Below are 43,091 nucleotides of genomic sequence, written 5' to 3'. Positions count from 1 at the left end.
TATGTATTACCGTATCCGCAACAAAGAACGCTTGCTGCATCCTTGCGAGCAAGAACAGATTGCGGCTATCTTTTTGAAACATGGTATTAAAACCAAACCCGAATTTGACCGGTATATTGATAAATACGACTGGTAAATCGCTGTTCCGGTATGTTCTGACAAAGGGTTATTCTCACCATAGTGAGAATAAATACTCATTACTATGAGAAAAAGTTCTCACCGTGATGAGAATACTTTGAGAAAAACACTATCTTTTTTCGAAGGAAGCAATTAGTCGGTCGGATGCAGTTGCCCCGCCGCTTTCAGATAAGCAATATAATTCACATACAATTGGAAATGAGCGTCTACACGTGTCTGGTAAGCCTGTTGCCAGAGCATTTGCGCTTCCAAATAATCCGAGAGAGTTTCCAGTCCGACCTCATACTGTTTGCCACTGACTTTCATATTTTCTTCCGCCTGTTCCAGTGAACGATCGGAAAGTTCCGTTTCAAGACGCGCCTCATCCAAGTTATTGGTTGCCTGCATTAATTCCAGCAACATCTTTTCACTGGCATTTTCTTGTTCAAGACGGGTTTGTTCGAGTTTCGCTTTGGCGGATTTTACCTTATTGGCACGTTCACCAAAATGAAACAGGGGGACGGAGACATTCAAAAAGACGGAGAAAGCTCCTTTTTTCATAAATGTTTCGTCGTTGATTTCCAGCCCGTGAAGATAGTCGTAGCTGCCTCTGACGCCGATACGAGGGAGCAATTCACTACGGTTCAGCTTCACTTCCTGCTCAGCGATAGCAACTTGTTTGTTCAGTATTCCATATTCCGGACGGGCGGTAATATCGGAAACCTGGATTTTCCACTCCTGTTCCACTTCGGGGAAGTCATCGGAAATATCAATTTGCGTTGTCAAAGGACGTCCGATGTAATGGCAAAGATTCATGGAAGCAAGGCGAAGGGCATTGTCTGCCTTACGCAAAGAAAGTTCGCTGTCGTTGAGCTTCACTTGCACTTTCAATACGTCATTCTGAGGTTTCATGCCATGTTGGTGGGCACTTTTCACGTTCCGGGACAGTTCCGTCAATAAAGCGTGATATTTCTCGGCCACTTTCTTCATTTCTTTGGCTTTCACTAGTTGGACGTAAGCTTTGTCCGTATTCAGAAGAACTTCCGAGGTAGTCAGCGCTTCGTTCAGGTGAGCCATCTCTTTACCCAGCAAAGACATTTTATAGGCCGCACGAATTTTGCCGCCCATATAGAGAGGCTGTTCCATTTGTATGCCGCCGGAATAAACGGTTCCTACTTTATAATCCAGGTTCAACCCGGGGAAATAGGCGAAACCGCTGGATACCAGTTCTCCCGTAGTGGGGTTGGGCATGAAAACAGGGAGATTACCGCCCGGAATGCCGAGACTTCCATCGGCAGTGCTGTAAATCCCTGTTCCGTTGGCGGTAAAATTCGGGAAAAAATTGGCTTTATAGCTGAGGGACATCAACCGTGCTGCTTCTGTCTGCCGGTCGGCAGCAGCCATTTCCTTATTGTATTTCAACGCCATTTCGCGGCATTGTTTCAGGCTTAGTTTCTCTTGTGCGGAAAGAGAAAGCGTTGTGCCGAACAATATGCCCGCTATTATTCCAATGGCTGAAAGAATCTCTTTTTTCATTTGTCTGTCTTTTTTATATGAAAGAATAGTGCATACAAAATAGGAATAAACAATAAAGTAATCAGCGTACCGAACAACAGTCCGCCCATAATGGAAGCCGCCAATGAACCGAACATGGCATCCGGCAACAATGGAATCATTCCCAGAATGGTAGTGAGCGATGCCATCATCACAGGACGGAGACGGCTCTGCGAACTATCTATCAGTGCCGTTACCGGTTCCACTCCCTGACTGATTTGCAGGGTAATTTCATCCATCAGCACAATACCGTTTTTGATAATCATACCGATAAGTCCCAGTGTACCGACGATAGCAACAAAGTTGAACATCTTTCCGGTCAGCAGCATTACAGCTACCACACCGACAAATACCAAAGGAATCGTGCAGAAGATGATAACCGGCTTCCGATAATCCTTGAACAGCATAATCAAGATAGAAATCATCAGGATGATAGCAAACGGGAAGTTCTTGAACAAATACTGCATGGATTTCGTGCTGGCATTTCTTTCGCCTTGCCATTGCAGCTTGTAGCCGTCGGGAAGCGGAATCCGTTCAATCTGCCCGGCAATAGACTGCCGGGCTTTCTCCGTTTCCACGCCCGGAACAGGGGAACATTGCACGCGCTGGCTACGTTGCCCGTTATAGCGGGGGACAACCGGGTCTTCCCATTTCACGTCTATCCGCTTACTGATTTGTTTCAGCGGAGTAGTTCCCATTAAAGTTTCCACAAGTTCCTCTTTAGAGAGTGTTCCCGTTTTCAGCTTCATCATCATCTCCTGTGTCAACAAGCCGTTGAGGGAAGGAAGGGAAGAAAATATCTGCGTGTTATCCAGATTCTCAATAGGTTTTCCATGTTCGTCAAGACAGCGCAAGTAGATGTTATCCTTATGAATTCCTTCGTAGAAAGAACCAATCGGGATACCACTCGTAGCCGTGAGCAGGGAAAGACTCACGTCATTTCGGCTCAGTCCGATAGCACGTGCCGTAGGCTGATCGTATTCAATCGTCAGGACGGGAACCTGCGGTTCCCAGTCGGTGGTAATCAGACAGACGTCCGGGCAATTTTCCATGATTTTCCGGGCACTGTCTGCCAGTTGATGTAGCACGGCAGGGTCGGGACCGGTAAATTGCGCTTCGATAGGATATTTCTTGAACATCAGGTTATAGCGGTTCAACTTCACATAGGCATCCGGATAATGGGAAGAAAGATACTGTTGAATCTCTGCCATGTTGTCGACCAGTGCATCGGGCGAAGTAAAGTCGATTATCAGTTCACCGTAAGATAAAGAAGGGTTGGCTATATTACGTACCAAGTTGTAACGGGCAGGCGTCCCGCCGATAGAAGTGGTGACGTGCGTGATTTCAGGACGTTTCTTCAAGTAAGCCTCTATCTCTTCCAAGTCGCGTGCCACCCGTGTGGAATTAATGCCTTCGGGAAGTTTATATTCCATGTATAGCTGGTCGTAGACCATATCCGGGAAGAAACCCTGCTTCATAAACCGGTAACTAAACCCCGAAAGTACCACCAAGGCAATCATGGCAAAGACAAAGCTCCAGCGATGTGCCAGGCTAAATCTCAATAATGAACGCAGCACTGCATATATTTTTCCTTCGTACACCCGCTTTCCGGTAGTGGCAGTAGCTGCGGATACGTCCGGATGCAGAATCCGGTTCGCCATTAACGGGACGTGCACCAAGGCGAGTACCCAACTAAGCAGCAGGGAGACCGCCAACACAATAAACAAGTCGCGCGTGTAGACTCCTGCCGTATCGGGAGACATGAATATAGGAAGGAAAGCGATAATAGCAATCAGGGTAGCGCCGAGCAGAGGCATTGCCGTCTGCCGCCCGATAGCGGTCATGGCTTCCATGCGGCTCTTTCCGGCTTTCAAATCGACCAGAATACCGTCTATAATGACAATCGCATTATCCACCAACATTCCCATGGCAAGTACAAAGGATGCCAAAGATACACGCTGCATCGTGCCGTCCATAAAATACAAAAACAGGAAAGTGCCGAACACTGTCACTACCAGACTGATACCGATAATCACCCCGCTCTTGAATCCCATTGCAATCATCAGGATGACAACTACAATAATCACGGATTCTATCAGATTCAGGATAAATGTCCCCAAAGAACTTCCGACACGTTCGGGCTGATAGAATACCTTGTGGCATTCCATTCCTGCCGGCAGGCGTTCGGCTTTCAGTTGTTCAAGTTTCTGCTCCACCCGTTTGCCGACTTTGATAATATCGGCATCGGGAGAGGCGGCAACCATGATTCCCATGGCACGCTGACGGTCATAGAACAATTCGTTGCGGGTGGGGTCTTCGTAGTCTTTTTCAATGCGGGCGATGTCGCTCAGACGCAGCTGGTCGGCATCGTGTCCCTGAATCAGCATACGTCCGATGTCTTCCACCGTCTTGAATTTATCGCTGACCGTGACCCGGATACGGCTGTCACCGTTGTCGTAATAGCCGGTATAGGTTGTTTTATTCTGTCCGTTCAGGGTGGCAAGCACTTCGGCAGGTTTCACACCCAAGTTGGCCATTCGGTCTTGCAATAGGGAGATGTTGATACATTCCGGACGGTTGCCGTATAAATCGACGCGTTCCACACCGTCCAATTCGCTGACTTCACGTTTGATTAATTCGGAATAGTCGGAAAGTTCCCTGTCAGAAAGTCCGTCGCCCGTCAAGGCAAAAAACATTCCGTAGACATTACCGAAATCATCTTTCACGATAGAAGGGCTGGCACCTTCAGGAAGTTCCGCCTGTGCGTTCGCCACTTTACGGCGCAGCAAGTCCCAGCACTGTTCCACGTCGGTTTCCTTGACAGTCGTTTTCAGTTCTACCTGAATCAGGGAGAGGTCGTTGTAGGAATAGCTTTCCACATTATCTATATTCCCCATAGAACGGATATTCTTTTCGAGTACATCCGTCACTTCCAGTTCCACCTGATGCGCGGATGCACCGGGATAGGTAGTAACCACCATGGCGAGCTTTACCGTTATTTCAGGGTCTTCCAGTTTACTCATCTCGTAGCTGGAATAAGCTCCGCCCACAATCAGTACAGCAATCAGGAAGTAGATTAACTTCTTGTTCTCAAATGCCCATTTACTAATATCTATCATAGCAGTCCTCCCACATTCGTTTCGGCAGCCGGAAGAAGAGGTTCCACCTGTTGCCCATCTTTCACATGATGCACTCCCGAGACAACAATCAAGTCACCCGGTTTCACTTCGTCCGAAACTATAAGGCATCTGCCGTCACTAAGCAAGCGAGTAACGGTCACATCGCAACGACGAATCGTTTTATCGGACGGATTATAAAGAAAGACACCCGTATTCCCGTTCTGACGGAGAATCGCTCCGCCGGGAACGGACAGGTTACGCATTTCCCCTTCGGCACATTCGATAGTGACCATTGTATTCATCCCAGGAGAAGGAACCGCCTGCTTGTCTCCGCTTTTCAATTGAAGGCGCATGGTATAGAGCTGGTTGGCATTCGCTTTGGGAGTGACGCTAATCAAATCCAGCACATATCTCTGCTGCGGATATACATCGAATGTGCAATAATAGCGGGTAAACTGCCGGCGACGGATATATTCCACTGCCGGAAGATTAATCTCCACTTCCAGCGTTCCCTCGCTGATTACGGAAACGACAGGCATTCCGGCAGCCACCGTCTCATGGGAGTCGAAAAGGCGTTTCTGTACATATCCGCTGAAAGGGGCATACAGGCGGGTATATTCCAACTGGTCCTTAGCATGGTTGTATTTGGCGGTAATCTGCCTCAGTCCGTACACGGCTTTGTCGTTTGCGTCGGGAGTGGTTACATTTTCCTTATAAAGAGCCATTACGCGCTCCGCTTCCGCCTTGACACGCTGGTATTCGGCTTCCGCCGCATCCAGTTGAATCTGATAATCTGTAGGATCAAGTTCGGCAAGCAGTTGTCCTTTGCGCACATAAGCACCGTCATTCACATACATACGCTGGATAGTTCCGCTCACCCGGAATGCCAGGCTTATGTCCTGAGCCGCTTTCACCCGTCCGGGAAACTGCAAGGCAGTCTGTTTGTCAGCAGAAAGTACGGTATCAATCTTCACTGCCGGCTTATTTTCTATATTCTGCACACGCTGATTGCATGACGCCAGCAAAACTGCAAGAAGTCCTGTCAATAAGAAGTTTAATCGTCTCATATTTTCATTTGTTATTTAGTTATTACAAAAGTATCCCAAGCAAACAAGTGGGGAAAGGTTGATATAGACGAAATATTGTTCTATTTGTAGGTTATCGGAGATAAAAAGCCGGAATAGTTTGTTATTTGTAGCTATTTGTTTGTTAATTTGCAGTGAAACCCATTTGAAACGAAAAGATACATGGAGCCACTGATGCCATTCAATTATGTTATAATAACTCCGGAAGATACATCTATGAGTGAAGGGTGTATGTCGGCATCTCTCCCAAGGAGTATCGCAACAAGCCCGTCAGACAGACACTTTCCTGAATTGCTTGAACTGCCACCAAAGCATTGTCCCGGCAATCAAGCTTGCTATAAGATCGGAAATCGGCATACTTATCCAGACTCCCAGTTGTCCGTAGAACTGTGGAAGAATCAGCAGACAAGGTATCAGGATAAGAACCTGGCGGGAGACAGACAAAAATATCGCCTTGCTCGCCATGCCGATACTCTGGAAGAAGTTGGAAGTCACCATTTGGAAACCCACAATAGGAAAGAACATCACAACAATACGCAGCCCTTTGGCAGAAATGCGTACCAGTTCTTCGTGTGTCGTAAAAATCGAGACTGCTAGCCGGGGAATAAACATTCCCATCAGGAAGCCTGTAGTGGTAACAATGGTTGCTGCATAAATAGTTATTTTCAAGACTTTTGTCACACGCGGATATTGCTTGGCTCCATAGTTGTAACCGGCGATCGGCTGCATACCCTGGTTCAGTCCCATTACAATCATGACAAAGAGGAATACCAATCGGTTGACAATACCGAACGCTCCGATAGCCAAGTCACCACCGTGATGCTGCAAACCTTGATTGATAAGAATAACGATGAAACAGGCTGCCAGATTCATAAGGAAAGGCGCCATACCGATTGCTAAAGAATCGACTACGATTTTCTTCTTCAACCGGAAAATTCCTTTATGGAAGTGCAGCAGTTCTTCTTTGTTAGAGAATAGCTTGAACTGCCATGCCAATGCGATGACCTGTGCGGTAATGGTAGCGATTGCCGCCCCTTGTATTCCCCAGCCGAAGCCATAGATAAAAACAGGGTCGAGTATCGTATTAATCACCACCGTGGCAATCGTGGCAACCATCGCTTTCTGCGGATGCCCCGCCGAACGGAGTACGGCATTCAGACCTAAATAAAGGTGGGTGACGACGTTACCCAATAAGATAACGACCATATAATCACGGGCATAGCCTACCGTGGCGTCACTACCACCGAAGAAATAAAGAATAGGGTCGAGAAATATCAGTGTGACAACCGTAAAGGCAAGTCCGATGATAATATTCAGTACCAGCACATTGCCGAGTACCCGTTGTGCGGTGTCGTAATCTTTTTGTCCCAGTTTCACCGAAACCAATGTAGCCGCTCCCACACCGACCAGCGAGCCGAAAGCGGCAGCGAGATTCATCAGCGGAAAGGTCAGCGCCAATCCGGAGATAGCCATTGCCCCTACCCCGTGACCGATGAAAATACTGTCCACCATATTATATAGAGAAGACGCCGTCATGGCGATAATTGCCGGAATGGCATACTGCATTAAAAGCTTCCCGATCTTTTCCGTTCCCAACGCAGTGGGTGTCTTTTGTCCTGTCATACCTATTAGTTTGAGGGCGCAAAGATACAAAAAAGAGACAGATTACGGGATATATGAGAAAAGTTTCGTATTTTTGCCCACAAAATTGAGTTAATACGTAACGAAATGAATATACTAGAACTAAGTGAACAGGAAATCATTCGACGCAACAGCCTGAATGAGCTTCGTGCAATGGGTATCGACCCATACCCTGCAGCAGAGTATGTAACCAATGCTTTCTCTACAGATATTAAAGCTGAATTCAAGGACGAGGACGAGCCGCGCCAGGTTTCTGTAGCCGGACGTATCATGAGCCGCCGCGTAATGGGTAAAGCTTCTTTTATCGAATTACAGGACTCTAAAGGTCGCATCCAGGTGTACATCACCCGTGACGACATCTGTCCGGGAGAAGACAAGGAACTGTACAACGCTGTATTCAAACGCCTGCTCGACTTAGGTGACTTTATCGGTATCGAGGGCTTTGTATTCCGCACCCAAATGGGCGAAATCAGTATTCACGCAAAGAAGTTGACCGTACTTGCAAAATCTATCAAACCGCTTCCTATCGTAAAATACAAGGACGGCGTAGCTTACGACTCTTTTGAAGATCCCGAACTCCGTTATCGCCAACGTTATGTAGACCTGGTGGTAAACGACGGTGTGAAAGAGACATTCCTGAAGCGTGCCACCGTAGTGAAAACACTGCGTAACGCTCTCGATGAAGCCGGATACACTGAAGTGGAAACGCCTATCCTGCAATCTATTGCCGGTGGAGCAAGCGCCCGCCCGTTCATCACGCACCATAACTCGCTGGATATAGACCTTTACCTGCGCATCGCAACGGAACTTTATCTGAAGCGACTGATTGTAGGTGGTTTTGAAGGTGTATATGAAATCGGCAAGAACTTCCGTAACGAGGGCATGGACAAGACCCACAATCCGGAATTTACCTGCATGGAACTCTATGTTCAGTACAAGGATTACAACTGGATGATGAACTTCACCGAGAAATTGCTGGAACGTATCTGTATCGCTGTAAACGGCTGTACGGAAAGCGTTGTCGACGGAAAGACTATCAGCTTCAAAGCTCCTTACCGCCGTCTGCCTATCCTCGACGCTATCAAGGAAAAGACCGGTTACGACCTGAACGGCAAGAGCGAAGAAGAAATCCGCCAAGTCTGCAAGGAACTGAAAATGGAGGAAATCGACGACACAATGGGTAAGGGCAAGTTGATTGACGAAATCTTCGGCGAATTCTGCGAAGGTACTTATATCCAGCCGACTTTCATCACCGATTATCCGGTTGAAATGTCTCCGCTGACCAAGATGCACCGTTCCAAACCGGGACTGACCGAACGTTTCGAATTAATGGTAAACGGCAAGGAACTTGCCAACGCCTACTCGGAATTGAACGACCCGATCGACCAGGAAGAACGCTTCAAAGAACAGATGCGTCTGGCTGACAAGGGTGACGATGAAGCAATGATTATCGACCAGGACTTCCTGCGTTCTTTACAATATGGTATGCCTCCTACATCGGGTATCGGCATCGGTATCGACCGTCTGGTTATGTTAATGACCGGTCAGACTACCATTCAGGAAGTGTTATTCTTCCCGCAAATGCGCCCGGAAAAGGTGGTGAAGAAAGACGCAGCCGCCAAATATATGGAACTGGGTATCGCAGAAGACTGGGTGCCTGTTATTCAGAAAGCCGGCTACAACACCGTAGAAGACATGAAAGATGTCAATGCGCAGAAGCTACACCAGGACATCTGCGGCATCAATAAGAAATACAAATTAGAACTGGCCAACCCGTCGGTAAACGACGTAACTGATTGGATACAGAAAATTAAATAAGTTCTTCATCCAAATCCATACAAATGAAATTACCCGGTAAGATAGCGATAATGGGCGGTGGAAGTTGGGCCACAGCTATTGCGAAGATGTGTCTGGCTCAAGAAGACTCTATCAATTGGTATATGCGACGCGATGACCGCATCGCTGATTTCAAGAGATTGGGGCACAATCCGGCTTATCTGACAGGAGTGAAATTCGATACCAAGCGTATCTCTTTCAGTTCCAACATCAACGATGTTGTGAAAGAATCGGATACGCTGATTTTCGTCACTCCTTCCCCTTATCTGAAAGCTCACCTGAAAAAGCTGAAAACCAAGATAAAGGATAAGTTCATCATCACCGCTATCAAAGGAATCGTACCCGACGACAACGTTATCGTATCAGAATACTTTACCAAGGAATACGGTGTTCCTCCCGAAAATATCGCTGTACTGGCAGGTCCCTGCCACGCAGAAGAAGTAGCTTTGGAACGCCTTTCTTATCTGACCATCGCCTGCCCGGACAAAGACAAAGCACGTATCTTCGCGCGCCGACTGGGAAGCAGCTTTATCAAAACATCTGTTAGTGACGACGTATCAGGTATCGAGTACAGTTCGGTACTCAAAAACGTATATGCTATCGCCGCCGGTATTTGCAGCGGACTGAAATACGGCGACAACTTTCAGGCCGTACTGATTTCCAACGCTATCCAGGAGATGAACCGTTTCCTGAATACGGTACATCCGTTGAACAGAAACGTAGATGAATCTGTTTATCTGGGTGACTTGCTGGTGACCGGCTATTCGAATTTCAGCCGTAACCGGACATTCGGCACAATGATCGGTAAGGGATATTCCGTAAAGAGCGCACAGATTGAAATGGAAATGATCGCTGAAGGTTACTACGGTACGAAGTGTATCAAGGAAATCAACAAGCATCATCATGTCAATATGCCGATACTGGACGCTGTGTACAACATTCTATACGAACGTATCTCGCCTATGATCGAGATTAAATTACTAACTGATTCTTTTAGATAACCTTTAAACAAGAAAGATATGATTAGCTTGAACATTGAAAAGACTTTTGGATTTATCTCCAAAGAAAAGGTTTCTGCCTACGAAGCAGAGGTAAAAGCCGCACAGGAAATGCTGGAAAAAGGAACTGGAAAAGGGAACGACTTTTTAGGCTGGCTGCACTTGCCTTCTTCTATCAGCAAAGAACACTTGGCTGACTTGAACGCTACCGCAAAGGTATTGAGAGACAACTGTGAAGTAGTGATCATTGCAGGTATCGGCGGTAGCTATCTGGGCGCACGTGCCGTAATCGAGGCGTTATCTAATAGCTTCACTTGGTTGCAGGAAAAAAAGACAGCTCCGATCATGATTTATGCCGGACACAATATCAGCGAAGATTATCTATTCGAACTGACTGAGTATCTGAAAGACAAGAAATTCGGTGTTATCAATATCTCCAAATCGGGAACTACTACCGAAACTGCGCTTGCCTTCCGCCTGTTGAAGAAACAATGCGAAGACCAACGCGGCAAAGAAACTGCAAAACAGGTAATCGTAGCTGTAACAGACGCCAAGAAAGGTGCAGCACGTGTTACTGCCGACAAGGAAGGTTACAAAACATTCATCATCCCCGATAATGTAGGCGGACGTTTCTCTGTACTGACTCCGGTCGGTTTGCTGCCGATTGCTGTTGCCGGGTTCGACATTGAGCAACTGGTTGCCGGTGCTGCCGACATGGAAAAAGCATGTGGCGCAGACGTTCCGTTTGCAGAAAACCCTGCTGCTATCTATGCTGCTACCCGTAATGAACTGTACAGAAACGGAAAGAAGACCGAAATCCTCGTCAACTTCTGTCCGAAACTGCATTATGTAAGCGAATGGTGGAAACAGCTTTACGGAGAATCAGAAGGTAAGGACAACAAAGGTATTTTCCCCGCATCAGTAGACTTCTCTACCGACCTTCACTCTATGGGACAATGGATTCAGGAAGGTGAACGTTCTATCTTCGAAACTGTCATCTCACTGGATAAGGTAGACCATAAACTGGAAGTTCCTTCTGACGAAGCCAATCTGGATGGTCTGAATTTCCTAGCCGGCAAACGTGTGGATGAAGTGAACAAAATGGCGGAACTGGGAACTCAATTGGCTCACGTAGACGGTGGCGTACCTAATATGCGTATTGTTCTTCCTTCATTGAGCGAATACAATATCGGTAGCCTGCTTTATTTCTTCGAAAAGGCTTGCGGTATCAGCGGTTATCTGCTGGGCGTGAATCCTTTCAACCAGCCGGGTGTAGAAGCATACAAGAAGAACATGTTTGCGTTGCTGAACAAACCGGGTTACGAGGAAGAATCCAAAGCGATCCAATCAAGATTGTAATAGAATCTATACATAAAAAAGAAGCGGTCTTAATAAGACCGCTTCTTTTTTATGTTGTCTATCGACATTCCGTTCTTAATCTTCCTCCTCTACCTCTTTGGTTTTCAAGCCGATTTCCTCTTGTGCGCCTTCGCATTCAGCCTTGGAGGAAAGATAGAAAGCCAACTTCACATCACCGTTCTTATCTACATGTTCAATAGTAGCTTTCACCATGACCCTGGTTTGCGTCACACCGTCCTTAAAACGTAACTGACCTTTTTCCTCATCCGTCAGGTTTCCTTCGGTAGAGACTTCGGCTTTTTCATAACGAAGTTCGGCTTTCACCGCTTCGTCATTCTGAAGTTTAAAGGTTTTAAGTTCAGCTCCATTCCCATCCAAGAGCAAAAAAGCATTCACCTTATCCCCTACCTTTAAAGCCGGCAGATTATCTTTCTGATTAGTATAGTCTTCCCCTTTAGAATCCTCACTGTCCGGATCAGTATTTACATACAGTCTTTCTATCGTGATAACAGGACTCTCCCCACTATCGGAACAAGCACCTAAAAACAAAGGTAGCAACAATAATACTCTCTTTTTCATGCTATCATTGAGTTTATAATGCTACAAAAATACACATAATCTCCTAAATGACAAATAATTGGATACTTTATTGCTCAAAGAGCCCGCTTGAAACTATCCGTCCGTTTTGTCTTATCTCTCATTTTTTATAGTTATCTTTGCCTCGTATATGTTTCGAAATAAGAAGATTAAACTCTAAACAGATAATGGTTCACTATTTATAAAGTATGAAGAAAAAACTGAAAGCCGTCCTGTTCGATATGGACGGCGTGCTTTTTAATTCCATGCCCTATCATTCCGAAGCCTGGCATAAGGTGATGAAATCACACGGGCTTACTCTTAGCCGTGAAGAAGCCTATATGCACGAAGGACGGACAGGGGCTGCCACTATTAATATCGTATTTCAGCGTGAACTGGGAAGGGAGGCCACGCAGGAAGAAATAGAAAGTATATATCAGGAGAAAAGTGTCTTATTCAACTCGTATGCAGAAGCTGAACGTATGCCCGGCGCATGGGAACTGTTGCAAAAAGTAAAAGGTGAAGGACTCACTCCAATGGTGGTAACAGGTTCCGGACAACTTTCATTACTCGAACGGTTGGAGCATAACTTTCCGGGAATGTTTCACAAAGAACTAATGGTTACGGCATTCGATGTCAAATACGGAAAACCAAACCCGGAACCGTATCTTATGGCCCTGAAAAAAGGTGGTCTGAAAGCCGATGAAGCGGTGGTAGTGGAGAACGCACCTCTCGGGGTGGAAGCCGGACACAAAGCCGGCATTTTCACAATCGCTGTGAACACGGGACCTCTGGACGGACAGGTATTGCTGGACTCCGGAGCCGATTTATTACTACCGTCCATGCAAGCGCTCTGTGAAGCTTGGGATGGACTTGATTTATAGAAATTCTAACCAACAAACGACGATTCTATCATGCAAAAGTTATTATCTTTACCCCCAAACCTGATCCACTGTTTTCACGAACTGGAAGAAGTTAATCATAACGAATGGTTTTGTACATCCGATCCCATAGGCAGCAAGCTTGGCTCCGGAGGCGGAACAACCTGGCTCTTGCAAGCCTGCCACCAGGCATTTGCCCCACAAGAGTCTTTCAATGATTGGATAGGACGCGAAAAAAGGATATTACTTCATGCAGGAGGACAAAGCCGCCGCTTACCCAGTTACGGACCTTCCGGTAAGATACTGACCCCTATCCCGATCTTCAGTTGGGAAAGAGGACAAAGACTGGGACAGAACCTGCTGTCTTTGCAACTCCCGTTATACGAAAGAATCATGCAGCAAGCGCCGGCCGGCATGAATACATTGATAGCCAGTGGAGATGTATATATCCGTTCGGAAAAACCTTTGCAGGACATCCCCAATGTGGACGTCGTATGCTACGGCTTATGGGTAAATCCTTCTTTGGCCACTCATCACGGAGTTTTTGTCTCCGACCGGGAAAGCCCTGAAGTACTCGACTTCATGTTACAGAAGCCCTCTCTGGAAGAATTGGAAGGTTTATCCAAGACTCACCTTTTCCTAATGGACATCGGCATCTGGATTTTAAGTGACCGTGCCGTAGAGGTCTTAATGAAGCGCTCGCTCAAGGAAGGAACGAATGACATCAATTACTATGACTTATATTCCGACTATGGGCTGGCTTTGGGAGAACATCCCAAGACGGAAGATGAAGAAGTCAACCAACTATCCGTAGCCATATTACCGTTACCCGGCGGCGAATTTTACCATTTCGGTACAAGTCATGAACTGATTTCTTCTACGCTAGCCATACAGGACAAGGTACGTGACCAAAGAAAGATCATGCACCGGAAAGTAAAACCGAATCCGGCAATCTTTATCCAGAACTCCAGTACACAAGTCTCCCTCTGTGCAGATAACGCTAACCTATGGATTGAAAACAGCCATGTAGGGGAAGGCTGGCATCTCGGATCACGCCAGATAATCACAGGTATTCCCGAAAATCAATGGAATATAAATCTGCCGGACGGTATCTGTATTGACGTGGTTCCTTTTGGCGACAACGCATTCGTTGCACGTCCTTACGGATTGGATGATGTATTCAAAGGGGCACTGAAAAATGAAACGACCACATATCTCAATATCCCTTTTTCACAGTGGATGCAGGAAAGAGCCCTTACTTGGGAAGACATAAATGGACGCACGGACGATTTACAGTCTGCTTCCATTTTCCCGGTAACAGCTTCCGTAGAAGATTTGGGTATATTGATACGTTGGATGATCTCCGAACCCCAACTGGAAGAAGGAAAACAACTTTGGCTAAAAGCAGAAAAAGTCTCTGCCGATGAAATATCCGCACGCGCGAATCTGAAACGACTGTATGAGCAGCGTAGCGCTTATCGCCGGAGCAACTGGAAAGGGCTGGCCGACAATTACGAAAAGAGTGTATTCTATCAACTCGATTTGCAGGATGCTGCCAAAGAATTTGTCCGCTTTGATTTAGCCACGCCTGACATATTAAAAGAAGACGCCGCGCCAATGGTCAGAATCCACAACCGGATGCTACGGGGACGTATCATGAAGCTACACGGCGACAGTAACTATAAAGAAGAAGAACAATCGGCATTCCAACTTCTTCGCGACGGATTATTGGGAGCTATGCCCAGCCGGAAGAACCAGCCCCGTCTCGATGTATATTCGGACCAGATTGTATGGGGACGTAGCCCCGTCCGCATCGACCTGGCAGGAGGGTGGACAGATACCCCTCCCTACTCTCTCTATTCGGGAGGAAGTGTTGTCAACCTGGCTATCGAATTGAACGGACAGCCACCCTTGCAAGTATATGTGAAACCATGTAAAGAGTATCACATCGTACTTCGCTCCATTGATATGGGTGCTGTGGAAATCATAGAAAACTATGAAGAACTGCAAGACTACAAGAAAGTCGGTTCTCCTTTCTCTATTCCCAAAGCGGCCCTTACTTTAGCCGGATTTGCACCGGAATTTTCCGCCGAGAACTACGCTTCGCTGGAAGAACATCTGAAAGCCTTCGGCGCAGGACTCGAAATTACCTTATTAGCGGCAATTCCTGCGGGTTCGGGGTTAGGAACCAGTTCCATTCTGGCTTCCACCGTTCTCGGAGCTATCAATGATTTCTGCGGACTGGCATGGGATAGAAACGATATTTGCAGTTATACATTGGCATTAGAGCAGTTGCTGACCACCGGCGGTGGTTGGCAGGATCAATATGGCGGTGTTTTTCCCGGTGTCAAGTTGCTTCAGTCCGAAGCCGGTTTCGAACAGAATCCTTTAGTACGCTGGCTGCCCGACCAACTATTCACCCATCCCGACTATCGCGACTGCCATTTGCTTTACTACACAGGCATCACCCGTACAGCGAAAGGAATATTAGCTGAAATCGTCAGCTCCATGTTCCTCAATTCCGGTCCGCACCTCAGCTTATTAGCCGAGATGAAAGTACACGCAACAGACATGAGCGAGGCTATTCTACGTGGTAATTTCGAGAACTTCGCCGGTCTGATTAATAAAACCTGGGCACAAAACCAGGCGCTGGACAGCGGCACAAACCCTCCGGCGGTAGCAGCCATTATCGAGACAATCAAAGACTATACATTAGGATATAAATTACCCGGTGCAGGCGGCGGCGGTTATTTATATATGGTAGCTAAAGACCCGCAAGCCGCAGGACAGATACGACGGATACTGACAGAGCATGCTCCTAATCCACGAGCACGTTTTGTTGATATGACTCTTTCCGACAAAGGGCTGCAAGTTTCACGAAGCTAATAAAAGAATAGAGGTTGTGTCAGCATTTTTGACACAACCTCTATTCTTTTAAATGTAATTATTTTATAAGAAATATATCAACGATCTTCACAGACAGTTGATATATGGGGTAAAAAAAGCATATCGGAAATCAAACCGATATGAAAGTGTCGGTTAAGATATACCGCTGTATTCTTCTTAACCAACGAAAAATGTAGGGTTCTTCATCTTATAGTATGAAGTTAGGGACCTACATATAGCAATTCAATATAAAATGTAACATATAATACTAATATTCAGATCAATATGCTATTTAAGGACTATTTAAGAAGATAGCTTCTCATATAACATAACTGCTTTTATCAACTGTAGATTCTCCCTGCAAAACCAAGGAAAGTCAACACAACGGAAATCAACACGATATTCATTAAGCAGATCGTAAAAGCGAATATCCTGTATCAACTCACGAACTGAAATGAACAGAAGCAAATACTTCTTCCTTTTACAATAAAACAATGCTTTCTGCAGTTCTGCATAGGCAATATTTTCTCCTGTTTTACATTCTGAGGTTTCTTCATCACAAAAAGACAATTGAATCTTTAACGAATTATTCCGTTCCAAATATTCAGTCAATCGTTCTTGTACTACAGGAGAGGAAGTATTACCATATAATACAACATCTTTATATTCCATATCCGATATTTCCCCAGAAGGAGTGCTTTTCAAGTCAGAACACAACATTTTATATTCTTTAAAGAGGCTTTGTTTCGTAGGTCTTCGTAATTTTTCAACAGAATAGAAAGCATACCTGAATACAAAATGTGTCCCCCGCTTCTCTATTGTTTCCTGTTCTGAGAAAAAAGCATGTAAACGCCTTTTATTGGTTTGAAGAGATTGCTTGGGAATATCTTCAAGCGTATTGGTGATATATTCGACTACCGTCTTTTTCATATATCACAGATTTATCTGTCACTTTTCTCCATATCCATAGCCGTAACCATAACGTTTACCATAACCGTAGTACTTACCGTACTTGCCGTAGCCGTAGTAATAACCGTATTTTCTCTTTTTCAAGTCCACACCGTTGATTACGGTACAAAGCTTAGACAACTTCTTCTCAATAGCCAACTCATTGATCAATGTATATTCGGCTTTATGAGTATAGTCGGCACAACATACGTATACTGACAAGTCAGCCACACGACCTACCAATAAAGTATCGGTTACCATACCGATAGGGGCAGTATCCATTATCACATAGTCGAAGTTCTGCTTCAAGATTTCTATGGCTTTATCCAGACCGTTACGAGCTAACAACTCCGTTGGATTAGGAGGCACAGAACCACCCGGAAGAACAAACAGGTTCTTATTGACATCAGAAGGTTGAACAAGTTCCATTAGATCCGTTTCAGGATTGGAAAGATACTGAGTAATGCCTTTCTCTTTATTGGAGAGATGGAATACTTTATTCAGTCCCGGCTTGCGAATATCGAGTCCGACAATCACGACCTTCTTTCCCAAAAGAGAAAGACTGATAGCCAGGTTTGCCGAAACAAACGATTTTCCTTCTCCACTGACTGTTGAGGTTACAAGGATAACCTTCTGATCATTATCGAGCATAAACTGAAGATTGGTACGAATATTACGGAAGGTTTCACTCATCAGATTATTCTTGTTCTCGAAGACAGCAATAGAGCCATTCTTCTTTTCGTCAGTCAATGGAATATCACCTATAATAGGAACACTCGTCAGTTTTTCTACGTCGGCACGACCTTCTATCTTGAATTTCGTCAGTTCAATCAGGTAAATGATGCCAACAGGAATCCCAACACCCAACACCAATGCAATTAAATAAATCATAGAGCGTTTGGGAGATACCGGAGTATCATCAGCTATCGCTTCATCAATAATCTTCGCATTATTTGCAGTAGCAGCTAACGCAATTGCGTTCTCTTCACGTTTCTGCAACAACATCAGATACAACCCTGCTTTAATTTCCTGCTGGCGGGCAATGCTTACATAAGCACGTTCCTGCCCCGGAGCGTTACTGATACGACGAGAGTAGCGGCTTGCCTCACGGTCCAGATTTGACTTGGTTATCATCAACCCCTGCAAAGTTCCTTCAAGAGTAGCCTGTACATTAGCTTTCATAGCACGGATACTCGTATCCAGATTCACAATAGCCGGGTTATTCTCTGTTGATGTACGTAGCAGACGTTTACGTTCCACCAACATTTCATTATAACGTTCAATCGCACCAATCAAGGCAGCATCCTGTAAACCAACATTACTTGGTAATACTTCATATTCATTACCTCTCAAGTATTTACGTAAGTCATTCACCAGACTGATTTGAGTACGGTTCTCCACACTCTTCTTTTCATATTCAGCATTACCGGCTAAGGCTATCTGAGCTTCACTCGTCAAGTCCGTGATACCTGCGTCACGCTTAAAGGTTTCCAAATCCGCTTCTGTACTTCCCAGTTCTTTTGAAATAATACTAATACGTTCATCAATAAACTCAGCAGTCTTCTGGGCGATTTCGTTTTTATCATTATTCGTATTACGATTATACATCTCCAGTAATTGGTTGATAAAATCCTGTCCACACTGCAAACTGGAATTTTTTAATGATATCACAGCCACAGAAGTAGTCTTGGAGGTTGGCGCAATAGACAAGCTGCTGCAATACCCCTTTGCCACTCTCATCGGTTTGTTGATAGTCGCAGTTATATGACGTACGTTCTTCTCTAACCGAGGTACTTTCGTGCCATCCTGCAAAGTTACCGAGTCAACATCTTGAAAGAAAGCCAATGTACCTTCATCAGTCGGGAAGATAGCAGGCAGTTTCTCAAAATGCTTCTGATATCCTTTCTCACCAACAGTCACATTCACATCTATACTTCCTTTAGGCTGCAGTATCATTTCCACTACCATCGGAGAACTTAGTTTCTCAGCCTCCTGAGGTGTCAAACTTACTTGTACCGGAGATGTCTTGTATAAACTTTTAGCCGGAAACTCATCCTCGTCTTTATAAGTTATATACAAGTTTAATTGATTAACAACTTCTTTTACAAGCGTTTTTGAGCGTAGGACTTCCAACTCGTTATCAATATTCTTAGAAGAAGTCATCAGACCACTTAATCCCATATCCTCCAATTCCGAAGAAACTCCCGAACCTCCTCCCTTCTTCTCATCTTTTATTAGAACGGTGGCTGAAATATTATAAATGGGGGTAGCCCAATGCAGATAAAACCATGCACCAACAAGACAGAGCAGCACTGCCCCTACAAACCAAGGCCAATGAATAATATATTTAAAAAGCAATGTCCGGAAATCTATTTGTTCTTCAGCCATTTGGCGTTCCTTCCCGTTTTGATTTTCTTCTTTCATGACTCTTTCTTTTTATTTCAAGATGTTAAACAACAAGCTGGCAATAGAAACAAGGATAGAAGTAGCAGAGAACCATAAGCTTGTACTATTTCCCACGTCTGAATTTCGTGCTTTCGCCTTATTCGGAGTAACGTATATGATATCATTCTGCTGCAGATAGTAATAAGGGGAAAGAATTGTCTCAGCCTTATTCAGATCCAATGGAATTATTTCCTGCTTGCCATTAGCATTCTCCCGTATTAGTTTTACATCATCACGCAAACCATATACGGTCATATCACCTGCCATAGCCAAAGCTTCCAGGATATTCACTTTTTCATTGGAAATCGTGAATGTACCGGGACGGGCAACTTCTCCGATCACAGAAATCTTATAATTTACCATACGTACTGTTACAATAGGAGTTTCAGTAATATAAGGTTTCAACTTTTCAACGATCATTTGTTCGGTTGCCTTTTTTGTTAATCCGCCTACATGAAGTTCACCTAATACCGGAAAGTTGATATTGCCGTCATTATCCACCAAGTACTGTTGAAGGACTGGCTGAGTAGTTGTATAACTCAAAGCTGCATTGTTCTGTGTGGCCACTGTCAAGTTGAAAGGTGCTGCCAGTTCGGGACTGGTACATGACACTACTATCGTTAACAGGTCCTTGGGCATGATCTTAGCATCATAAAGCTGTTCGTTCTGGGTACTGTACAAAACGACCTCAGCATCCTGCAGGTAAGGTACTTTTTTGTAGGACTGGCAGCCTGTAAACATTAATGTCGCCAATGCGCAATAGAATAATTCTTTCAATCTTTTCATATATTTCTTTCTTGCTGGGGTTATACAATTTTTCGCAAGACCGGGTATCCCCATTTCATCCGGCCAGTACGGTATATTATTGGAATTCTTAGGTAAGGTCTTTTTCTTTTACAGCTCAATCGAATAAGCAGGACAAGGTATCTTACTTACTGGTCCTCCTGTTCCTTCTTTTTTCGCCCTCCGATATGACCGTCCATATCCCGCATCCCGCTATGCCGAGGAACATCTTCAGTTTCCACTTCTCTAGTATGCCTTGATTGATCTTATGACAGACAAATTTTATCTTGTTCAAAAGACGAGTATGCCTATTCGGAAAATAACGGTTTTCCAAGACATACGCCCTTAACTCATCACAGAAGGCGATAAAATTCTGATCGTTCTTTCTGGACATTCATTTGCTATTTATAGAATTCGTATCCGCTTGCCCGGTGGTTTGTTTCCGCTCCCTCCTCACGGCCTATAACTACCTCCAGCCTCCGTGCGATATCAAAGAAAAACATGGAGATCGTTATAGTCCAGCATTGTCAAAGCCATTGAGGGTATAATAGCCCCATTCAAAGGTGTCAGGATCAACCTCCCCACCATCGAAACAGATGTTGCCATAACTCTCCTCGAAACGCTCCAGAAACATGTCACCCATATATTACCCTTTATGATGAATTTATGGAACGCCCTAAACACTTTAACCTGGGAATTGTAGTAAAGGCTACGGACAACCGTCACCAAATCCAATGCCATTGAATATTTAGTCTTCTGGGAAAGTTCAAGGTTGTCATCCGGTCTCCTCGGATCAACATCATCAAAGTAACCGTCAGTCAGCTGGTCATCATCCAGAATATGCTCGAAAAAGCGTTGGAGCATCTCCTCAAGGGACATTCCGTCAAAGTCATAGATCTCTGTTTTGAAAGGGTGGATGATCGGCATATCCGGTTCTACCGCCAATTCCTTCGACTTCTTCCGAACTTTTTTTCAGGACGGAATCAAGGTGGGAGCAAACAATTCCCGTAGTTCATCGACCATCAGCAGACTCTCCTTCCGCGTCTTCTTGTCATAACACACAGAGACCAAGAGAAACATCTTTAGAGTATCGATCCGGCAGGGAGCTTTTACCACAGAGGTATTAGGACACGCCTTGACAAACTCCTGGGCCAGTTCCTTCATGCAAAGCTTTTCCAATACCTCTATCGGATTTGACTTGACGTAAGAGTCGATCTTCTCAATCATATAAGGCTTACCTGATGATTTACTGACAGACACACCAAGGATAGTGGCAATCCGAAAAAATGACTCCTTATGGACAATACCCAAATTACTATGGTACGTAAACGAGATTATGCTCATCGTCTTTTTATGGGAAATGTAGGAAAAATTCATTGTGGTTGCTATCAGTAGACTTATGTCGAACCGCAGGCATTAGCACTACTTTGTTGACAGATAAACATTATTATTTCTTCAATGTTTCGAGAGCTTCGGCAGCATCTTTCTTTGTTATCTGGAGGCTGCGAGCTACATACTCAAGAATTATGAGATCCATTGAGTAACTATGCTGCTCCATTTCTACAAATTCTACTACATGCTTTTTCAATTCTTCTGTAATCATACTCAATTATTGATTAAAGGGTTATATATCTTCATCATAGTTCCTTCATAACTTGCTCAACATCTTCCAATGGGACATTGAGCATACGAGAGACATACAAAGGGGAGATTACATCCATCGAACCAGACTGTCGTTCCATACCTATAAGGTATTCGATGTTCTTTTTGAGGTCACCAAGAGAGTTTGAGAACCCAGTATGTTCAAATGATTCAAAATCCCTTTTTGACTTATATTCATCAAGTGTTTCGCTTTCATCCTCACCATACTTGCCATCCTTTGCCTCATAAATAACACAAGGCTCCAAAACTTCTACGGTATGCCAAGCACATTGCGGAACAACACAACCGTAGTTCCCCTTTGATGGATCGAGATGGATTCGCTCTGTTTCGATACCATTGTCGTCATAGAACACTTCATCCATCTTTCCAACGAGCAATATCACATTCTCATTACTCATTGGATGGCGATGAATAGGCACTATAGTACTGCGCAACATAGCATTAAGCATACGTTGTCCTCCATCATTTAGACTTGTACGCAAGTCGTAGTTTATGCGCTTGCGGTCGCTTGACTCTGCCTGTACGAAGAGAGAATCAAGCAGTTCTTTGTTGATTTCTATCATATCGTATCTTGTCTGTCTTTTGTGGCCAAAAACAAGTAACTTACAAATTTCCAAACTGGCCAAAAAAAATCTTCATGATCAAATACCTGTAATTTATTATAAATCAATATGCTCGAAGCACCACTTCAAATGCCTCTGAGTACATTTGCCTCCATTGGCCTCCTCGCATAGCAGCAAGACCGGTAATATAGTCAGCAGAACGAGGGTGCGGATATGGACGCATCACGCCACGGTACATCGAGAGAGCTTTGATCTTCGCATCAACGCCCTCCTTGCCCACCTCCACATAGCAGTTCGGGTTGAACGACTCCATCGCGTTATTGATTTTCCACTCCGTACACGAAGGCACCTCCATGTACCAGAACTCCTTCACACGCTTCACCTCCGGCCTACGCTGGAACAGGCGGATTGCCTCCTGACATGCCATCGACGTCTGCAAGTGATCATTATTCGTGTCTGCAGGATGATGAGTGATGATAACATCAGGCTCACTCTCCTTGATTGCAGCCTCAATGAACTGCACCAGTTTCAAATGAGGCACGGTATTCATCTCAATATTTGGGAAAGTACCCTCATAAATCTTATTTACACCCAAGAACTTGTTAGAAACATTAGTATCATCCTCCAACTCATTGTCTTCAGGTCGGAACGCGCGAGCCTTAGCCTCAGTACACATGATGCATACATCCACAGTATCTCCGTTATGTGCCCACTTCCACATACTTGCGCCTGCTCCCAATGTTTCATCATCAGGATGCGCTACAACTATTAAGTATTTCATCGCTTATACAGTTTTTGAATATTCAACCAATTTATCATGCAACCACTGTGGATATTTTCCGCAAGTAGTATAAAGAATAGACAATACCGTCCACCAAATCAGACAAATGTCCCACCAAAAGCTCGCATGCTTCACATAATACACATCTAGTTTCAGACGGATAGGTAACACTTTTTCGTTGTACTCTTCCTCTTCGGTGAACTGATCTCCATAGATATAATCCCACAAGCTCGACTGAGAGGTCAGTCCGCAAGGTACAGTAGCAGCAATAGCATTCTCGCCACCACGAGTAATCTCTATCTGATCAACTGCTGCAGGACGAGGGCCTACAATTGACATTGTGCCGTTAAGGATGTTCAAGAGCTGAGGTAGTTCATCAATCTTCAGTCGGCGCATAACCTTGCCCCACCAGAAGATTCTATCCTGCTCTGGACGAAGACTCGCCTCACTTGCTCCACGAACTACACGCATGGAGCGAAACTTCCACATCTTGAACTTTTTGTTGTCCTTACCCACACGATTGGCAAAGTAGAACAACGGCCCTGGGTCGCTAATCTCAGTAAGGATGATGCTCACAATCCAGATCGGGCTGGTACCTATGATGCCCAATAGGGCGCAAATCACGTCAAACAGGCGCTTAAAGAACTTATATATCATATCAAGACATTGTTTTCATAAATTATTCATACCCATGTAGTTTACGGTCGCAGAAATGCCAGATACGCCACATCGACCCCCAAAACCAGTCAAAAGAAGCGAATTGCGAGTAGGAGTAGTTCTTTCGAGTAATGCGGACAAGACTCTGCAAAGGATTCATCCTACGAAAGTTATCCGCTCATCTTTATAACCGAAATTACCACTCTGAATAATCTCATTCAAAAGGAAACGAGCATTCTTCTCATTGGGTTCTCACAGCATCCAGTTAGCGTTACCTTCAAACATCTCCCCCAACACCCACATCAACGCCTTAGCAAAGCACGTCGTGTTAAAAGAAGTCACCTCCTTCTTAACTTTCTCTACGTTCTTATCACTCTCACCACCTGCTGCTTGCAGCAGCATATAGTAGTCCATACACTGCCTCAGTCCCACGCCCTCCGTAAAAAATGTTGGAAGATATGTGTCAACTGATGAACAGTATTGAAAGTCCAAGCAGTGGTCACAATCTCGTGCCTTCCAACCTCGTTTGGGATGCGTTCTTTATGTGTAAAACACTCCTCAGCCATCTCGACAAAGAACCATTGCAGACGTACGTTGGTTACGAAGTTCTACACCAACTCAGGACGATAATGTGCCTCAACCTCTACATCCTCAAACACATCCAGATGTGCATGCGTCTCGCGTAACTCTTTCGTTGGAGCCAGTTTCCGCACCAACTCTATCACACGCTCCTTGCCATTCTCTATTCAGATGTCGATGTCGCCCGACTGACGAAGCGAAGATAACTCAGAAGGATAAAAAGGAAGATTCGCCTGTCCCTTAAAGATACAGCTTCTCACTCCCTGCTTCGTAAACAATGTCTGCACCTGTCCGCATCGCTCATTCATCAGTTCATTCTGTTTCTGAATCGTTGCGGTAATTCCAAGCTATGCATCTTCAATTCGATGGGTAGATTCACCAACTGTCGTTGCTTGTTCAGTTTCTGCATCCCATCAAAGCAAACTCCTATTAATACCTGCTTCTCAGCTATGGCATACATAACCTCCTATTCCTCAGCCGAAGGCGTATGTAACAGACAAACTACCTTACCTATAAATACTCGTATCAGTTCCAAGAAAAGCGCTTCCATCAAACCTCCCTCTTCTTTTTATCCTTACTCAGTTTGGCAAAGCCTTGGAACGTGAACGCAAAGAACACCCACAGGTCAGCCCAAGAGAATATCTGGTCCGTAGTATTCTTGAACGAGAACCACGAAGGCTTACACTTGAATCGGTTAGGCGACTTTAGGAACCACAGCACATCCATGTGCATGTAGCGCAGATACTTGTGCGCCACCTCAAACTGCGGCTTCACCTCCTTACCCAGAGAGTCATCCACTATCAGCTGCGAGAAGTTCACACCCGCCTCAAAGCAGATCTTCACCGAACCCGTGATGCGAGGGTTGATCTCCATGATCTTTGCCTTACCATCGCGAGTATCCTCTATCAGGTCAATGTCGGCATAGCCTCTCCAGCCAATCTCCTGCAGCAACTTCTGACAGTCAGCCACAATATCCGGACGGTCGTTGGTCTCGTTCAGCGTACTGCTCCCGCCATCTATCGGGTACCAACGCACCTTGGCAAACACACAAGCGCCCTTCATCTCACCATTGCGGTCAATGAACATCTCGCACTTGTACTGCAATCCATCCTGCGGAATGTACTCCTGTATCAACATTTTGCCATACTTCTGTTCCGCCTTGTCATAGTAGCCGATCAGGTCCTGCTCGTCCTGTGCCACATGGAAGCCCACAGCTGCACAACCCGTACGAGGCTTCACTACCACAGGGAACTTCACCTTATCCTTGTTCGCCAAATAGTCCTGCTTGTCAGTAAACGACAGCGGGCAAGGCAGATCATGCTGCATACACACCAGCATCGTCTTCAACTTGTCCGAAGCCATCTGGAAAGTCTTCCAGTCCTCCACCGCAATCACAGTCAGACCCTTCAGGTCCTCCTTATGCTGAGCCAGAATGATAGCCACATCATCGTTCATTGGAATCACCAAGTCATAATGATAAGCCTCCAGTTCCTTGCGGATAGCCCTGTACGAACCATCAGGATCGTGCGCATTGCAGTACGCCAGCAACTTCCTGTGCGGATACTTCGACGCATAGCCCGGATCCAACTTACTGCCATTGTATGTAGTCACCTCACAGCCCAACGCACGCAGCGATTTCGCCATAGGCAACACCTGCCTTGCTCTGCCCTCTATAAGCAGCACCTTTATGTCATTGTAATCTTTCATTATTTCTCTATCATTACGGTTTCACCATGTCCTTTCAGTCCCATTGTGGTAAACACTACCCTATCACACTGGTCTGAGCCCAGCGGGAAGCGCATCACACCATATTGCAATATCAGCGGCCACATGTCCTTCTCCAGCTGCCATATGTTCACCGGTCTTCCAGCCACCAACAGCTTCATGCGGCTGAAACGATCCAACTCGTTCTCGCCACCTTCCACACCGGTCGAGAAGAACGCCCTTCCGTCCCGATACGAAGCGCAACCGTGGCAAGGCCCTTCAAAGTCAGCCACCACCTCAATCTCGCGCGTCTTCCTATCCATGCGGATGAAGTGAACAGTATCCGAACAACTGCCCGCATCCGTACCCCACAGCAACGCATCCTCCGTGAAGCACACACCAATAGCACGCCAATCCTGACTGCCTTGGCCTATCAGCGACCACGTCACGCCATTGTCCTCGCTACGATACAGGCAACACTCCCTGTTACCCTCGCCATAGTCACCAGTGCCCATCCAAAGGCACTTCTCGTAGGCATCCCACTTGATGAAGTGGATATGACGAATCTCCGCCGAAGCAAATGTCTTCACCACCTCGAACGACATACCATCGTCCACCGAACGCCACAACTTCACCACCATATCGCGATTTGGGTTCAGCACATATTCGCCAAAGAAAATCGTACCCTCAGGTGTCACGCACACCCCTTGGTGCACAGGCTTATTACCCTTAAACTCGCTCCAGGCGTTTAGCACCTTGCCCTCGGACGAAAGGATATACAGCTTCCGCTTCACCACCACCAGCAGGTTACCATTCTTCAGCGGCAACAAGTGGTGAATCCCCACACGCAACAGCTGCGAAGGCAGTCGATGCCAACTCATCAGACGATCCTTCCAACCCCCGATGCGATACTTCCTGCTCACCCGCTTCCCGTTATAATCAATGGCGAAGAACGTCATCCCCTTCGCCACCCAGATCTTATCCAGCTCTTGGTACAGCGCCTTGGCATCAATCAGTTTCTTAAACTCTATCATATCTTGTCAAAGAAACAATTAACAAAAATCAACGTTCAATTGGTGGCAATTAACGTTTAGAATCCACCACCTTCTGAAGCTCAGCCTCCAGTCCGTTCATATAATGTTCCAAGGTAAAGTGAGCCTTGAAATACTCACGTGCATTCTCCCCGCACTGATCATAGTCATGCGGATGCTCGATGTACAGCTGCATCAGCTTCGCCAGCCCCTCATAGTCGCCTGCAGGCACACAACTGCCGCACCGCGACTCGCGGATCACCTCCTGCGCACCACCATTGATGGCACCGAATATCGTCTTGCCCGTAGTCATATACATCTGCATCTTGCCTGGAATGGTATCGCCCACCTCGTTGTTACCACGGAGCGTCACCAGCAGCACATCCGCCATCTTGTAGAACTTCGGCATATCTTCGCGCTTCTGGTTGCCGTAGAAGATTACATTCTCCTCCAAGCCCTCAGCCCGCACCATCTGCTCCAGTTCCTCACGCATACGCCCGTCACCCAACATGTGGATACGGTAATCCTTACGCTTACCTAGCACCTTCGCCGCCTTGATGATCACATCCGCACGCTGTCCCTTACCGATATTGCCGGCAAACATAAAATCAGCCACACCATTATTCTCAGCGCTCATATCCATGCCAAGCATACCAGTATCAGCGTGTTGAGGAAGGTAAGCCATTCTATCGAAAGCAATCCCATTCACCCGATGCAGATAATCCATAAACGGACGCGAAGTTACCAGCACCCGGTCCGCCCCCTGATACAGCTCACGACTCATCTTATTGATGGGCCACATCAGCGGATTCCTCTTACTCTTCAGCATACCCTCAGCCGACACAGGCCACACATCCAGCGTATAATACACCACCGGCACACCCGTCAGCTTCTTGTACTCCAGAGCCGCATACATCGAGGTGATAGGACTCAATTGGTAACCAAGGACTAGGTCGTAGTCACAGTTTATAGTATATAGTTTAGAGCTTTGAGACTTACCTGCCTCACTCTCAACTCTCAGTTTTAAGCTATCAGCTACCAATTTCTTCGAATTCCGCACAAAACTTATGTAGTTCCTCACCAATTGTACTGGATTCTTTCCCCTCGGCACCTGCTCCACATGCACCACCTTCACGCCCGTCTTCTCCAGGTACTCCCTTTCTCTAAGTTCTAAGCTCTCAGCAGTCTCATACCCCGGGAACACAACTCCCTTCGGGTAGTTAGGCACACCGCAAAGCACAGTTACCTCGTGCCCACGCTTCACCAGTTCCGGAACAATCTCATTGATCTGAAACTGTTCCGGGTAATAATATTGTGTTACAATAAGTATTCTCATAAAACAATGGTAATATAAACCTTGTTCCGCCCGATGGTATCACACCATATCGTTTGCACTATCACTTGTGCGGACGGACATTCCTTTATTCTTACTTACTAAAACTTCTCAAAAATTCCTGTGGATTTGATACCAATCTTGCTTTTTCTTTTAGAACTGCGTCATCTAAATTCCACCACTCCGATACCATCAACTTTTGGATAGTTTCTTCGTCGAAACGATACTTTATCACCTTAGCAGGACACCCAGCAACAACGGCATACGGTGGTACATCCTTAGTTACTATCGCTCCAGCACCAATAGCAACACCTGTTCCTATAGTCACACCTTGCATGATGGTCACACGATTGCCAATCCAAACATCATGACCAATAGTTGTACGCTTGAGAGGTTCGATCTCGAGATCGCCAAGATGAGTACCCGTACCGCCACCTACATTATAGAATATTGGTGAGCTGCTTACCCAATCCAACGGATGCTTAGCTCCACCTACCACAAAGCCATTGGCAATGCTACAGAAAGAACCTATATCGCACGAATGAACCTCACTATCATAACCAATGTATGAATGACGGCCTATTGTGGAATCGTAGAACTCCGTACCGGAATAGATCTTAGCTGTCTTGTCAATCTGGCTGTTCAAGACAGACTTTCCGCGAAGAACCTTCTTGAAAAACTTGGAATATAAATAACTTAGTGTCATCAGAACTTCAGATTTTTCTTGATTATATCCATCTGGTAGTATGGATTCCAGTTGGAATCAATTTCGTTGAAACAAGCTTTACGCACCTCTTCTCGGCTATCCATTTTTCTTGCGAACCAACGGCTAATTACCATTGTCAAATCATCGGTATCATCCATTGTGAAGAAATCACCGGTTACACCCGCTTGTATTGCTTCGTATTCAGGCATCTGCCACTCAAAGCAATTATGAGTAATTACGGGACAACCGAAAACCAAAGAGTGCATTGCCGTCAAGCCCACATTGCCAGGAGACACGCACAGGTCAGCATTGTAGATGAGTTCCGCATTGGTCTTCTCGTCATAGCATACACCATAGAACCACACCTGACTATCCAGCCCCAAACCTTTGACCTTAGACTTTAGACTTTCGCTCTCACTACCATCTCCCACAAACACCAGATTGTACTTCTCATCCTTATTTCTGAGACGAACCAACGCATCCACCAACATATCCAACTTCTTCACCTTGGTCAGGCGACCGATGAAGATAATAGTAGGCAGATTATTTTGGAAGTGATCCTTGTAGATGTCCGAAGGGTGGATGCTCTCGCGAAGCGCCTTCTGGGTATCGTAATCCAGCGAGTTATGGATAGCAAAGAGCTTCTCCTCGGAAATGCCTTGCTCAATGAGCAGACGCTTTGCACGATCACCATACACGAAGGTGCCTGAAGCATGGCGATAGAGCCACAACTTCATCTTTGCATCCAAGCCGCCTTCCTTGCCATACCATCCGTGTGTCCACAAATAAAAGCGCTTCTTAGGAAAGAAAGTGTATGCCAATGCAAAAAAGAGCCAATCGCTCATAGAACGAGTCTCTGGCAGGATTAGATAGTTCTTGTAGTCACTCTTGAAAAGCAAAAACAAATAGTTTCGCTTCCAATACCATTTCTGCGGATTACCGTAGGTCTTGTAATACGTCACGTTCTTCAACAACGACGTATCCATTTCCTTTATGTCGGACTTTGTTTCACCAAAGTACCAATCACAATCATACTCTTTGTCGATTGCCCGAAATACCGCCTCGCGATAGCGAGGAGCAGTATTATATATTACACAAAGTTTTTGCATATTAATATTTCGACTTATAGTCTTTTCCGTATTTTTCTAATATCTCGTGAAGTTCAGAACGGAATCCTTTTTGCTCTGAAATCTGGAAAAATGAATTGTACGCGAGGATTACCATCTATCAATACTCATCCGTTTTCAGTAAAGGCTAAGTCCAAACCTGCGTAATGGATATCTGTATTATGAAGTGCCAGTTTCTTTGCTATTTCGTTAGCTTCTTTCCAGTAAGGTACCATGAAGCCGATTAATGGGAAACCGGTGTCAGGACGATTGGTATAAATGTTCCCGTACTCATCGACTACTGTCAAGACTTCTCCTGTTTCAGGATTACAAGAGGTAAATACACCACCGCTTCCGGCATTATCTACAACACTTTTTCCTCTGCCGATACGTATATAAGGATGGAATACGGTTACATCTCCATCAAAACAAATAGTATGGATTCGTAATGTATTGACTGATTCTTTATGCAAGACAGCCATACGTTCGTCTTACTTGATAATCTCTTCTGCAATGAATCCTTTAAGATATTCTGTGTCTGTAATCTTTGCTTTAAGACCTCCTTGTCAGAGGTGTTTTCTATGATCCGAATACCCTTACCCAAAGAACCATCAAGAGGCTTTATTATCAGCCTGCCAGAGATCTCAAACAAACCGGATAGAGTCCACCATTCCCCATTGGATTGGTAATGCAGCATGCTTTTCGAGCGAAAAACTCTCCAAACTCCTAATAGTTTTCCCACTTGTCACCGAGAATTCTTCTTACATTTGCTGTATTCATAAAATCTGCCACATAGACATGTTCGTCCTCACAAACGAATGAACGGCGTTCTACCTCGAATAAAGATTCGTAATGATGCAAATAGAACTAGCCAAAACATGTGTGGGCTGCTCTAATTTTCTTGAATTCAGCATCTAAGTCCCCTACAACCCCAAAGTTTTTAAATACCAGTTTTGAAATTCAGTTTAACCTATAATACCAATATAACTTTTTTTCGATGTAGCTTGACTTAATCAGTTATGCAATCTTTTGTTTCATACATTTATGAATTAATGTGTTCTATAATACTCTCCCATTTCATTGATGGCCTTTTGCGTCCATCTGCGGAAGATACAGCCATCAGGAGTAAGAGTCATTTCACCAAACCAAATTTTGTTACCGTTAGAGTACAAATCTACTCGAACCATATCTATACCAGATGCTAGTTTTTTTGCACATTCAAGCATTTGAGTTAGATTGGCAGGCTTGCTTACTAATTCGCTTTTATCATGCTTTGCAATGCAATAATCAAACAAAGGCTTCCAGTTGACATCATAAGGAATATAATCAGCATGACCAGATTCACGATCATTGCAAACAAGAATAGCCTTGACTTCGCCTTTAAGGCAGATGAACTTATAATCTATTGGGAATCCGCCGGTACCATCATCGATAAATTCCTCACATACAACTTTTCTCGAAATCAGATTATAATGACGTTCTGAAAAAGCGAACTTCGGAGATACGAGCCATTTATCAATCTGGCTCCTCAGTTCATTTTCTGTATATTGAGATTTTTTCGTACAAATGAGATTCATACCAGCACCCCAATTAGCCTTGAGCGCAAATTTTTGGGGTAATTCAGAATAGATTAACTCATCTCCCTTAGAATAACAGTTCACAAGGCTTGTTAATGTGTCAGCATACCCGCACTTCTTCACGTACTCGCGAACCAAATACTTATCTGCCAGTTGATAGTACTGATTGACTTGCCCATCCAACAATCTCTTTATCCACAACTCAGAAAGATCTTTAGGACAAGTTAGATTCGGCCATTTATGACGATGATGGTAGTATGCCAAACAAAAATGTATTCTTGGGAAGAATCTTGAAATTATTCTCGATACAATCTTATTTAATGATTCCATATTAGTTATTTTGCTATTAAAGGTTCAAATGGGTCTTTGCCATTGGCGATACAATATTCTCTTACTGCCATTTGCTGACGATAGTTTTCTTCTCCGTAATTAATACTAGCAAGAATTGAATTGTTTTTATTGATAATCTCAAGCAATGGACACCTATTCATAATTGCAACGATTCTGTGGCCAGAATAGCGACACATAGAGTTTAACCACACATCATCTGCTGTTCGACAAATAGACATAAACGTATCTTTGTCCTTTGCAATTTCAGGCAAAAAGCCAGCAGGAAATAATGTTCCTCCACCGCTACCAATGAAAACTGACCATGATGGTTGAAAGGCGACGTCACGATTTTTATTGCGAATAAATCGGACATTCCCCGAGTCGTCTATTCCTACTTGATTTGAATACCTACCTACAACGCAATCAGGATACATTGTAGCAGCCTCCATAATTGAAGAGATTGTATTAGTTGGATAAATCAAGTCATCATCAAATGTTATCAAATGATCATTCGGATAGTCTCTTAAAACATAATAATACTTTTTATGTGAGCGCAAATCGCCATCACACAATCGAATCTGAAGTCCGCGAGTTTGCAGATTTTGTAATCGTTTCGGTAATACGTCAATTGAAGAAAACTGTTCTTTAGATAACCATAGAAATAACATATCCGGCTTTTGGGATTGTCTCAGAATACTCTCTATCACAATCCATATATTATCAATACGAGCAGGAAATGTTGTAAGTGATGCAATAATTCGACCTTCTGTCTTCTGAGTAGCGTCTATTCTATATTGGGGATTATTTGCTGTTCTGTTAAACCAAAAGGGAACCATAATATTCGTTAATCTCTGAATAATATGCCGGAACACAGAATTAATCTTAGTCCTTTCTAAAAAATTGCTATTATTGCAGAAAATTGCGTACGACTTATATAGATAATTTACCATTGCTATATTTGTTTATATTTTTTAAAGTACCAGTATGGGAAAATAAACATAAAAGAGTAGAATACTGATGACAAGTAGTTATTGTTCGCGAACAAAAATAGTAACATATTAGCCAGAACAACGAATACGATACCAGAACTTAAATCATGACTTGTCCTATACATACGTAGAGCTACACTGGCAAACTTGGCAATATAGTATATAACCAAAGGAACGAAAAGTAGTGTAAAGTCATTTGCAAGCCAAAGATAACATGAGTGCCAATTAACGTATGAGTCAACTCCTAACCTTTCCATCTGCATCTGATAACTATCCAGTTCAGGGTTGAAGAACAGGAAATCCTGAGCTATTGACTGGAGAGCAGGATTATTGCCGAAAAAACCTCCCCAATGGAAATCGAGCAAATAAATGTTCTCCAAAAACATATAGCCTTGTGTAAGGTAGCTAAAGATATAAAGCAACAAAATTTGAAATCTATAAGGAAGAATATCCAAAAATGCATTGGTGTCAACAGTAACAGAAGATCCTAATGCTAGATAATCTCCTCCCTTAAGTTCCTCAAAACTACCGCCACTTCGACCTTCCATATTGTAGAAGAATATAGAAACGACAAAAAGAAGCGCAAATATGCCTAATATGCTGAGTCTTGTAATTTTCGCTGTCGATAATGTCTCATTAGGTATCTGCATCATGATTGCTAAGCAAGCGCATGATACGAGCATAATAACACCAAAATTAGTTCCTGTTCCCATTGAATAAAAGCCTTCAAATACGAGAAGGACAGCAACAAGGATTTTTATTATTGTCTTTAATTGTTTCCAACAAATCAGCGCGAAAATAAAGAAGACAGAATCAATAACCGAAGTGATAAAATAGACAGTCCAAGGGATGGTTCTACCTCCGTGCATGAATGTACGTCCCATATGCGGATCGGCAACTCCAATCGCAATTCGATTGATCAGTGCACTGAAATCAAGAGGAGGCAGATACAACATATAGGCGTATCTGATGGTAAACGTACATAAATAAAATATAAGCACAATATTAAAAGTCTTCGGAGTAATCTGAAGACTTGGTTGAGACTCTAAATGGCACGTCTTATTTTGTCCTTTCTGGAATCCAAGCTTCATCATAAATATATTTAGAGCAACATAGAATATATTTAAAAAGTGATAGCCAGAATTTATGCTTAATGGCGTGATGATATACATCAAAAGTGTAAACACATTAAAACACAATAACACCTTAAGTATAAGACTTTCAGTTCTCATTATTTTCATAAATTTGATTAATGAATGTATCTGTAGCAGCATTTATATCCATCCGCTTTAGATACTCCTCTCTTTCAGAATAATCTATTGAACCAATGTTATTTATGCAAGACTCCATGGCGTTATTAAATTCTTCTGCACGATGATGTACATGCAATATAGTTTGTGAAGTCTTAAACATTGAACGAACAGGGCTTCCATTGCCAGACTCTGAAATAATCAATCTATTGTATGGCAGATAACTAATGACTTTACTTGACAAAAAAACATCATTGTCAAAGTTTGCATTTACATCAATCAACGCAACGCACTTTTTATATATCTGGGCAAGATCCGTTGTATATGAGATAAATTCAATACTATCCAATAAGTCTGCATAATGTTCTTTGATGTATGTATCCAAATTACCCGAACCTACAAAAATCATCTTTGCTAAAGGATGATTCTTAAGGAAAAGCTTAAATCCATCAAGTAGGGCATCTGGATTTCGTACACCATACATCTTACCAGCATAGACAAATGAAGGTGTAATATCTTCAATTGGTAATTTTTGAAGCGATGTCTCTTTTGATGGATTTGGCAGAACCACAGATTTTATATTGGGATTACCGATAATCCCTAACTCGTAGGTCAGCATTTCTTGGTTGGTCATGCACAGGACATTCACCTTTTGCATATACTTCCTCACACAACGTTTCATGGCAGAAGTGTACATTCCCTCTTTTTCCCATGGGAAAGGTGCTGGAACTGCATCTACACAATAGCAGATATGCTTCACTTTCCTATGAGATACAAATATATCAGCAGCCATAACGGATGCATAGAAAGCGGACGACATGAGGCTTACAACAACGTCATACGCTTTGGAGTTCAATATACCTTGGATATCCTTTGCCCACTTCTTCTGTGTATGATAGAAGCCAAATATATTAAACAAAAATGTTCTTAGCCTCCATGATGGAATTCTCTTCTGCGGTACATAGTTAACGCTTCCTCTATGTTCCCTTGGTGCCCGATAATCTAAAGTAGAAGTAATAATGTCAAACTCTATCTTTTCAGACAGACCTGTCAGAATGTTTCTAAACACTAATCCTGGCGCATTATTACCCAGATTATCTGCAATAATAGCTATCTTCATTTTTACCTTTTAATTATTCGTAATAGAAGGGATTTCTCATTTTTATCTAAGACACAAATCCAAGATACAAGTGCGATGGAAGTCCATGATGTTACACAAACGATAAGAAGTCTAAATAGTCCTTGTTCCATATAATTGTAAATAACTAAAGGAACAATATTGCTTACTATCGTCAAGATGACAATTGGGATTGTGAAATCCAATACAAGTTCTTTGACGCTATATTCTACGTATGATCGCAAAAGGCAATAGCGTATAACCAATGCTATCGAAGAGAGTGATATTGATACATAAAATGTAGAGTCAAAGCTCATACCTATTTTTAACATAAGATATGAAAGTGGGAGATTCATCAATAAGACTCCACTTACAATTATCTGATACTTTCTGATAGACCCAGTAGCCTGCATCAGCGTATGAAGTGGTCCTGCCAATGAGCAGACTAAGATATCAATCATAGCCAATCTCACAAACATAATAGAATATTCCGGTACTTCTTTCAACCAGAGTTTCAACACATAAGAACATTCCAGCAAAAAAGGAATCACAATGAATAGAAGCAATATGTATGAAAGCTTGGACGATGATGACAGAAGTCTGAATACAGACTTATCTCCTGTTGCGTATGCCTTCATGATTGGTGGATTGGTAGCCAACTGAAAGTTTGTAACCAATTGGTTTGCAGCGCCACTCACTTGGAAGGCAATAGCTCTTGCCGCATTTACTATCGGACCACCAAAAATATTAAGAACGATATTTACACCTTGATTATAGACAATGCCAGCAAAAACACCTATTAGGTTCCAGCCCGCAAAGCTGCTCATTTCCCCAAACAATTTTTTGTTCCAAAATCGCTTATACTTTCCTTCTTCATAATGCGATATACAATACCACATATAGAACAGTTGGATTGTAACAGCTACAATCATCAGCAAGACACCATAGAGAATGAGCTTGTCCAAAATACTATAAACCAAAGCAATGGCAATAGCAAGCTTTGCAAACACTTCGATCAGACTTATTGCTGCAAATGCTCCCATATTCTCCCTCGCAATAATCAAGGCCTTATAGGGAACGTTCATAATTCCGAAGAATAAAACAATGACAGACAGATGAAAAATCCACAATGCAGCCTCCATGCGCTCAAGTGGAATAACCAACTTGGTTTGCACAAAATACAATCCGATAGGTTCTGCGATTATCACCATAGCCAAAGCGAGGATGAGGTGGATAGTAACCCCCATACTGAATATCTGGTTGAGTCTCTCATGATTGTTCTCCTTCATCTCAACGGTCAGAAAACGCTGAACCGAGGTGTGCATTGCACTATTCAGGAAACCAAAAGACACAACAAATCCTGTGACTACGTTATAAATACCAAAGTCACTCGCGCCAAGTGTGTTAAGCACCACTCTTGACGTATATAACGTTACTATCATTGATAGCAACATTCGTCCATACAAGAACATTGTATTCTTTGCTATTCGTGACCCTCTACTTTCTTCCATTATGGATAATATTTCAAAACTGAAGTATAATAAATTGTATTAATACTTCCCTTCTATCTGTCCTGTATTCTGTTTTGATACAAGTTGTAATGTTTATATATTGGCTTACGAGCCTCAAATCTAATCATGAATCTACTGATTCTCTTTAATAGTTTTTTCTTTTTGTATCTAGCTAATGCAGATAGTCTTTGGCTATGGGAAGGATTAAGACTCTTAATAAAGAATTCTTCTGCCGAAGGAATTGATGATAAAAAATGATGTATTGTCTTACTTCCTCTGTTTGGTACTATTATGAATTGATTTGAAATTTGATTACTTTTGGCAATATCCTCATTTACGAAGAATATAATTGCGTTATTTGAGTCGAATGAACGGAAAAAGTCGTTTATAAAATCTATTCTTCTGCAAACATAGTCCAACTCGTTTTCATCCTCTATATATCTAACAAAAAGACTGGCATCACTCAGACACTTATACAGGCATTCTATCCTTCTAATATATTTGTTTTGAACACTGTCAAACTGGTCTTCAAAGGGAATATGGCACGAAAAGTCATGGTAAAAATGAAGTTTACTTTGAACGTCATAATAATACTTTGGATTAATATCATATTCTTGTTGCATGTTTTCTTTGCTCATGAACCCAGCGAATTTACTCCTAATTAAAAACAATACATTTTCAAATGAAGATGAAATTAATCAATCAAAGGGTAGTGATTCAAATTCAAGGTCAGATTCCTCTATGGAGATGGTGATTGGCTCGAAACAATGGTTACATTGTATCTTGATGTTCATTGTGAGTTATTTTGTAGCAGGCAACGGATTCGATCCGCAGCTTCACACCTGTTGCCTACTTAGTTATTGGACAAAATCCTGACAAAATTGGATTTTACTTTGCAAGCTTTAGAACTTCGTTCAACTCGTTTTGGATGTACTCCAACGAAGCAATCTTTGCCTTGGTCTCCTCAAGATTCAGACGACAGGTGTTGTCAGAGTTGAATTCAGAGAGCTCGCAACGCTTGGCATCACCCTCAGTGAAGAACTGGTCATAGTTCAAACTACGGTTATCAGCTGGTACACGATAAAAGTCGCCCATATCCTCGGCCTTGGCGCATTCTTCGTTGGTGAGGAGAGTTTCGTACATCTTCTCGCCATGGCGGATGCCAATGACCTTAATATCCTCCTTCTTGCCACCAAAGAGCTCGCAGACAGCTTCAGCTTGTGTCTGGATGGTACAAGCTGGAGCCTTCTGAACGAGGATATCACCGTTTTGACCATGTTCGAAGGCAAATAATACGAGATCGACAGCCTCTTCGAGCGACATGATGAAGCGGGTCATATTAGGCTCGGTGAGGGTGATTGGGTTGTCGTGACGGATTTGATCAATCCATAAAGGAATAACTGAACCACGAGAACACATGACGTTGCCATAACGGGTGCAGCAGATCTTGGTGCTACCTGAGTAACGTGACTTAGCAACGGCGATCTTCTCCTCGATGGCCTTGGTAATGCCCATAGCATTAATAGGATAAGCAGCCTTGTCAGTTGAGAGGCAGATAACTGCTTTCACGCCTGCTTCGATAGCTGCGGTAAGTACGTTGTCAGTACCAATCACATTGGTCTTAACAGCCTCCATAGGGAAGAACTCGCAAGAGGGAACCTGCTTCAATGCAGCTGCATGGAAAATGTAATCAACACCAGGCATGGCGTTCTTGCACGACTGGAGGTTGCGGACGTCACCGATGAAGAACTTGATCTTATGGGCCACCTCCGGCATCTTAGCCTGATACTCATGACGCATATCATCCTGCTTCTTCTCATCACGTGAGAAAATTCGGATTTCTGCGATGTCAGTCTTAAGAAATCGATTGAGGACTGCATTACCGAATGATCCTGTGCCACCGGTAATCATAAGGGTTTTACCAGTAAAAATATTCATAATTAATAACTATTTATAATTTGTTGTTGAATTGTATCTTTTAGTCTTTGCCCACTGGATCAAAAAAAGTATCTGGTCTTTCTGGATTAAAAATCTCATTGCAGTACATAACAGTGACGAGGTCTTGGGTGTCCGAGAGGTTGATGATGTTGTGGGTGTAACCTGGAAGCATGATGACGCTTTGGATCTTATCACCAGAAACTTCGTATTCAAGGATTGGTGCATCGAGATTAGCTTCGTTACGCATCTGAATCAATCCATGACCGCTGACTACGATGAATTGTTCCCACTTAGTGTGGTGCCAGTGTTCCCCCTTAGTGATTCCTGGTTTAGAGATGTTGATACTGACCTGACCACAATTGAGAGTGTGAACAAGTTCGGTGAAGGAGCCACGGTTATCTACGTTCATTTTGAGATTGAAGACGGCCTTGTCCTTAGGTAGATAACTAAGATAGGTGCTGTAGAGGCGTTTTGCGAATGAATCAGCCGGCATTTCAGGAATCATGAGGGTCTGAGGCATATCGCGAAACTTGTAAAGCAGGTCAACGATTTCTCCGAGCTTGACGTGATGGGTAATTGGGGCTGTACAATAACGGCCATCAGCAGTAAGGACTGTCTCAACGCCATCGAACTCACAATGGTGTTCTTCACCTTTGAGAGCACAAATCATTTCCTCTACAAGGTCATCGATGTAGAGGAGCTCCATATCTACGGTTGGGTCATTGACGGTGATAGGAAGGTCATTAGCAATATTGTTACAAAAAGTAGCAACAGCTGAGTTGTAATTAGGACGGCACCACTTACCATAGAGGTTCGGGAAACGATATACAAGCACCTTAGCGCCTGTATCTTCGCCATACTGGAACATGAGTTCCTCACCAGCCTTCTTGCTCTTACCATACTCGCTAGTGCCGAAGCGTCCTGCGAGGGTGGCTTGGATAGAGCTGCTAATCATCACTGGACAATTGTTCTTGTATTTCTTGAGGGTGTTCAGAAGAACTGTGGCAAAGCCGAAGTTGCCCTCCATGAACTCCTTTGGTTCTTGAGGACGGTTGACACCAGCGAGATTAAAGACGAAGTTGCATTCTCGGGACCACTGGTCGAGTTGCTCGGAAGTAGAGTCTAGGTCATACTCGAATACTTCGTCAATGACAAGGTCGCCGTAACACTTGGCCTTACCGGTCTTTATATTATTAAGCTGAGCGCAAAGGTTCTTACCCACGAAGCCCTTTGCGCCTGTAACTAAAACTTTCATGATTCTTAAATTTCTTTACGCCAAACCATCTTGTTGACTACTCCAACATATGATTGGATAATCTTGACAACTTTGGTTGAGACATTTTCATCTGTATAGTTAGGAACTGGTGTACCATAGTCATCATTCTTGACGAGTTCTACTGCTGTATCGACCGACTGGAGAAGACCTTTGGTATCGATACCAGAGAGAATGAAGCCTGCTTTATCAAGTGACTCTGGACGTTCGGTAGAGGTACGGATGCAGACTGCTGGGAATGGATGGCCAACGCTAGTAAAGAAGCTACTCTCCTCTGGAAGTGTACCTGAGTCTGAAACCACAGCAAAGGCGTTCATCTGGAGGCAGTTGTAGTCATGGAAGCCAAGAGGTTGCTGTACCTGTACACGTGGGTCAAGCTGGAAGCCCGAAGCTGCAAGGCGATTGCGCGAGCGTGGGTGGCAACTGTAGAGGATAGGCATATCATATTTCTCTGCCATAGTATTAATAGCGTTGAAGAGCGAGAGAAAGTTTTTCTCGGTGTCAATATTCTCTTCACGGTGAGCAGAGAGGAGAATGTATTTGCCCTTTTCCAATCCAAGACGCTTGTGAACGTCAGATGCTTCAATCTCGGCAAGGTTCTGATGTAGTACCTCTGCCATCGGTGAGCCTGTAACATAAGTGCGCTCTCGAGGGAGTCCGCACTCTGCAAGGTATCTTCTTGCATGCTCTGAATAGGCGAGGTTGACATCTGAAATGATGTCCACGATTCTTCTGTTGGTCTCTTCGGGGAGACATTCGTCCTTGCAACGGTTACCTGCTTCCATGTGGAAGATGGGAATGTGAAGACGTTTTGCTCCAATAACGCTCAAGCAAGAGTTGGTATCACCAAGGACAAGAACAGCATCTGGCTTGGTGGCTACCATAAGCTTATAGCTTGCGTTGATGATGTTGCCACAGGTTGAGCCTAAGTCATCACCTACTACATCCATATAAACCTCTGGTTCCTTGAGATTTAGATCTTTGAAAAATACGCCATTGAGGTTGTAGTCATAGTTCTGTCCTGTATGGGCAAGGATAACGTCAAAGTACTGACGAGTTTTGTTAATGACGGCTGCAAGGCGGATAATCTCAGGACGAGTACCCACGATAATGAGTAACTTCAGTTTTCCATTATTCTGGAAACTGACATTTGAATAGTCTGTACGGAGTTCCATTATTGTATCAATTTAATATGTTCATCCTATCAGCAAATACTTAGTCGCGACGGAAAATATCACGTGTGTAAAGCTTCTCTTCTACATCTGCTAAACAATCATCAAAACGATTAGCGATGATTGCGTTTGACAAAACTTTGAACTTAGTAAGGTCATTTACAACCAATGAACCGAAGAATGTTTCTCCATCAGCAAGAGTTGGCTCGAAAATTACAACATTTGCACCCTTTGCCTTGATACGCTTCATGATGCCCTGAATAGCGCTCTGGCGGAAATTATCGGAATTACTCTTCATTGTGAGTCGATAAACACCAATGGTAACAGACTTTTTCCCTGCCTCAAATTCATTGTCTGTGCTATATGCATACCAACCAGCTTTGCGAAGAACTGCATCTGCAATGTAATCCTTTCGAGTACGATTTGATTCAACGATAGCTGTCATCATATTTTGGGGCACGCTCTCGTAATTGGCAAGAAGCTGTTTGGTGTCCTTTGGCAAACAGTAGCCACCGTAACCAAATGAAGGGTTATTATAGTGTGTGCCAATGCGAGGATCGAGTCCTATGCCTTGGATGATAGCTGCAGAATCCAGGCCTTTGACCTCTGCGTAAGTATCAAGTTCATTAAAGTAAGATACCCGTAAAGCAAGATAGGTATTAGCAAACAGTTTAACAGCTTCCGCCTCCTTCAAACCCATAAAAAGGGTAGGAATATCTTCCTTAATTGCTCCTTCCTGAAGCAAAGCGGCAAAAGTACGTGCAGACTTCTCTAGGGCAGGAATATCCGCAACAGCCTTGATTGCTTCATTTTCCTCTTTAAATTGTTCGCTCTCTATTAATTTTGGATAACCAACAATAATACGACTTGGATATAAATTATCATAAAGAGCCATACTCTCACGAAGAAACTCCGGAGAAAAAAGCAAATTAAACTTCCTTACTCCTTTACGGGCATATTTCAAATAAAGTCCCCGACAATATCCTACAGGAATAGTAGACTTGATTACCATCACAGCATCAGGATTGACACTTAAAACAAGATCTATGACATCTTCTATATGATGAGTATCAAAATAATTCTTCACCGGATCATAATTAGTAGGAGCTGCTATGACTACAAAATCCGCATCACTGTATGCTTGAGCACCGTCAAGCGTAGCAGTTAGATTCAATGCCTTTTCGGACAAATATTTCTCTATATACTCATCCTGAATAGGTGATTGTTTACGATTAAGCATATCTACTTTCTCGGGAATCACATCGACTGCCGTCACCTGGTGATGCTGCGACAAAAGTGTTGCTATACTAAGACCAACATATCCGGTACCTGCAACAGCAATCTTTAAATCTTTCATATCCATTGTTGATTTATGTTAGTGTTATAGATTATTCTAATTCTTTATCTAGAACCTCAAACCGCGGTGAGTTCTTCGATTTAAACTCCGGTACTACTTTCTTCATCAACCTCACCGTATCCATGATTTTTACTGTACGCGACAACTTCTCAAACTCCGCATAAGTGTCAAGAATATCAGCATATTCATAATGACGTACCTTAGCTATCATAATTTTCTTATTTTCA

At 43.7% G+C, this 43,091-nt stretch carries 40 protein-coding genes; 6 read left to right on the top strand and 34 right to left on the bottom strand.

Annotated features, from left to right (window positions below):
• Positions 1 to 136, top strand: a 136-nt coding sequence (locus tag BHV73_RS04850; protein ID WP_022042868.1) for a DUF6078 family protein, incomplete at its 5' end; no start/stop codon positions are given.
• 134 nt (positions 137 to 270) lie between these two features.
• Here the strand turns inward: BHV73_RS04850 and BHV73_RS04845 are convergent.
• The 4 genes from BHV73_RS04845 to BHV73_RS04830 all read right to left on the bottom strand — a co-directional run bounded on the left by BHV73_RS04845 (position 271) and on the right by BHV73_RS04830 (position 7,498).
• Positions 271 to 1,653 carry a TolC family protein gene (locus BHV73_RS04845; RefSeq protein ID WP_258974272.1) on the bottom strand — a complete coding sequence of 461 codons (1,383 nt, stop codon included), beginning with the start codon at positions 1,651 to 1,653 and terminating at the stop codon, positions 271 to 273.
• Positions 1,650 to 4,790 carry an efflux RND transporter permease subunit gene (locus BHV73_RS04840; RefSeq protein ID WP_286737061.1) on the bottom strand — a complete coding sequence of 1,047 codons (3,141 nt, stop codon included), beginning with the start codon at positions 4,788 to 4,790 and terminating at the stop codon, positions 1,650 to 1,652. Before BHV73_RS04840 ends, BHV73_RS04845 begins: the two co-directional genes overlap by 4 nt.
• A complete protein-coding gene (locus BHV73_RS04835) occupies positions 4,787 to 5,857 on the bottom strand; it encodes an efflux RND transporter periplasmic adaptor subunit (protein ID WP_286737060.1) in 1,071 nt (356 codons plus the stop codon). Before BHV73_RS04835 ends, BHV73_RS04840 begins: the two co-directional genes overlap by 4 nt.
• 288 nt (positions 5,858 to 6,145) lie before the next feature.
• Positions 6,146 to 7,498 carry an MATE family efflux transporter gene (locus BHV73_RS04830; protein WP_085959307.1) on the bottom strand — a complete coding sequence of 451 codons (1,353 nt, stop codon included), beginning with the start codon at positions 7,496 to 7,498 and terminating at the stop codon, positions 6,146 to 6,148.
• A gap of 105 nt (positions 7,499 to 7,603) precedes the next feature.
• Here BHV73_RS04830 and lysS point away from each other — a divergent pair, with 105 nt between their 5' ends.
• Genes lysS through BHV73_RS04815 form a run of 3 tightly spaced genes read left to right on the top strand, consistent with a single transcriptional unit; the run spans position 7,604 to position 11,709 of the window.
• Positions 7,604 to 9,334: a lysine--tRNA ligase gene (gene lysS / locus BHV73_RS04825; RefSeq protein ID WP_005678816.1), complete on the top strand. Its 1,731-nt coding sequence runs from the start codon at positions 7,604 to 7,606 to the stop codon at positions 9,332 to 9,334.
• Between the two features lie 23 nt (positions 9,335 to 9,357).
• A complete protein-coding gene (locus BHV73_RS04820; RefSeq protein WP_005678814.1) occupies positions 9,358 to 10,353 on the top strand; it encodes an NAD(P)H-dependent glycerol-3-phosphate dehydrogenase in 996 nt (331 codons plus the stop codon).
• 18 nt (positions 10,354 to 10,371) lie between these two features.
• Complete coding sequence (locus BHV73_RS04815) at positions 10,372 to 11,709, top strand: glucose-6-phosphate isomerase (RefSeq protein WP_286737056.1); 1,338 nt, start codon at positions 10,372 to 10,374, stop codon at positions 11,707 to 11,709.
• Between the two features lie 75 nt (positions 11,710 to 11,784).
• Here BHV73_RS04815 and BHV73_RS04810 read toward each other — a convergent pair whose 3' ends face one another.
• Positions 11,785 to 12,288, bottom strand: a complete 504-nt coding sequence (locus BHV73_RS04810; protein ID WP_122140604.1) for a DUF5035 domain-containing protein — start codon at positions 12,286 to 12,288, stop codon at positions 11,785 to 11,787.
• A gap of 206 nt (positions 12,289 to 12,494) precedes the next feature.
• Between BHV73_RS04810 and BHV73_RS04805 the strand changes: the two genes are divergently transcribed.
• Both BHV73_RS04805 and BHV73_RS04800 read left to right on the top strand, forming a co-directional pair.
• Positions 12,495 to 13,169: an inorganic diphosphatase gene (locus BHV73_RS04805; protein WP_005678810.1), complete on the top strand. Its 675-nt coding sequence runs from the start codon at positions 12,495 to 12,497 to the stop codon at positions 13,167 to 13,169.
• Positions 13,170 to 13,199: 30 nt separating this feature from the next.
• Complete coding sequence (locus BHV73_RS04800) at positions 13,200 to 16,052, top strand: bifunctional fucokinase/fucose-1-phosphate guanylyltransferase (RefSeq protein ID WP_286737042.1); 2,853 nt, start codon at positions 13,200 to 13,202, stop codon at positions 16,050 to 16,052.
• A gap of 303 nt (positions 16,053 to 16,355) precedes the next feature.
• Here the strand turns inward: BHV73_RS04800 and BHV73_RS04795 are convergent, their stop codons facing one another.
• The 29 genes from BHV73_RS04795 to BHV73_RS04655 all read right to left on the bottom strand — a co-directional run.
• The gene (locus BHV73_RS04795; protein WP_258908787.1) at positions 16,356 to 16,982 is read right to left on the bottom strand and encodes a hypothetical protein; all 627 of its coding nucleotides are present in this window, start codon (positions 16,980 to 16,982) and stop codon (positions 16,356 to 16,358) included.
• Between the two features lie 18 nt (positions 16,983 to 17,000).
• Positions 17,001 to 19,424 carry a GumC family protein gene (locus BHV73_RS04790; RefSeq protein ID WP_286737040.1) on the bottom strand — a complete coding sequence of 808 codons (2,424 nt, stop codon included), beginning with the start codon at positions 19,422 to 19,424 and terminating at the stop codon, positions 17,001 to 17,003.
• Between the two features lie 12 nt (positions 19,425 to 19,436).
• On the bottom strand, positions 19,437 to 20,231 hold the full coding sequence (locus BHV73_RS04785) for a polysaccharide biosynthesis/export family protein (RefSeq protein WP_286737038.1): 795 nt from the start codon (positions 20,229 to 20,231) through the stop codon (positions 19,437 to 19,439).
• Positions 20,232 to 20,717: 486 nt separating this feature from the next.
• Entirely contained in the window at positions 20,718 to 21,173 is a 456-nt protein-coding gene (locus BHV73_RS04780) for a hypothetical protein (protein ID WP_187325305.1), read from the bottom strand.
• A 27-nt stretch (positions 21,174 to 21,200) separates the two neighbouring features.
• Positions 21,201 to 21,572, bottom strand: coding sequence for a hypothetical protein (locus tag BHV73_RS04775; RefSeq protein ID WP_286737036.1), 372 nt, complete (start codon positions 21,570 to 21,572; stop codon positions 21,201 to 21,203).
• Positions 21,573 to 21,675: 103 nt separating this feature from the next.
• Positions 21,676 to 21,831, bottom strand: coding sequence for a hypothetical protein (locus BHV73_RS04770; protein ID WP_234093402.1), 156 nt, complete (start codon positions 21,829 to 21,831; stop codon positions 21,676 to 21,678).
• 34 nt (positions 21,832 to 21,865) lie between these two features.
• Positions 21,866 to 22,453 (bottom strand): WbuC family cupin fold metalloprotein, encoded by a 588-nt coding sequence (locus BHV73_RS04765; RefSeq protein ID WP_234093403.1) that lies wholly within the window; start codon positions 22,451 to 22,453, stop codon positions 21,866 to 21,868.
• Positions 22,454 to 22,556: 103 nt separating this feature from the next.
• Positions 22,557 to 23,234: a PIG-L deacetylase family protein gene (locus BHV73_RS04760; protein ID WP_055229394.1), complete on the bottom strand. Its 678-nt coding sequence runs from the start codon at positions 23,232 to 23,234 to the stop codon at positions 22,557 to 22,559.
• Positions 23,235 to 23,237: 3 nt separating this feature from the next.
• Positions 23,238 to 23,891, bottom strand: coding sequence for a sugar transferase (locus BHV73_RS04755; RefSeq protein ID WP_286737034.1), 654 nt, complete (start codon positions 23,889 to 23,891; stop codon positions 23,238 to 23,240).
• Between the two features lie 22 nt (positions 23,892 to 23,913).
• A complete protein-coding gene (locus tag BHV73_RS04750; protein WP_153882651.1) occupies positions 23,914 to 24,051 on the bottom strand; it encodes a hypothetical protein in 138 nt (45 codons plus the stop codon).
• 92 nt (positions 24,052 to 24,143) lie between these two features.
• Entirely contained in the window at positions 24,144 to 24,323 is a 180-nt protein-coding gene (locus tag BHV73_RS04745) for a hypothetical protein (RefSeq protein WP_286737033.1), read from the bottom strand.
• Positions 24,324 to 24,637: 314 nt separating this feature from the next.
• The gene (locus BHV73_RS04740) at positions 24,638 to 24,778 is read right to left on the bottom strand and encodes a hypothetical protein (protein ID WP_117977909.1); all 141 of its coding nucleotides are present in this window, start codon (positions 24,776 to 24,778) and stop codon (positions 24,638 to 24,640) included.
• Between the two features lie 241 nt (positions 24,779 to 25,019).
• Entirely contained in the window at positions 25,020 to 26,177 is a 1,158-nt protein-coding gene (locus BHV73_RS04735) for a carboxylate--amine ligase (protein WP_286737030.1), read from the bottom strand.
• Positions 26,177 to 27,208, bottom strand: a complete 1,032-nt coding sequence (locus tag BHV73_RS04730) for a WD40/YVTN/BNR-like repeat-containing protein (RefSeq protein ID WP_234093408.1) — start codon at positions 27,206 to 27,208, stop codon at positions 26,177 to 26,179. The genes BHV73_RS04735 and BHV73_RS04730 overlap by 1 nt, the downstream gene beginning before the upstream one ends.
• Positions 27,209 to 27,257: 49 nt before the next feature.
• Positions 27,258 to 28,541 (bottom strand): glycosyltransferase family 4 protein, encoded by a 1,284-nt coding sequence (locus BHV73_RS04725; RefSeq protein ID WP_286737029.1) that lies wholly within the window; start codon positions 28,539 to 28,541, stop codon positions 27,258 to 27,260.
• A 91-nt stretch (positions 28,542 to 28,632) separates the two neighbouring features.
• Complete coding sequence (locus BHV73_RS04720; RefSeq protein WP_055229399.1) at positions 28,633 to 29,244, bottom strand: CatB-related O-acetyltransferase; 612 nt, start codon at positions 29,242 to 29,244, stop codon at positions 28,633 to 28,635.
• On the bottom strand, positions 29,244 to 30,353 hold the full coding sequence (locus BHV73_RS04715) for a glycosyltransferase (RefSeq protein WP_234093409.1): 1,110 nt from the start codon (positions 30,351 to 30,353) through the stop codon (positions 29,244 to 29,246). Before BHV73_RS04715 ends, BHV73_RS04720 begins: the two co-directional genes overlap by 1 nt.
• Before the next feature lie 125 nt (positions 30,354 to 30,478).
• Entirely contained in the window at positions 30,479 to 30,832 is a 354-nt protein-coding gene (locus BHV73_RS04710; RefSeq protein WP_286737025.1) for a sugar-transfer associated ATP-grasp domain-containing protein, read from the bottom strand.
• 567 nt (positions 30,833 to 31,399) lie between these two features.
• Positions 31,400 to 32,257 (bottom strand): ATP-grasp fold amidoligase family protein, encoded by an 858-nt coding sequence (locus BHV73_RS04705; RefSeq protein WP_234093411.1) that lies wholly within the window; start codon positions 32,255 to 32,257, stop codon positions 31,400 to 31,402.
• Between the two features lie 5 nt (positions 32,258 to 32,262).
• Complete coding sequence (locus BHV73_RS04700; protein WP_130042169.1) at positions 32,263 to 33,093, bottom strand: hypothetical protein; 831 nt, start codon at positions 33,091 to 33,093, stop codon at positions 32,263 to 32,265.
• Between the two features lie 116 nt (positions 33,094 to 33,209).
• Positions 33,210 to 34,340, bottom strand: a complete 1,131-nt coding sequence (locus tag BHV73_RS04695) for a hypothetical protein (protein ID WP_286737022.1) — start codon at positions 34,338 to 34,340, stop codon at positions 33,210 to 33,212.
• Positions 34,341 to 34,467: 127 nt separating this feature from the next.
• Positions 34,468 to 35,616 (bottom strand): glycosyltransferase family protein, encoded by a 1,149-nt coding sequence (locus BHV73_RS04690; protein ID WP_234093413.1) that lies wholly within the window; start codon positions 35,614 to 35,616, stop codon positions 34,468 to 34,470.
• Positions 35,617 to 35,618: 2 nt separating this feature from the next.
• The gene (locus BHV73_RS04685) at positions 35,619 to 37,124 is read right to left on the bottom strand and encodes a lipopolysaccharide biosynthesis protein (protein ID WP_234093414.1); all 1,506 of its coding nucleotides are present in this window, start codon (positions 37,122 to 37,124) and stop codon (positions 35,619 to 35,621) included.
• A gap of 53 nt (positions 37,125 to 37,177) precedes the next feature.
• Entirely contained in the window at positions 37,178 to 37,762 is a 585-nt protein-coding gene (locus BHV73_RS04680) for a hypothetical protein (RefSeq protein ID WP_234093415.1), read from the bottom strand.
• A 250-nt stretch (positions 37,763 to 38,012) separates the two neighbouring features.
• Positions 38,013 to 39,062: a polysaccharide biosynthesis protein gene (locus BHV73_RS04675; RefSeq protein ID WP_055229409.1), complete on the bottom strand. Its 1,050-nt coding sequence runs from the start codon at positions 39,060 to 39,062 to the stop codon at positions 38,013 to 38,015.
• 40 nt (positions 39,063 to 39,102) lie between these two features.
• The gene (locus BHV73_RS04670; RefSeq protein ID WP_234093417.1) at positions 39,103 to 40,317 is read right to left on the bottom strand and encodes a polysaccharide biosynthesis C-terminal domain-containing protein; all 1,215 of its coding nucleotides are present in this window, start codon (positions 40,315 to 40,317) and stop codon (positions 39,103 to 39,105) included.
• Positions 40,318 to 40,322: 5 nt separating this feature from the next.
• Complete coding sequence (gene wecB, locus BHV73_RS04665) at positions 40,323 to 41,510, bottom strand: non-hydrolyzing UDP-N-acetylglucosamine 2-epimerase (protein WP_055229411.1); 1,188 nt, start codon at positions 41,508 to 41,510, stop codon at positions 40,323 to 40,325.
• A gap of 40 nt (positions 41,511 to 41,550) precedes the next feature.
• On the bottom strand, positions 41,551 to 42,870 hold the full coding sequence (locus BHV73_RS04660; protein WP_286736999.1) for a nucleotide sugar dehydrogenase: 1,320 nt from the start codon (positions 42,868 to 42,870) through the stop codon (positions 41,551 to 41,553).
• A 25-nt stretch (positions 42,871 to 42,895) separates the two neighbouring features.
• Positions 42,896 to 43,091: hypothetical protein (locus BHV73_RS04655; RefSeq protein WP_353681442.1), on the bottom strand; the 196-nt coding region annotated here is incomplete at its 5' end.

It is taken from the genome of Bacteroides sp. 44_46 (genome assembly GCF_001915465.1).
Lineage (GTDB): Bacteria > Bacteroidota > Bacteroidia > Bacteroidales > Bacteroidaceae > Bacteroides > Bacteroides clarus.
The sequence above is the reverse complement of the archived record's forward strand: the minus strand, read 5'-3'. Positions and strand labels throughout refer to the sequence as shown.

Bases quoted from the DNA above. Each gene is read 5' to 3' on its own strand.
- BHV73_RS04730 (WP_234093408.1), bottom strand. From the start codon at position 27,208: ATGATAGAGTTTAAGAAACTGATTGATGCCAAGGCGCTGTACCAAGAG.
- BHV73_RS04815 (WP_286737056.1), top strand. From the start codon at position 10,372: ATGATTAGCTTGAACATTGAAAAGACTTTTGGATTTATCTCCAAAGAA.
- wecB (WP_055229411.1), bottom strand. From the start codon at position 41,510: ATGGAACTCCGTACAGACTATTCAAATGTCAGTTTCCAGAATAATGGA.
- BHV73_RS04705 (WP_234093411.1), bottom strand. From the start codon at position 32,257: ATGGAATCATTAAATAAGATTGTATCGAGAATAATTTCAAGATTCTTC.
- BHV73_RS04700 (WP_130042169.1), bottom strand. From the start codon at position 33,093: ATGGTTCCCTTTTGGTTTAACAGAACAGCAAATAATCCCCAATATAGA.
- BHV73_RS04805 (WP_005678810.1), top strand. From the start codon at position 12,495: ATGAAGAAAAAACTGAAAGCCGTCCTGTTCGATATGGACGGCGTGCTT.
- BHV73_RS04735 (WP_286737030.1), bottom strand. From the start codon at position 26,177: ATGAAAGATTACAATGACATAAAGGTGCTGCTTATAGAGGGCAGAGCA.
- BHV73_RS04790 (WP_286737040.1), bottom strand. From the start codon at position 19,424: ATGAAAGAAGAAAATCAAAACGGGAAGGAACGCCAAATGGCTGAAGAA.
- BHV73_RS04660 (WP_286736999.1), bottom strand. From the start codon at position 42,870: ATGGATATGAAAGATTTAAAGATTGCTGTTGCAGGTACCGGATATGTT.
- BHV73_RS04725 (WP_286737029.1), bottom strand. From the start codon at position 28,541: ATGAGAATACTTATTGTAACACAATATTATTACCCGGAACAGTTTCAG.
- BHV73_RS04685 (WP_234093414.1), bottom strand. From the start codon at position 37,124: ATGGAAGAAAGTAGAGGGTCACGAATAGCAAAGAATACAATGTTCTTG.
- BHV73_RS04775 (WP_286737036.1), bottom strand. From the start codon at position 21,572: ATGAGCATAATCTCGTTTACGTACCATAGTAATTTGGGTATTGTCCAT.
- BHV73_RS04675 (WP_055229409.1), bottom strand. From the start codon at position 39,062: ATGAATATTTTTACTGGTAAAACCCTTATGATTACCGGTGGCACAGGA.
- BHV73_RS04845 (WP_258974272.1), bottom strand. From the start codon at position 1,653: ATGAAAAAAGAGATTCTTTCAGCCATTGGAATAATAGCGGGCATATTG.
- BHV73_RS04835 (WP_286737060.1), bottom strand. From the start codon at position 5,857: ATGAGACGATTAAACTTCTTATTGACAGGACTTCTTGCAGTTTTGCTG.
- BHV73_RS04795 (WP_258908787.1), bottom strand. From the start codon at position 16,982: ATGAAAAAGACGGTAGTCGAATATATCACCAATACGCTTGAAGATATT.
- BHV73_RS04785 (WP_286737038.1), bottom strand. From the start codon at position 20,231: ATGAAAAGATTGAAAGAATTATTCTATTGCGCATTGGCGACATTAATG.
- BHV73_RS04670 (WP_234093417.1), bottom strand. From the start codon at position 40,317: ATGAAAGTTTTAGTTACAGGCGCAAAGGGCTTCGTGGGTAAGAACCTT.
- BHV73_RS04715 (WP_234093409.1), bottom strand. From the start codon at position 30,353: ATGCAAAAACTTTGTGTAATATATAATACTGCTCCTCGCTATCGCGAG.
- BHV73_RS04830 (WP_085959307.1), bottom strand. From the start codon at position 7,498: ATGACAGGACAAAAGACACCCACTGCGTTGGGAACGGAAAAGATCGGG.
- BHV73_RS04710 (WP_286737025.1), bottom strand. From the start codon at position 30,832: ATGGCTGTCTTGCATAAAGAATCAGTCAATACATTACGAATCCATACT.
- BHV73_RS04840 (WP_286737061.1), bottom strand. From the start codon at position 4,790: ATGATAGATATTAGTAAATGGGCATTTGAGAACAAGAAGTTAATCTAC.
- BHV73_RS04810 (WP_122140604.1), bottom strand. From the start codon at position 12,288: ATGAAAAAGAGAGTATTATTGTTGCTACCTTTGTTTTTAGGTGCTTGT.
- BHV73_RS04680 (WP_234093415.1), bottom strand. From the start codon at position 37,762: ATGAGCAAAGAAAACATGCAACAAGAATATGATATTAATCCAAAGTAT.
- BHV73_RS04740 (WP_117977909.1), bottom strand. From the start codon at position 24,778: ATGAATGAGCGATGCGGACAGGTGCAGACATTGTTTACGAAGCAGGGA.
- BHV73_RS04750 (WP_153882651.1), bottom strand. From the start codon at position 24,051: ATGAATCCTTTGCAGAGTCTTGTCCGCATTACTCGAAAGAACTACTCC.
- BHV73_RS04765 (WP_234093403.1), bottom strand. From the start codon at position 22,453: ATGATAGAAATCAACAAAGAACTGCTTGATTCTCTCTTCGTACAGGCA.
- BHV73_RS04690 (WP_234093413.1), bottom strand. From the start codon at position 35,616: ATGAAGATAGCTATTATTGCAGATAATCTGGGTAATAATGCGCCAGGA.
- BHV73_RS04695 (WP_286737022.1), bottom strand. From the start codon at position 34,340: ATGATGAAGCTTGGATTCCAGAAAGGACAAAATAAGACGTGCCATTTA.
- BHV73_RS04755 (WP_286737034.1), bottom strand. From the start codon at position 23,891: ATGATATATAAGTTCTTTAAGCGCCTGTTTGACGTGATTTGCGCCCTA.
- lysS (WP_005678816.1), top strand. From the start codon at position 7,604: ATGAATATACTAGAACTAAGTGAACAGGAAATCATTCGACGCAACAGC.
- BHV73_RS04720 (WP_055229399.1), bottom strand. From the start codon at position 29,244: ATGACACTAAGTTATTTATATTCCAAGTTTTTCAAGAAGGTTCTTCGC.
- BHV73_RS04770 (WP_234093402.1), bottom strand. From the start codon at position 21,831: ATGATTACAGAAGAATTGAAAAAGCATGTAGTAGAATTTGTAGAAATG.
- BHV73_RS04800 (WP_286737042.1), top strand. From the start codon at position 13,200: ATGCAAAAGTTATTATCTTTACCCCCAAACCTGATCCACTGTTTTCAC.
- BHV73_RS04760 (WP_055229394.1), bottom strand. From the start codon at position 23,234: ATGAAATACTTAATAGTTGTAGCGCATCCTGATGATGAAACATTGGGA.
- BHV73_RS04820 (WP_005678814.1), top strand. From the start codon at position 9,358: ATGAAATTACCCGGTAAGATAGCGATAATGGGCGGTGGAAGTTGGGCC.